We start from the raw sequence: 57,671 nt of genomic DNA, 5'->3' as shown, positions 1-57,671 counted from the left end.
CGCCACCCGATGACGACACTCGCGCACGGCACCGACACCCTGACCCGGGACGCCCTCGCCGTCCTCCAGCCCGGCTTCACCGGCACCACCGCCCCCGACTGGCTGCTGCGCCGGCTCGGCGAGGGCCTGGCCTCGGTGGCCCTGTTCGGCCGCAACATCGCCACCGCCGAGCAGGTGGCCGCCCTCACCGCCCAGGTCCGCGCCGAACGCGACGACGTACTGGTCGCGATCGACGAGGAGGGCGGCGACGTCACCCGCCTGGAGGTGCGCACCGGCTCGTCCTTCCCCGGCAACAACGCCCTCGGCGCGGTCGACGACACCGGGCTGACCCGGGCGGTCGCCGCCGAACTGGGCCGCCGGCTCGCGGCCTGCGGCGTCAACTTCGACTGGGCCCCCTCGGCCGACGTCAACGCCAACCCCGACAACCCGGTGATCGGCGTGCGCTCCTTCGGCGCCGACCCCGCGCTGGTCGCCCGGCACACCGCCGCCTACGTCACCGGCCTGCAGTCGGCGGGCGTGGCGGCCTGTACCAAGCACTTCCCCGGCCACGGCGACACCGCCGTCGACTCCCACCACGCGGTGCCGCGCATCGACGCCGACCTGTCCGTGCTCACCGAGCGCGACCTGGTCCCCTTCCGCGCCGCCATCGCCGCCGGCAGCCGCGCGGTGATGAGCGCGCACATCCTCGCCCCGGCCCTGGACCCGGACCTCCCCGGCACCCTCTCCCGGCGGATCCTGACCGACCTCCTGCGCGGCGAACTGGGCTACGACGGCCTGATCGTCACCGACGGCATGGAGATGCGGGCCATCGCCGGCACCTACGGCCTGGAACGCGGCTGCGTCCTCGCGATCGCCGCCGGCGCCGACGCGATCTGCGTGGGCGGCGGCCTCTCCGACGAGGAGACGGTACGGCGGCTGCGGGACGCCCTGGTCCGGGCCGTCCGCGCGGGCGAACTGCCCGAGGAGCGGCTCGCGGACGCGGCGGAGCGCGTGCGCGCCCTGGCCCGGTGGACGTCGGCCGCAGCCCTCGCCGACCCGGCGGCCGGCGCCGACGAGGAGGTCGGCCTGCGCGCGGCCCGCCGGGCCCTGCGGGTCACCGGCGCCGCACACTTCACCCCTCTCACCGAACCGCCCTTCGTCGCCTCGCTCGCCCCCGCCCCGAACATCGCGGTCGGCGACGAGACCCCCTGGGGCGTCGCCGCCGAACTGCTCCGGCTGCTTCCCGGCACCGCGACGGGCAGCTTCTCCGGCCCCGACGCCGGCGCCGAGGTACTGCGGGCGGCCGGCTCGCGCCGGGTCGTCGCCGTCGTCCGCGACGAGCACCGGCATTCCTGGATGGCGACCGCCCTGGACACCGTGCTGGCGGCCCGCCCCGACACGGTGGTGGTCGAGATGGGCGTGCCGGAGGCGGCCCCGCGCGGCGCGCTGCACCTGGCCACCCACGGCGCCGCCCGGGTCTGCGGCCGGGCGGCGGCGGAGGCCCTCACCGGCAGGTAGTCCCGCCGCACGCGGAAGGCGCCGGCCCCCTTCTTCCGGGGGCCGGCGCCTTCCGCGTGGACGTGTCCGGGTCAGATCCCCTGCCACTGGGGTTTGGCGGCGTAGGTGTGGCGGAAGTAGTCGGCGAGCTTCAGCTCGGACGCGGCGGCCTCGTCGACGACGACGGTGGCGTGCGGGTGGAGCTGGAGCGCCGAGGCGGGGCACACGGCCGCGACCGGCCCCTCCACCGTCGCCGCGACCGCCTCCGCCTTGCCCGCACCGGTGGCGAGCAGCACCAGGTGCCGGGCCTCCAGGATGGTGCCGATGCCCTGTGTGATCACGTGGTGCGGAACCTGCGCGATGTCACCGTCGAAGAAGCGCGCGTTGTCCACCCGGGTCTGTTCGGTCAGCGTCTTGATCCGGGTCCGGGAGGCCAGCGAGGAGCACGGCTCGTTGAACCCGATGTGCCCGTCGGTCCCGATCCCCAGCAACTGGAGGTCGACCCCGCCGGCCTCGGCCAGCGCCCGGTCGTACGCCTCGCAGGCCGCCTGCACGTCCGCGGCGGTGCCGTCCGGCCCGAGGAAGGCGTCGAGGCCGACCCCGAGCGGTTCCAGCACCTCGCGCCGGAGCACCGACCGGTACGACTCCGGGTGCTCGGCGGGGAGCCCCACGTACTCGTCGAGCTGGGCGATCCGCACCCGCGAGGTGTCCGCGGCGCCGGCTCGCACCCGTGCCGCCAGCGCCTCGTAGACGGGCAGCGGCGTCGAGCCGGTGGCCACCCCGAGCACGGCGTCGGGCTTACGGGCGAGCAGTTGCGCCATGGCCCCGGCGATCAGCTCGCCGCCCGCCCTGGCGTCCGCGACGATGACAACTTCCACGCTGGCCTGCCGTTCTGAAGAGGGACCGAGGAGGGGCCTGGGAGAGACCGAAGAGGAGCTATGTGGTTTAGACCAATCTAACAGAGCGGCACCGCGCCGGGCGGTGCCTCGCCCCGCGCCGGAGACACTCGCGGAAATTGCCGTGCCGCTCCGGCCCCGCGCGCGACCCGGCGGGGTTAGGCTGCTGCGGAGTGCTCGGACGTCCGAGTAGTCGGCGGAAAGTGACAAGGACAAACACGTTCCACCGCATGGACACCGATAGTGGTCTAGTCCACAATGGTCACTCAGCACCACGCGAGACACCACCGAGACACCACGGAAGCCGCCGCGGGGCCGTCGCCGAGCCGCCTCCCGCACGGTGGACGCCAGGTCTCCGCTCTCCCCGCACAGGAGGGCGGACCGAGGAACCGGAGCTCTCTGCCCTGACTGCCCCGGCTCCTCATCCTTCGGCCGACCGGGACCGCACACCCCGCGGCCGTTGTTGCTCCGGGCTGCGGTGCCGGGAGGGCTGAGGGTCCCTCTCAGGCGCCGCGGCCCGCGGGTGTTCCCGGGCCCCGGTGCGCGGCCGGAACATGGCTGATTCCGAACCCCCGCCGACCCGCCGGGTACGCTCCTCATGTGCCCTCCATGAACGAACTGGTACGCCAGCACACCGCCCTGGACGACTCCGACCTCGAGTGGCTCCACCTGCTGGTCTCGGAGTGGCAGCTCCTCTCGGACCTCTCCTTCGCCGACCTCGTCCTGTGGGTCCCCACCCGCGACGGCACCCGGTACGTCTCGGTCGCCCAGATGCGGCCCAACACCGGACCCACCTCCTACCAGGACGACATGGTCGGCCATCTCGTCCCGCGCGGCCGGCGGCCCATGCTGGACATCGCCCTGGACGAGGGCCGGATCGTGCGCGAGGGCGACCCGGAGTGGCGCGAGGAGGTCCCGGTCCGCGTCGAGTCGATCCCGGTACGGCGTCAGGGACGCGTACTCGGTGTGATCGCCCGCAACACCAACCTGCTGACCGTGCGCACCCCCAGCCGCCTGGAACTCACCTACCTGCAGAGCGCCTCGGACCTCGCCCAGATGATCGCGGCCGGCTCCTTCCCGTTCGAGAACCAGCAGGTCGACATGGACGCCTCGCCGCGCGTCGGCGACGGCCTGATCAGGGTCGACGTCGACGGCATCGTCCAGTACGCCTCCCCGAACGCCCTCTCCGCCTACCACCACATGGGCCTCGCCGCCGACCTGGTCGGCCAGCACCTGGGCCGGACCACCGCCGAACTCGCCCCGACCCGGGGGCCGGTGGACGAGGCGCTCGCCAAGGTGGCCAGCGGCTGGGCGCCGCGCGAGTTCGAGATCGAGGCCAACGACGGCGTGATCCAGTTCCGCGCCATCCCGCTCAAGCCCAAGGGCACCCGCGTCGGCGCCCTGGTCCTGCTCCGGGACGTCACGGAACTGCGCCGCCGCGAACGTGAGTTGATCACCAAGGACGCCACCATCCGGGAGATCCACCACCGGGTGAAGAACAACCTCCAGACGGTGGCCGCCCTGCTCCGCCTCCAGGCGCGGCGTATCGGCTCGGAACGCGGACGCGAGGCGCTGGAGGAGGCGGTGCGCCGGGTCGGCTCGATCGCCATCGTGCATGAGACGCTGTCTCAGAACCTGGACGAGCGGGTGGAGTTCGACGAGATCGCCGACCGGGTGCTGGCGATGGTCGCCGAGATCTCGCCGGGCAAGGTCACCGGCCGGCGCACCGGTCACTTCGGTGTCCTGGACGCCGAGGTCGCCACCCCCCTGTCGATGGTGCTGACCGAGGTGCTGCAGAACGCGCTGGAGCACGGTTTCCGGGAGGGCGACACCGGCGCGGTCGAGGTCTCTGCCGTCCGCGGCGGCACCTCGAAGGAGTCCCGTCTCCTGGTCACCGTCCAGGACGACGGCGTCGGCCTGCCCGAGGGCTTCGACCCGCACCGCTCCGGCAACCTGGGCCTGCAGATCGTGCGCACCCTGGTGGAGGGGGAGCTGAGCGGCAGCTTCGACATGGTCCCGGCGCCCGGCGGCGGCACCCGCGTGATCTTCGACATCCCGGTCGACTCACAGAAGTAGCGGCGGGCGCGGCGGCGGACGGGCGACGGGCGGACGGGCGACGGGCGCGGGCGCAGCAAAAAGCCCCGGATCGCCAGTGATCCGGGGCCAGTGCTCGCTGCTGCCCTTGCGGGTACCCCTGCTCCGAAGAACAGAGGACATCGGGGTACTGCGCGCTGCGGCTCGGGGGCGGGAGATGCGTACTCGCTGTACGCGCCGCCAAGCTCAGGCTGTCGTGGGGCGGGTGTGTCAGGCGGAAGCCTGACGGGCCCGGTTGCGGGCGGCGCGGCGCTTCATGGCGCGACGCTCGTCCTCGCTGAGACCACCCCAGACGCCGGAGTCCTGACCGGACTCGAGCGCCCACTGCAGACACTGCTCCATTACCGGGCAGCGACGGCAGACGGCCTTGGCTTCCTCGATCTGCAGCAGCGCAGGACCGGTGTTGCCGATGGGGAAGAAGAGCTCGGGGTCTTCCTCGCGGCAAACGGCGCGGTGACGCCAGTCCATGGCTGCTACCTCTCCTTGGTATTACATGCACGTTGCTTGTGAATGTGAACGCTTTCACGAATCCCTCAACAAGTGAAGGGCCGACTGCCAGGTTCCCTGGCGTGGTCCTGTGTGTTGAAGAGGGGTTCCGGTGATCTATTGAGGCCGGTGTTGCGGGCCGTCCCGATCGCCAGATAGAGACTCGCAAACCTCGGCGGCGGATACAACCCCTTCCGGAAAGTTTTTTTTGATTCTTCGGTGTCGACTAGGTCACAGCCGTACTTCCATGGGGTGGACCCTGGCCTAAACGTTCGAGTGAAAGGACTTTCGCCGCTTCTGCTCACACAATCACACGCAGTGCACGGCGTACGCCTGTGAACGTCACGCTGGTGCGCAGCCCCAGGTGGTCACCGTCCATCTGGAGGGGGAGCGGCACCTTCGAATGCAAGGTGAACTCCGTCATATCGTGCAGGGAGACGGCCTGCTTGCCCCGGGGGCCGCGGTCGGGGGACGAAGTGAGCAACTGGGTGCCATACCGGGCAACCGCCGCGGTGGACAGGCTGCGGAGACCGAAGATGTCGAGCGCGGTATCGAACGAGGCTTTAGGTGACGCGTAGATCGGGCGATTACCAAGAAAAGTCCACGGGCACGTGTTCGAGACTATGGAGAGGACCAGATCGGTCAGTGGTTCCTCACCCGGTTGTTCCAGGGTGATGATTCCGTTGCGCCGGTGCGGTTCTCCGAGCAACTGGCGTACGACCTGGCGGACATAGAGCGCGTGCGTGGACTTCCGGCCGCGTTCGCGGTGCTGTTCGACCCTGCCGACCACCCCGGCGTCGAAGCCGAGCCCGGCGTTGAAGGTGAACCAGCGGGCCGGCACCTCCGCGTCCGGTGAGTCCGGCGTGCCGGAGGCCAGCCCCAGCCCCACGGTCCGCTCGCTGCCCTCGCGCAGCGCGTCCAGCAGGGCGCCGGTGGCCTCCACCGCGTGGTTGGGCAGCCCCAGGGCGCGGGCGAAGACGTTGGTGGAACCGCCCGGGACGACCGCGAGCCGGGGCAGGTGGTCGGGGTCCGGGCCGGCGTGCAGCAGACCGTTGACCACCTCGTTGACCGTGCCGTCGCCGCCGAGGGCCACCACCAGCTCGATGTCGTCGCTCTGCGCGGCCTGCCGGCCCAGGTCGCGCGCGTGGCCGCGGTACTCGGTGGTGACCGCCTCCAGCTTCATCTCGCTGGCCAGCGCGTGGATCAGTACGTCGCGCGTGCGCGCGCTCGTGGTGGTTGCCGCCGGATTGACCACGAGAAGTGCACGCATGGTCTGCAGGGTACCTACTGGGCGGTACCGGGCCCAGGCCGAGAGGGGATTCGCCAGGCCGGGGACGGGGTGAGCCTCGACACGGGCGCCCTCGGGCGTGCGGGCTACCCTTCAGGGGTGAGCAGTGAGCCGAGCCCCAGCACCGATGCAGCCGACCCCGCCGACGCGGCGGGTCCCCGTCCCGTGCGGCTGACCGCCGCGGCGGCGCTCGCCGGGCTGGAGGGCCTCGCGCTCGTCGCCGGCGGGCTCTGGATGCTCGTGCGCGGACTGACCGGACACCCCGACGACCGGACCCAGGCCGTCACCGGAGGCGTCACCCTGATCGTCCTCGCCCTGCTGCCGCTGCTCGCCGCCCGCGGCCTGCTCGCCCGGCGAGGCTGGAGCCGGGGCCCCGCCGTGATCACGCAGATCATGGCGCTGCCGGTGGCCTACAACCTGCTCCAGGCCGACAGCGTGGCCATCCCGGCGGGGATCGTGCTCGCCGCCGCGGCCGTGGCCGCGCTCGTCCTGATCGTCAACCCCGAGACCACCCGGGCCCTCGGCATCCGGGGGCCCGGCGGCGCGCGGAAGTAGTCCGCCCCGGCGGCGCGCGGACGTAGCCCGCCGCGCGCCGGATCACTCCTCGACGAGCAGCTTCTCCCGGAGCTGGGCCAGGGTGCGGGCCAGCAGCCGCGAGACGTGCATCTGTGAGATGCCGACCTCCTGCGCGATCTGCGACTGGGTCATGTTGGCGAAGAAGCGCAGCAGCAGGATCCGCTTCTCCCGCGGCGGCAGGTCCTCCAGGAGCGGCTTGAGGGACTCGCGGTACTCGACGCCCTCCAGCGCCTCGTCCTCGGAACCGAGGGTGTCCGCGACCGCCGGGGACTCGTCGTCCGTGTCCGGGACGTCCAGGGAGAGCGTGGAGTACGCGTTGGCGGACTCCAGACCCTCCAGGACCTCCTCCTCCGAGATCGCCAGCTTCTCGGCCAGCTCGTGCACGGTGGGGGAGCGGCCGTGCAACTGGGAGAGCTCCGCCGTCGCCGTGGTCAGGGCCAGCCGCAGCTCCTGGAGCCGGCGCGGGACCCGCACCGCCCAGCCCTTGTCCCGGAAGTGCCGCTTGATCTCGCCGACGACCGTCGGGGTCGCGTAGGTGGAGAACTCCACGCCGCGCTCCGGATCGAAGCGGTCGACGGACTTGATCAGACCGATGGTGGCGACCTGCGTGAGGTCGTCCAGCGGTTCGCCGCGGTTGCGGAAGCGGCGCGCGAGGTGCTCGACGAGCGGCAGATGCATGCGGACCAGCCGGTTGCGCAGCTCCGCGTACTGCGCGCTCTCCTTCTCCAGTCCGCGCAGCTCGGCGAAGAGGGCGCGCGCCCCGCTCCGGTCGTGTGGGTCGTGCCGGCTTCCCGACGCGTTGCGCGCGCTCGGCGCGTCGTCCTCGGACTGTCGCTCGTGCTCGCTCATCGTCCCGCCCGTAGCCCTTTCCGGAGCCGTCGCCTCCGCTCGGCCGGGAGGGACCGGGACGTCCCCGCTCCGCCCGTCCGCGGGCGCGCTCCGCACCGCACCGCCCCGGCCCCCCTGATCGCCCCCCGGGGAGCCTGCCTCGGCGGCGTCCTCGGGATGCGGGCGGGCCTGATCGGGGATGCCGTCGATGCCGTCCGCCGTGCACCGGGCCACGTCCTGCGCACGTGTGGCCTCGGCCGGCGGCTCCCGTGTGCCGCGCTCTTCGTCCCGCACCGGCCCGTCCCCGCTCCTCACGCCGGCCCGGGTCCCGCGCCGCGCTGTTTGTAGAGGCTGATCGAAACGGTTCTGTCCTCGTCCACGGCGGAGGAGACCTTGCCCGCCAGAGCGGACAGGACGGTCCAGGCGAAGGTGTCCCGCGAAGGCGCGTGGCCGTCCGTGGTCGGCGCCGAGACGGTGACCTCCAGCGAATCGTCGACGAGGCGGAACACGCAACTGAGCACGGAGCCCGGCACGGCCTGCTGGAGCAGGATCGCGCAGGCCTCGTCCACGGCGATGCGCAGGTCCTCGATCTCGTCGAGGGTGAAGTCCAAACGGGCCGCGAGACCGGCGGTCGCCGTACGCAGCACCGACAGATAGGCCCCCGCGGCCGGCAGCCGGACTTCCACGAAGTCATGGGTCGCGGGCTCGCCTGCGATCTGGGACACCCTCACCTCCAAGGTGGTACAAGCGTTTCAGGGCCGAGGGTCACCCCTCGGGTAACGCGGTGGCGCGATACGTGGTTCAGCGGTGACGGTACCGCGCTCCGAAGTTTCCTGTCCCCGAGACCCCAACCCCTTGCTGTCACTCATAGTAAACACGCGGACACGCACAGTGGCTAGGGGTTCGGCGGATCCAAATCGGAAGAGCGCGCGCCGGGTTGACGTACCCAGGCGTCAGAGGGTCGAACCGTCCCGTGGCAGGCTCACACGAGTACGTGATCGACGAAGCACCAGCGCCAGTCCTCACCGGGTTCGAAGGTGCGCATCACCGGGTGGCCGGTCGCCTCGTGGTGGGCCGTGGCGTGTCTCCTCGGGGAGGAGTCGCAGCAGCCGACGTGACCGCAGGTGAGGCAGAGCCGCAACTGCACCGGGTCCGTCCCCTCGGCCAGGCACTCGGGGCAGGTCTCGCTCTGCGGCTGGGGGGCCGGGTGCGGCAGCGCGTCGAGATGCGTGCACTGTTTCATGATTGCCAGGTTACGACGGGTGCGCGGATCACCGCGCGCAGGACGAGGGTGGACAGGACCATGAACGTGATGCCGCTGCTGTTGCTGGTGGCGGGCAGTGCGGCGATCGCCGTGGCGGGTCGGCGCACTCCGGTGCCGGCGCCGCTGCTGCTGGTCGCCGCGGGACTGGCGGTCAGCTATGTCCCGGGCGTGCCCGACTACACCCTCGACCCGCACATCGTGCTGCCGCTGCTGCTGCCCCCGCTGCTCTACACCGCGGCCACCGACAGCTCCTACCTGGACCTGCGGGCGCAGATGCGGCCGGTGGCCCTGCTGTCCGTGGGTTACGTGCTCTTCGCGACCTTCGTCGTCGGCTGGGCCGCCTACCTGATCGTCCCGGGGCTGCCGCTGACCGCCGCCCTGGTGCTCGGCGCGGTGGTGGCGCCGCCGGACGCCGTGGCGGCCACGGCGGTCGCGCGCCGGGTGGGGCTGCCGTCCCGGATCACCACGATCCTCCAGGGCGAGTCCCTGGTGAACGACGCCACCGCGATCACCGCCTACAAGGTGGCGCTCGCCGCGGCGGTCGGCGAGGGCGCCACCTGGGCCGGCGGGATCGGCGAGTTCCTGCTCGCGGCCGTCGGCGGCGTCGGCGTCGGTCTGATCCTGATGGTCCCGCTGCACTGGCTGCGCACCCGCGTCCGGGAAGCGCTGCTGAAGAACACCCTCTCCCTGCTGATCCCGTTCGCCGCGTACGCGGTCGCCGAGCAGGTGCACGCCTCCGGGGTGCTCGCGGTCGTCGTCGTCGCCCTCTACCTCGGCCACCGCGCGTGGGAGGTCGACTTCGCCACCCGCCTCCAGGAGGACGCGGTGTGGAAGATGGTCGCCTTCGTCCTGGAGTCGGCCGTGTTCGCCCTGATCGGACTCCAGTTGCCGGTCGTCCTCAAGGGCCTGGGCGCGTACGAGGGCGCCGAGGCCGCCTGGTACGCGATCGCCGTCTTCCTGGTGGTGGCCGCGGCCCGGTTCGCCTGGGCGTACCCGGCGACCTTCCTGCCCCGGATCCTGTCGGCGCGCATCCGGGCCCGGGAGGAGAACCCGACCTGGAAGCAGCCGTTCGTCATCGGCTGGGCCGGGATGCGGGGCGTGGTCTCCCTGGCCATCGCCTTCTCGATCCCGCTCACCGTGCACGGCGGCGAGCCCTTTCCCGAACGCAACCTCATCCTCTTCCTCACCTTCACCACGGTCATCGGCACCCTGGTCGTCCAGGGCGTGACCCTGCCGCCGCTGATCCGCCTGCTGAAGTTCCCCGACCATGACGTCCGGGCCGAGACGCTGGCCGAGGCGAACGCCCAGGCCCAGGCGTCCCGGGGCGCCGAGCAGCGCCTGGACGAGTTGCTCGCCGACGAGCGCAACGCCCTGCCCGGACCGCTCGCCGAGCGCCTGCGCACGGTCCTGGAACGCCGCCGCAACGCCGTCTGGGAGCGGCTCGGCCAGGTCAACACCGTCACCGGCGAGAACGTCGACGACACCTACCGGCGGCTCTCCCGGGAGATGATCGGCGCGGAACGGGACGTCTTCGTCCGGCTGCGGAACGGCCGCTACATCGACGACGAGATGCTCCGCACCCTGCTGCGCCGACTGGACCTGGAGGAGGCGGCGGCCTACCGCGAGACGACCTGACGTCCCCGGCGGATCAGCCGCTCCCCTGGAACGGCGCGCCCGTGACGACCGCCGCGACCGTCGTCCCGCGCGCGAACGCGTCCTCACGCGTGAGGGCGAGCAGGGCGTACAGCGCCTTGGCGACGTAGAGGCGTTCCACGGGCAGCCCGTGGCGCTGTTCGAAGTCCGCGGCGAAGGTGTCCAGCTCCGCGGTCGTCCGGGCGTAGCCGCCGAAGTGGAAGCGGTCGTCCAGGGTCCAGGTGCCGCGGGGGCCGCCGAACGCCTCCTGCTGGAGCCGCCGTGTCTCGGCGCCGAGGAAGCCGCCCTTGAGCACGGGGACGCCGAGCCCCCGCTGTCCGGGGGAGAGCCCGGCGGCCAGCCCGGCGAGCGTGCCGCCGGTGCCGCACGCCACGGCGACCACGTCGGCCCGGCCCGCCAGCTCCGCGCCGAGCGCGCGGCAGCCGCGCACGGCCGCCGCGTTGCTGCCGCCCTCGGGCACGACGAACGCGTCCCGCGCGTGCGCCTGCCGCAGCACGGCCGCCAGGGTGTCCGGTTCGGTCTTGCGGCGGTACGTCGAACGGTCGACGAAGTGCAGCCGCATGCCGTCGGCCGCGCACCGGGCCAGCGACGCGTTGAGCGGCCGGCCGGCCAGTTCCTGGCCGCGCACCACGCCGACGGTGGCCAGCCCGAGCAGCCGGCCGGCGGCGGCCGTGGCGCGCAGGTGGTTGGAGTAGGCGCCGCCGAAGGTGAGGACCGTACGGCCGCCGGCCGCCGCCAGGTTGGGGGCGAGCTTGCGCCACTTGTTGCCGACCAGCGCGGGATGGACCAGGTCGTCCCGTTTCAGCAGCAGCCGCACTCCCCGCCGCTCGAACCGCTCGTCCCGGGCCTCGGTCAACGGCGAGGGCAACCGGGGCCGCAGGGCGGCGAGGGCAGGGGGTTCGGTGCTGGTCACGGAGCCATTGTCACTCCGCGCGTGCCGTGCGCGCCCGGGTCACTTCAGCCGGTCCCGGACGCGCTCGCGCATCGACGCCATCGTGAACCCGCGCGGGTCCACCTTCCCCGGCTGCCACTCCAGGTGCCCGATGACGGACCGCTCGTTCCAGCCGTGGTAGCGGCAGATCGCGGCGGCCGCCCGCTCGATCGCCTCCAACTGCGCGGCGGGCCAGGGGTCCTTCCCGTCGCCGAGGTTCTCGCACTCGAAGCCGTAGAAGCGGGCGTTGCCGTCCGTGTTCGCCTCGTTGTCGGGGGGCAGCGCCTTCTCCGCGATCACCGCGCGCAGCACCTCGTCGTCGCCGAGGCCCGCGTGGTTGGCCCGTCCGTGGCCGACGAGGTGGACTCTGCCGTCCTTGGTGATGACGCCGTGGCACAGCGGTCCCGGCAGGCTCTCGTACCCGTTGCGGCAGAGATCCACGGTGTGCGCGCTGCCCTCGGTGACCGTGTGGTGGATCATCACGCCGTGCACGGGCCCCCAGGCGCCCTTGTGGTTGCGGTTGTGCTCACGCCAGTCGCCGACCTCGACGACGGTGACTCCCTCCGCCTTCAACGCCTTCAGCAGACTGCTCGCGGACATCGGTGAGGCCATCACCGGCTCCTTCGTCCTCGTGCGATCGCCCGGCGCGACCGCCTCGTACCGGTGCTTGTACCTGGAAGGGGGGTTGTCTACTACTCGTTCGGCCCGTGTGCGAGTGGATCCGGACAATCTCGGCCACCCGCCCGGCCGGGCCCCGGACGGAAGGCCCAAGTCTGCCCCGATCTCCCGTGATCCATTCCCGCTCTTTCGTGTAATAGCACTGGCACGCTCGGTGAGGAAGGGTGGGCCGTGCACATCGATGCCGGACGCGAACGCGCCGGGCAGTACCGGGGAGGGCAATACCTTATGTCGGTAGGCGAAGAGGTCCGCAGCGAGCAGACCAAGCCGCAGCAGAGTCTCGGCACGGCGGCGGCGCGGAACCTGGCCACCACCACCAAGTCCGTGCCGCAGATGCAGGAGATCAGCTCGCGCTGGCTGCTGCGCACCCTGCCCTGGGTGGACATCCAGGGCGGTACGTACCGCGTGAACCGGCGCCTGACCTTCGCGGTCGGTGACGGCCGGGTGACCTTCGTGAAGACCGGCGACCGTGTCGAGGTCATCCCCGCGGAACTGGGCGAGCTGCCGGCCCTGCGCTCGTACGAGGACGAGGAGGGGCTCTCCGAACTGGCCCGGCGCTGCGAGCAGCGCGAGTTCGAACCCGGTGACGTCATCGCCTCGTTCGGCAGCCCGGCCGACCAGGTCTTCCTGCTGGCGCACGGCAAGGTCGAGAAGGTCGGCACCGGCCCCTACGGTGACGACGCGGTCCTCGGTGTCCTCGCCGACGGCGCCTACTTCGGCGACCAGGCACTGCTCGACGGCGACGCCATCTGGGAGTACACCGTCCGCGCGGTCACCGCGTGCACCATCCTGGCGCTGCCCCGCCAGGAGGTGGAGCAGGTCTCGGAGCGCAGCGAGTCCCTGCGCGAGCACATCCAGCGGCAGCGCTCCGTCCCGGAGCAGCGCACCAACAAGCACGGCGAGAAGGCGATCGACCTCGCCGCCGGCCACAGCGGCGAACCGGACATCCCGCACACCTTCGTCGACTACGACGCCCGCCCCCGCGAATACGAACTCAGCGTCGCCCAGACCGTGCTGCGCATCCACTCCCGCGTGGCCGACCTCTACAACCAGCCGATGAACCAGACCGAACAGCAGATCCGGCTGACGGTCGAGGCGCTGAAGGAGCGCCAGGAGCACGAACTGGTCAACAACCGCGAGTTCGGCCTGCTCCACAACTGCGAGTACGAGCAGCGCATCCAGCCGCACGAGGGCGTGCCCGGCCCGGACGACCTGGACGAACTGCTCAGCCGCCGGCGCGGCACCAAGCTGCTCCTCGCCCACCCGCGCGCGATCGCCGCCATCGGCCGCGAACTGAACAGGCGCGGCCTCGTCCCCGAGACGATCGACATCGCCGGGAACCGCATCCCCACCTGGCGGGGCGTGCCGATCTACCCGTGCAACAAGATCCCGGTGACCGAGGCCCGCACCACCTCGATCATCGCCATGCGTACCGGCGAGGCCGACCAAGGCGTCATCGGCCTGCGGGCCACCGGTATCCCGGACGAGATCGAGCCGGCCCTGTCGGTGCGCTTCATGGGCATCAACGAACAGGCGATCATCAAGTACCTGGTGACCGCCTACTACTCGGCGGCGGTGCTCGTCCCGGACGCGCTCGGCGTCCTGGAGAACGTCGAGATCGGCCGCTGGCAGTGACCTCCCGCTCCCGAGCGCGGTGCGCCCGCCCGCCGGGGCGCCCCGCGGGTGAGGTGAGCCCATGACGGAGGCCCGGGACCGCGCCGCCGAGGCATCGCGGCCCACCGGCACCCTGGAGCGGCACAGCCCCGTCGGGACGCAGCGGGACAGTGCGTCGCCCGACCCCGGGGAACGGGGGACGGGGGACTCCGACGGGCCGGAGGAGGCGGCGGCGCTGCTGCGGCGCGCCCGCGCGTCGGTCGACCCCGAGCTGCGCGCCGCGCTCGCCTCCCTCCCCGGCATGCTGGGCAGGGTCGCGCAGTACCACTTCGGCTGGCAGCACGCGGACGGGACACCGGCGACGGACAACGCGGGCAAGGCGATCCGGCCGGCGCTCGTCCTCGCCTCGGCCGGGGCACTCGGGGGTCCGGCGGCCCGGGCGGCGGCCGTGCGGGCGGCGGCCGCGGTCGAACTGGTCCACAACTTCACGCTGTTGCACGACGACGTGATGGACCGGGACACCACCCGCCGGCACCGGCCCACCGCGTGGACCGTGTTCGGTGTCGCCGACGCGATCCTCGTCGGTGACGCCGTCCAGGCACTGGCCCTGCGGCTGCTCGCCACGGACCCGCACCCGGCGGCCGCGGCGGCGGTCGCCCGGCTCGCCGACTGCGTGGTGGAGCTGTGCGCGGGACAGCAGGTGGACACGGCGATGGAGCGGCGCGATCCGCACGAGGTCACCCTTGAGGAGACGCTCGCCATGGCCGAGGCCAAGACCGGTGCGCTGCTCGGGTGTGCCGCCGCGCTGGGCGGGCTGTTCGCGGGCGCCGCCGACGAGGACGTGGAGGCGCTGGACGCGTTCGGCCGCGAGGCCGGGCTGGCGTTCCAGCTCATCGACGACGTCATCGGCATATGGGGCGACCCGCGCCGTACCGGCAAGCCGGCCGGCGCGGACCTGGCGGCCCGCAAGAAGTCCCTGCCCGTGGTCGCCGCGCTCACCTCGGGCACCCCGGCCGCCCGTGAGCTGGCGGAGCTGTACACGAGACCGTACGAGGAGGGCACCGAGGATCTGGAGCAGACCGCGCTGGCGGTGGAGCGGGCGGGCGGCCGGGACTGGGCGCAGGCCCAGGCGGCCGACCACATGGCCCGCGCGATGCAGCAACTGTCCCGGGCCGTGCCCAGCCCCGAGGCGGCCGGCGGCCTGCTCGCACTGGCCGAGTTCGTGACCCGGCGCAACACCTGACGCCCTCACCGGCACGGACCCGGAGCCCGCACCGGACCGTACGACTCCTGACACCGTACGGCCCCACCGCCGCGGCGCCCGCTGTGCCGGGGGCGGACCCCGCCCCGCGCCGCCCGCCCCCGGCACAGCGGGCGCCGCGGCCCGCGCCGCCCTAGGCTGGAGGTATGGACAGCGACAAGAACGTCTGTCCCGCCTGCGGACAGACAGTGGAGACGGTCGTCCGACGCCACAAGACGCTGGGCGCGTGGGTCCCCGTATGGGTGCCGGGTCCGTGCCACGACCCGACCTGCCCGGCCACGACGGAGACCAGCCTGGAGCCGCCCGGCCCGTCGGCCCGCCCGGCGAACGCCGGACCCGCCCGAACAGCACGGGAGAAGGTCACCGAGAAACCCTGAACTCACCCGGTATACCGAAGGGGCCCGGACGGGCCCTTTCGAGTAGCTGTGGGCCCGTGATGGTGAATCGATCGCGGGCCGGCGATCGAAGCGATTCGGTCGCCGGGTGGGCTCAGGTTGCCTACCACCTCATCGCGGTTCACTTTCGATACGCGACCGTAGCGTATCGAAAGTGGGAGATGGAGTGGCAAGCGCATCGAGTGACTCGCGGGCCGTGGGCGCGCAGGGGCCGTCGGTCGTGGGGCGGCCGCGTGACACCAGCCGTGGGCCGGCCATTCTTGAAGCGACGCTGTCGCTGCTCACTGAGGTGGGTTACGAGCATCTGTCCATGGAGGCGGTCGCCGGCCGTTCCGGGGCGGCGAAGACGACGATCTACCGCCGCTACCGCGACAAGGCGGCCCTGGTCGTCGCCGCCGTCGAGCACCGCACGCAGGGGGGCTGGAGCCGCTGCTCTCCACAAGCAACGGCCGCTGCGGCGGATGAAGGGACCACCGGCAGGTGATCAACGGAATCATCCACTGACCGGGCACCGGCTCCCAGTGGCCTCAGATGCCCGCCGGCTTCGGCCCGTGGCCAACCACCCGCAAGCGCCACCTGCTGTGGTCCGCCGACGACACCGGCGACGCGAGCCGCAACAGGGGGCACCCGCCGGCGAGCACGCACGAGCATGAGCTGCGCCTCAGACAGGTCATGGGCGGACCGCCGGCAGAAGGACGCCGTCGATGATGGAGATGAGGAAGTCGCGGTCGAACGGCTTGCGCTGGATGAGCGCGCGGTAGGCGGCTATGGACGGGATGATCTGCGAGAGGGTCTCGATGTCGGCGGAGGTGTCGATCTCGCCGCGGCTGATCGCCCGGCCGAGCAGTACGCGGTTCGCGGCGGCCCACGGCTCGACGATCGCGTCGTTCGCCGCTTCGGCGAGCCCGCGGTCCTGGCTGAGCATCGACGCCAGCCCGGCCATGATCGTGAGCTGGTACTCGCCTTCTTCGACGGACGCCGGCTTGAAGAGCGCGAGGATGTCGCCGCGCAGGGTGCCGGTGTCGGGCAGCCGGTTCAGGTCCGCCTGGCTGCGTTTCATGTGTGCGACGGCGTCGAGGACCAGTTCGGCCTTCGAGGGCCAGCGACGGTAGAAGGTGCCTTTGCCGGCCTTCGCCCGTGCCGCCACCGCGTTCATCGTCATACCCGCGTAGCCGACCTCCGCCAGAACCTGCAGCGCGGCGTCCAGGATCTCGGCGTCGCGTCCAGGGTCGGGCTTGCGGCCCGGGCGGCGGTGGACAGTTCGGCCACCGTCGCCGTCCGGGACGGCGTCACCCGCGGTGGGGGCGTCCTGCGTCATCACGGTGATCTCCTCGCTGCCGGAAGCATGTCCTGCTGTGTGCCGAGTCCATTGTCGTGCCGCCGAGGTTCGATGCCCGGTCAGACAACGGGTGCGGTGACCTCGCCGCGCCTGGCGGCCTGTGAGTGTTCGCGGCTGTCACGGGTGGAGATCAGCACGGCGGCGAGCACGACGCCGGCGAGGGCGAAGCAGGCGCCGACGAGGAACGCGTCCTGGAACCCGTCGGTGAGGGCGACCTTCGGGTCCCGTACACCGGAGGTGAGCGCGTCGGTGGTCGCCGAGTTGGCGATGGAGGCGAGGATCGCCAGGCCGAGTGCGCCACCGATCTGCTGGCTGGTGTTGATCATGCCGGAGGCGAGGCCGGCCTGCTCCGCGGTGGTACCGGTCACCGCGGCGATCGTCATGGGTACGAACGAGAGGCCGAGACCGATGCCGGCGAGCACCGAAGGGCCGAGCACGTCCACGGCGAACGAGCCGTCCGGGCGTACCTGGGAGAACCAGGCGAGTCCCAGGGCGACGAACGCCAGGCCCGCCATCAGCACCGGCTTGAACCCCAGCCGGGTGACCAGGGTCGAAGCGGCGGTCGCCGCGACGATGATGGACACCGACAGGGGCAGATAGGCGAAGCCCGCGGCCAGCGCGCTGAACCCGAGCACCTGCTGCAGGTACAGGGTGATCAGGAAGAACATCGAGACCAGGGCCATGCCGACCAGAAGACCCACGACGTTGGCACCGCGCAGCGTGCGCAGGGAGAACGTCGACAGCGGCAGCAGCGGCCCGCGCGAGCGCCACTCGATGACGACGAACGCGGCGAGCAGCACCAGCGCGGCCGGCCCGCGCAGCAGGGTGGCCGTGGAGGTCCATCCCGCCTTGTCCGCGTCCACGAGCGTGTAGACGAGCAGGGCCAGCCCGGCGGACACGGTGACCGCACCGGGCACGTCGAAGGCGCGCTCCCGCGTACCGCTGGTCGACTCGACGAGACGCTTCGGTGCCTGCCAGATGATGACCGCCCCGATCGGGACGTTGACGAACAGCACCCATTCCCAGCCGAGGTACTCGGTGAGAACGCCGCCGAGCAGCACACCGGCGGCGCCTCCGGCGCCGGCGACAGCACCCCAGATGGCCAGGGCCCGGTTGCGCTCACTGCCTTCCTGGAAGGTGGTCGTCACGATGGACAGGGCCGCGGGCGAGGCGATCGCCGCGCCCAGGCCCTGCAGCGCCCGCGCCGCGATCAGCCAGGTCTCGTTCTGGGCGAGACCGCCGAGCAGCGAGGCGATCGTGAACAGTGCGATACCGGCCACGAACATGCGCCGCCGGCCGAGGAAGTCGGCCAGGCGCCCGCCGAGCAGCAGGAACCCGCCGAAGGCCAGGACGTAGGCGTTGACCACCCAGGAAAGGTGGTCCTGGGAGATGCCGAGTGCGGTGCCGACCGAGGGCAGTGCCACGTTGACGATCGACGCGTCGATCACGACGACGAACTGGGTCAACGCCAGCAAGGCGAGCGCGAGGTTCCTCGCGCGTGGGGTGGTGAGATCTGCGGGCATGGGTGAACGACACTCCCAATGTCTGGCTGAGCGACGGGGAAAAGGTGATGCGCGGGTGTGGGCCTCGGACCGCGGGCACCGGTCGGGGGGCGACGCCCAAGTGGTTTCCGGGCGTCGCCCCCCGCGGTGGTCACTCCTCGTGGACGTTGATCAGCCAGGTCACCCCGAACCGGTCGGTGACGATGCCGAAGCCGGGCGACCAGTTCGACGAGGCGAGGTCTTCGACGACGGTCCCGGACGCGGTGAGGCGCTCGAAGAGCGTTGTCGCCTCTTCCAGGCTTCCGATGCGCAGGCTGACGAACATCGGCTGCTCGGTGAGGGTCGTGCCGTTCGCCCGACGGGTGGACCCCGGCTTCCCGAAGTCCGGCTCCTGGACGCCCGGGATGTCATAGCCCATCAGGACGAAGCCGTCAGCGGTGGTGACCTGGCCGAAGACGACCCGGTCGGCGTCCGGCGCATCGGCGGGCATGCCGAAGTCCTGGTAGGTGTGGAACAGCAGGTCGCCGTCGAAAACGCTCTTGTAGAACTCGAGCGCCGGGCGCGCCTGGCCGTTCGCGAAGTTGATGTGCGGGATGGCGGATATGGACATGGAGAGATTCCGTCCGTTCATGGCTCGGGGGTGGGGGTCGTCAGCGCCGGCGCTGACGTGAGTCGGTGAGCGCGGGCGGGAAGTAGCCGGCGTCCCCGGCGGTCATGTTGCGGCCCGGAGGCACGATCTGGTCGATGCGGTCGAGGACGTCCTGGTCGAGGACGAGGTCGGCGGCGCCGAGCTGGCTGTCGAGCTGTTCCACGTCCATCGGGCCGATGATCGGTGCGGTCACCGCGCGGTGGGAGAGCACGAAGCCGAGGGCGAGGTGGATCAGGGACAGACCGGACTCCTCGGCGAGCTGGGCGAGGGCCTCGACGGCGTCGAGCTTGCCGGCGTTGCGCGGGGCCTCGATGTCGAAGATGCCGGGCATGAGCTCGGTGCGGCTGCTCACCTGGCCGGTGGCACCTTTGCGGAACGTGCCGGAGAGCCAGCCGCCGCCGAGCGGGCTCCAGGTGAGCACGCCGATGCGGTGTGACTCGGCGGCGGGCAGGACGTCGGCCTCGATCCCGCGGGCGAGGATCGAGTACGGGGGCTGCTCGGTCACGAACCGGCTCAGTCCCCGGCGTTCGGCCGCCCACTGCGCCTCGACGAGCTGGTGGGCCGGGAACGTCGACGTGCCGAAGTACCGGATCTTCCCGGCCCGCTGCAGATCGGTCAGCGCCCCCAGCGTCTCCTCGATCCCGGTCGCCGGATCGGGGCGGTGCACCTGGTAGAGGTCGAGGTGGTCGGTGCCGAGCCGCTTCAGGCTGTCCTCCACCGCCCGCATGATCCACCGGCGCGAGTTGCCGCGGTCGTTGACGTCGTCGCTCATCGGGTTGTGGAACTTGCTCGCCAGGACCACCGAGTCGCGGCGTCCCCCGGCCAGCGCCTTGCCGACGATCTCCTCGGCCTCCCCGCGGGCATAGAGGTCGGCGGTGTCGACGAAGTTGATGCCGGCATCGAGCGCGTGGTGGATCGTACGGATCGAGTCGTCGTGGTCCTTGTTGCCCCAGGACCCGAACATCATCGTGCCCAGGCACAGCGAGCTGACGCTCAGGCCCGTGTCCCCGAGAGTGCGGTACTGCATGTGATCACCCGTTCTTCAGGACGGCTCCGCATCCCAGCGTCCGGCGGCAGAGGCCGCACCACCCGCTCAACGCTCCGAGCTTCGACGCGGCGGAACTCGCTCATAAAACGGTACTGACGGGTTCCGGTAACGTCAAGTACCGATACCGGACGGTATCGATCAGGCTCGTCTGAGAGCGGGGAAAGCGGAGGCTGGAGCGAGCTGCCTTTGGCCTCGGTGGCTCTCGCCGGCATGCCGGGCTGTTCGATGCGGTCGAGGAAGTCCAGCACTCGATCGGTGGCCTGAGCTGCGGGGTGTTCGGCGTGCGACGGCAGGCTGCTGTCGGTGAGCAGGTGCCTGTCGCCGGAGTGGAGGAACAGTTCGGCATCCGTCGCCGTCTCGACGAGCGCCCGGGCGTCGCCGAACTCCGCTACCGGGACACCTGCCTCCAGCGGTAGCGGGCCCGCCGACGGTCAGCCCTTGCCCGTGGTGGAACACCAGCCCCTCAGCCATGTCGCTCCCCTCGCGCTGGAGGTCGGAGCGGGCGGCCTTGAGGGCGCCCTCGGCGTTCAGCGGGCGTTCGCGCCAGGTCGCCTCGCGGTCGTTGTCCTGATCGGCGAGGATCTGGGTTCGCCGCTCACCGGCATCGGCCACCGCCGGAGCTTCTCGCGGCGGAACCGGGCGAGGACGTGGTGGACGTGTCCGACGGCGGCCTCGGCGGAAGAAAAAAAGACCGCACCCGGTCCGTCACCGACGCCGTGCTCGGCGGACTGTGGACCGGGTGCGGACCGGAAGACCTAGCGGCCAAGGGAAGCGCAGGTCAAACGGCATGATCGAAGATCAGGCCTTCTTGGTCTCCCAGAAGATCTTGTCGATCTGGGCGATGGAGTCCAGGGCCTTCTGGCCGGTGGCCGGGTCCGTGGACGCCTTGGCGGCCGAGAGGGCCTTCAGGGTGTCGTTGACGAGCTGGTGCAGCTCCGGGTACTTCTCGAAGTGCGGGGGCTTGAAGTAGTCGCTCCACAGGACCGACACGTGGTGCTTGGCCAGCTCCGCGCGCTGCTCCTTGATGACGGTGGCGCGGGCCTGGAAGTGCGGGTCGTCGTTGCCGGCCATCTTCTCCTGGACGGCCTTGACCGACTCCGCCTCGATACGGGCCTGGGCCGGGTCGTACACGCCGCAGGGCAGGTCGCAGTGGGCACTGACCTTGACCTTGGGGGCAAACAGGCGGGAAAGCATGGAGCATCCTTCCTCGTGATCGTCTTCTCACCGTGGACATTACTCCGTGGAGGACGTGATTTCGCGGGTGCCCCCGTGGGCTTAGGACAAAAGTCCGGGGTGAGACTGAGACTGGTGGAGGAATGACCGGGGAGGTGCCGGGAGATGCCGGAACTGTCGCAGGAGACCGAACGCGCGAGAGGGGCGCTGCCCTTCGGACCGGCCGAGGTGACCGGGCCGTCGATGGTGCCCACGCTGTACCACGGGGACCAGCTCCTGGTGCACTGGGGCGCCCGGATCAGGCCCGGTGACGTGGTCGTCCTGCGCCACCCGTTCCAGCAGGACCTGCTCGTGGTCAAGCGGGCCGTGGAGCGCCGCGAGGCCGGCTGGTGGGTGCTCGGGGACAACGCCTACGCCGGCGGCGACAGCACCGACTACGGGGCCGTGCCCGAGGAGTTCGTCCTCGGCCGGGTCCGCGCCCGCTACCGGCCGCGCAAGCCCGCTCAGCGCTCGCCGCTGGCGCTGGCCGGCTGGGCGCTGTCGGCGCTCCGGCCGGTGCTGACCGAACGGTCCGCCTCCAGACGTTTGCGGGCGCGGTAGGCCGCCACGTTGGCGCGGGTGGCGCAGCGGTCGGAGCAGTACCTGCGGGAACGGTTGGTGGAGGTGTCCAGGTAGGCGTTGCGGCAGGGGGCCGCCTCGCACAGGCCCAGGCGGTCCACGCCGTACTCGGTGAGGTGGAAGGCCAGACCCATCGCGGCGATGGCGGCGTAACCGGCGGTCGCGTTCGAGGGGTGGTGCGCCAGGTGCATGTGCCACAGGGGGCGGCCGTCGTCGTCGCGGACGTCGTGGCCGGAGATCTGCGGGCTCACCGGGAACTCCAGGAGCAGGGAGTTCAGCAGGTCCACGGCGAGCGTCTCGTCGCCCGCGTCGGCGGCCTCGAAGACCGACCGGAGCCGTGCCCGGACCGAGCGGAAGCGGGTCACGTCGGCCTCGGCGGCGCGCCGGGCGGCCGACTGATTGACCCCGAACAGCTCGCGGACCGCCTCGATCGAGGTCAGCGCGTCCTTGCCCCGGGCCGGCTCCTCGGTGTTGACGAGCCGTACGGCGTAATCCGAGTAATAGGCCAGTTCCACTTGTAGTCCTTACGACGGGGCTCTAGGGTCGTGCCTGTGATCAGGTAATGGCTGATCGTCGTTCCAGGGTATTACGTGTTGGCACCCGAGGAGGGGCTCTATGACGGACGCGGACACCACCACGGCCGGTACCGACTGGCATGCCTGGCAGGAGAGCTGGGACCGGCAGCAGGAGTGGTACATGCCGGACCGTGAGGACCGCTTCCGGATCATGCTCGACATGGTGGAGGCGCTGGCCGGACCGGCCCCGCGCGTGCTCGACCTGGCCTGCGGCACCGGCAGCATCACCGCCCGGCTGCTCGCCCGCCTCCCCGAGGCCACCAGCACCGGCGTCGACCTCGACCCCGCCCTCCTCGCCATCGCCGAGGGCACCTTCGCGGACGACGGCCGCGTCACCTTCGTCACCGCCGACCTCAAGGACCCCGACTGGCCGGCGAGGCTGCCGTACGACTCGTACGACGCGGTCCTGACCGCCACCGCCCTGCACTGGCTGCACGCCGAACCCCTCGCGGTCCTCTACGGCCGGCTCGCGGAGCTGGTCCGCGACGGCGGTGTCTTCCTGAACGCGGACCACATGATCGACGAGTCGACACCGCGGATCAACGCGGCCGAACGCGCGCAGCGCCACGCGCAGATGGAGCGGGCCAAGGCGCAAGGCGCTCTCGACTGGGCCGAGTGGTGGCAGCTCGCCGCCCAGGACCCGGTCCTCGCCGAGCCCACCGCACGGCGGTTCGAGATCTACGGCGAGCACGCGGAGGGCGACATGCCGTCCGCCGCCTGGCACGCGCGCGTGCTGCGCGAGCAGGGGTTCGGCGAGGCCCGGCCGGTGTGGTGCTCCCCGTCGGACACGCTGCTGCTCGCGGTGAAGTGACCGGAGGCCGGAGGCCGGGGACCGGGGGGCGGGGGGCGGGCTTGCGCCGGTGACCGGGGGCGCGGGTGACCGGGCGCGTGGGAAGGGGCGGTACGGGAATTCCGTACCGCCCCTTCACCGGTGGCTCCGGTCAGAGCACCTTGGACAGGAACGCCTTCGTCCGCTCGTGCTGCGGGTCGGTCAGGACCTCGCGCGGGTTGCCGGACTCGACCACCACGCCGCCGTCCATGAAGACCAGGCTGTCGCCGACCTCGCGGGCGAAACCCATCTCATGGGTGACGACGACCATGGTCATGCCGGACTCGGCGAGGTCGCGCATGACGTCCAGGACGTCGCCGACCAGCTCGGGGTCGAGTGCCGAGGTCGGCTCGTCGAACAGCATCAGCTTCGGGTCCATCGCCAGCGCGCGGGCGATCGCCACGCGCTGCTGCTGGCCGCCGGAGAGCTGCGAGGGGTAGCTGGCGGCCTTGTCGGCCAGGCCCACCCGGTCCAGGAGCTGCGCCGCACGCTCCCGGGCCTGGGGCCTGCTCACGCCCTTGACCTGGACCGGTGCCTCCATGACGTTCTCCACGGCGGTCAGGTGCGGGAACAGGTTGAAGCGCTGGAAGACCATGCCGATGTCCCGGCGCTTGAGGGCGACCTCGCTGTCCTTCAGCTCGTAGAGCTTGTCGCCCTTCTGCCGGTAACCGACCAGTTCGCCGTCGACGTAGAGACGTCCGGCGTTGACCTTCTCGAGGTGGTTGATACACCTCAGGAAGGTGGACTTGCCGGAGCCGGAGGGGCCGATGAGGCAGAAGACCTCGCCGGCGTCCACCTGGAGGTCGATGCCCTTGAGGACCTCGACGGCGCCGAAGGACTTGTGGACGCCCTCGGCCTTCACCATGGGGTGGGAGGCCGCGGGCGTGGCGGGCGGCGTCATGCCGTTGCTCCCTTCGGGCGGCGGGCGGGCAGCACGGCGGCCCGGAGACGTTGGAGCGGAGTCGGCGGCAGGGCACGGGTCGAGCCGCGGGCGTAGTACCGCTCGACGTAGTACTGGCCGACGCTCAGGATCGAGGTCATGATCAGGTACCAGGCGGCGGCGAGGAGGTACATCTCCACGGTGGAGCCCGCGTTCTGGCCGATGTCCTGAGCCTCCTTGAAGAGGTCGTAGTACTGCACCGCCGAGACGAGCGAGGTCGTCTTCAGCATGTTGATGACCTCGTTGCCGGTCGGCGGCACGATCACCCGCATCGCCTGCGGGATGACGATCCGCCGCAGCGTCTTGCTGTGGCTCATCCCCAGGGCGTGCGAGGCCTCGGTCTGTCCCTCGTCGACCGAGAGCAGGCCGGCGCGGCAGATCTCGGCCATGTAGGCGGCCTCGTTGAGGCCCAGGCCGAGCAGCGCCGTCAGCAGCGGCGTCATGAAGGACGACCAGTAGTCCTTGTAGATCGGCCCCAGGTTGATGTACTCGAACACCAGGCCGAGGTTGAACCAGACGAAGAGCTGGACCAGGACCGGCGTACCGCGGAAGAACCAGATGTAGAACCAGGCGATGGACGAGGTCACCGGGTTGGTGGAGAGCCGCATCACGGCGAGCAGGATGCCGCCGACGATGCCGATCAGCATCGACAGCACGGTGAGGAGGAGGGTGTTCCAGACACCGTCCAGAATGCGGTGGTCGAAGAAGTAGTCCGGGATCGCGCCCCAGTTGATCTTTCCCTGCGCGAAGGCGTAGACGACCGCCCCCAGCAGGGCGAGCGCGACGAGCGCGGAGAGGTACCGCCCCGGGTGCCGGACCGGGATGGCCTTGATGGCCTCGGGGCCGGCGGAGGGGGCCGGGGAGGGACCGTCCGCCTTGTTGACGTCAGCAGTCACGGGTGGAGCCTTTCGGAAGCCGGGTCGCACGGGGCCGGGTCAGGAGCCGCCGTTGATCTTGGCCTCGGTGACCGCGCCGTCCGCGACACCCCACTTGTCGATGATCTTCTTGTAGTCGCCGCTGTCGATGATCGCCTGGACGGCCGCCTGGAGCGCGTCGCGCAACTGGGTGTTGTCCTTGGCGACCGCGATCCCGTAGGGGCCGGCCTCGACCTGGTCGCCGACGATCTCGAAGTACTTGCCGGCGCCGGAGTTCCGCACCGAGTACGCGGCGATCGGGAAGTCGGCGGAGACGACGTCCGCGCCCTTGGAGCGCATCCGGGTCTCGGCCTCGGGGTTGGTCGAGAAGTCCTCGATCTTCAGCGTCTGCTCACCGGCCTCCGTACACTTCTTCGCCTGGTCCTTGGCGAGGTCGTGGGAGAAGGTGTTGCGCTGCACGGCCATGGTCTTGCCGCAGAGGTCGTCCCAGGTCTTGATCCCCTGGTCGTCGCCCTTGTTGGTGTACAGCGACACGCCGGCGGTGAAGTAGTCGACGAAGTCGACGCCCGAGCCGACCTTCTTCCCGGTGTCGGCGTCGACGCCCTCCTGCCGGTCCTTGGTGTCCGTCATGGCCGACATGGCGATGTCGTACCGCTTGGAGGCGAGGCCGCCGATGAGCGTGTCGAAGGTGGCGTTCTGGAACTCGAACTTCACGCCGAGCTGCTTGCCCATGGCGTCGGCGAGGTCGGGGTCGATTCCGGCCGTCTTGCCGGAGTCGTCCTTGAATTCGACCGGCGCGTAGGCGATGTCCGAACCGACCTTGATGACGCCCTTGTCGCGGATCGCCTGGGGCAGCTTGTCGGCGAGGGGAGCCGAGTTCGCGGACTGGCTCTCGCTGGACTCGTCGTCCTTGGTCTGGTCGCCGCATCCGGTGAGCAGCAGCGCGCCGGCGACCGCGATCGCACCGACCGCGGCAGTGCGGGAGTACGCGGCGGTCGTACGACGGGTGGAGCTTGCGGTCATGGTGGGTTCCTCCGGCGGATGGGTGGAGTAGCCGATGGTGCGGGCGCCTGTCGAGGGGTCCGGCAGGCGCTGGGGGTCGACGGGTGCGCGCGGCGGCTGTCGGCGGCGGCACACGGGTGTCGGCATGGCACGCATCTTCGGGTGTCGCTACCTCGTCTGATTACGGCATCTTGCCATTCGGACGACGCGGTTCAGGGGGACCGGCATGTCAAAATCGGATAACGGGTGAACCCCCTAACCCGACCAGGTCGGTACATCCCGACCGAACCTTTGCGGGAATCGATGCTTCCGGCCGGAAGATTTCCGGCGGACTCCGCCATGCGGACAGGGCGCGCCGCTGTGGCCCGCGGTGCGAAAGTGACGTTTCGCTGTTGTCAAGAGGCACGCGGGAGCTTGTCCGGAAGACGGACTATGAGTCATGTCACCGACATCTGGCAGGCGGCGTTCGTCCGGTGAAGCCGCGTCCTCCGGTATGTGAGCTTGCGCCTATGGGGCTCGTCGCGAAGGGCGTGCGTCCGGTAAGAAGGTTCTTTACACCCCTCATCCGGGGCTCAGGGTGCGTGTGCGGCGCACCCATCGCGCACAGGCCCGTACGCATCACCTCCCCTGGGCCTTGCGCGGTCCCGCCCACCCCTCACCAGGAGTGGACAAACCCTCAAACCGTGAATACTTAAGGGGTAAAACGAAGTGGCAGCGGAGATCGTCAATCCTCGCAGCGACAGCGACAGCGACAGTGGTTTCAGGGCGGAGCGGGAGGAGCCGGGGGCGGAGCCCCTCGACACCTTTGATCCCGCGTTCGCGTTGCACCGCGGCGGCAAGATGGCCGTGCGGGCCACCGTGCCGATCCGCGACAGGGACGACCTGTCCCTGGCGTACACGCCCGGCGTCGCGAAGGTGTGCAGCGCGATCGCCGAGCAACCGGAACTGGTCCACGACTACACCTGGAAGTCCTCGGTCGTGGCGGTCGTGACGGACGGCACGGCCGTGCTCGGGCTCGGTGACATCGGTCCAGAAGCCTCCCTTCCCGTGATGGAGGGGAAGGCGATCCTGTTCAAGCAGTTCGGCGGTGTGGACGCGGTTCCGATCGCGCTCGACTGCACGGACGCCGACGAGATCGTCGAAACGGTGGTGCGGCTCGCGCCTTCGTTCGGCGGCGTCAACCTGGAGGACATCTCGGCGCCGCGGTGCTTCGAGATCGAGCGCAAGCTCCAGGAGCGGCTGGACATCCCGATCTTCCACGACGACCAGCACGGCACGGCGGTCGTGACGCTGGCGGCGCTGCGCAACGCGGCGCGGCTGAGCGGGCGGGCGCTGGGCGAGCTGCGGGCGGTGATCTCGGGCGCGGGCGCGGCCGGGGTCGCCATCGCCAGGATGCTGGTCGAGGCCGGTATCGGGGACGTCGCGGTGGCCGACCGCAAGGGAGTCGTGTCGAAGGACCGGGACGACCTGACGCCGGTCAAGCGCGAACTGTCCGAGTTCACCAACAAGGCCGGGCTGGCCGGCTCGCTGGAGACGGCCCTGGCGGGCGCCGACGTCTTCATCGGCGTCTCCGGCGGTACGGTCCCGGAGGCCGCGGTCGCCTCGATGGCCGAGGGGGCGTTCGTCTTCGCGATGGCCAACCCGAACCCGGAGGTGCACCCGGAGGTCGCGCACAAGTACGCGGCGGTCGTCGCCACCGGGCGGTCCGACTTCCCGAACCAGATCAACAACGTGCTGGCGTTCCCCGGGATCTTCGCGGGCGCGCTCCAGGTGCGGGCGTCGCGGATCACCGAGGGCATGAAGCTCGCGGCGGCCGAGGCGCTGGCCGCCGTGGTCGGCGACGACCTCGCGGCCGACTACGTCATCCCGTCCCCGTTCGACGAGCGGGTCGCGCCGGCGGTCACGGCCGCGGTCGCGGCGGCCGCACGGGCGGAGGGCGTCGCGCGTCGGTGAGCGTCCCGGGTGCCGGGTGCCGGGTGCCGTGTGCCAGGTGCCCCGGGTGCCAGCCAGGTGCCGTGTGACGTGTGATGTGTGAGTTGTGTGGGGAACGGTCCCGTCCTTGGTGGCGGGGCCGTTCGCTGTGTGCGGGCTCTCCGGTGTGCGGCCCGGGTACGGGTGGACTTCGGTGGACTTCCGTGGGCTTTCTCGCCGCCGGCCGTGGTGGCAAGAGGGCATGTGTCACAGGGGCTTGTGGTTCCGGTCGGCGGGCGCGGAACCTATCGTCGGGGCCATGTTCGCTGTCTACGCCGCCCGAATCGACCGCGACCAGCCGCTCTCCGGCCTCGAACTGGGAGAGCGTCCGGCTCCCGAGGCCCGTCCCGGCTGGAGCGTCGTCGATGTCAGGGCCGCTTCCCTCAACCATCACGACCTGTGGTCCCTGCGCGGGGTCGGTCTGCCGGAGGACCGGCTGCCGATGATCCTGGGCTGTGACGCCGCCGGTGTCGACGAGGACGGCAACGAGGTCGTCCTGCACTCCGTCATCGGCCAGAGCGGGTATGGGGTCGGCCCGAAGGAGCCCCGGTCCATCCTCACCGAGCGCTACCAGGGGACGTTCGCCGAGCGGGTCGCCGTGCCGACCTGGAACATCCTGCCCAAGCCCGCGGAACTCTCCTTCGAGGAGGCCGCCTGTCTGCCGACCGCCTGGCTGACGGCCTACCGGATGCTGTTCACCAACGCCGGGGTCCGTCCCGGTGACTCGGTGCTGGTGCAGGGTGCCGGAGGCGGGGTCGCCACGGCCGCCATCGTGCTCGGCAAGGCGGCCGGGCTCCGCGTCTTCGCCACCAGCCGGGACGAGGCGAAGCGCAAGCGCGCGCGGGAGCTGGGGGCCGTGGAGGCCGTGGAGCCGGGGGCGCGGCTGCCGCAGCGGGTCGACGCGGTCATCGAGACGGTCGGCGCCGCCACCTGGTCGCACTCGGTGAAGTCGCTGCGGCCCGGCGGGACGCTGGTCATCTCCGGGGCCACCAGCGGTGACCGGCCCTCGCACGCCGAACTGACCCGGATCTTCTTCCTGGAGCTGAAGGTCGTGGGGTCCACGATGGGCACCAAGGACGAACTGGAGGACCTCCTCTCGTTCTGCGCGGCCACGGGGGTGCGTCCCGTCCTCGACGAGGTGCTGCCGCTGGACCGGGCGCGGGAGGGCTTCGCCCGGATGGAGTCCGGGGAGCAGTTCGGGAAGATCGTGCTGTGTGCCTCCTGAGTGCCTCCTGAGTGCCTCCTGAGGGGCGTGCGGTGGTGAGGTGAGCGGCGGCGGCGGGCCCGGGTGGCCCGCCGCTTCCTTCGGGGGGAGGGGCAGGGGCAGGGTCAGGGACGCGGGGCGCGCAGGAGTGCGCCGAGGTGTGCCGCCGCCGTGGACAGGTGGTGGCGGGCTTCGCGCAGTTGACCGGGGGTGACGCCGTGGTCCCGGGCCGCGTCGCGGACGTCGTCCCGGAAACGGTCCAGCAGGCGGTCCAGGTCGCGGGCCGGGTCGCCGGTGGAGTCCGCCGTCTCATGGGCCCAGGACGGTTCGTAGTCGGCGGGGAAGTCCTCGGGGGTGGCCGAGTACTCCGGGTGGGGCGCCGCGGGCCCGGGGCGGCCGAAGCCGAAGTCCTTGCCGAACTCGCCCATCTCCTTGGCCAGCTCCGACAGACCCTCACGCAGGCCCGTGGGCCAGTCGCCGCGGGTGAAGTGGTCCTGCACCTGCTCCTGTACCCGGCGGGCGATGCGCTGGACCTCCTCCTGCGCCTCCTTGGCCTGGTCTCTGGCCCGGTCCTGCATCTCCTGGGCCTGGGTGCGCGCCCGCTGAGCCTCCTCGCGGGCCCGGCGGCTCTCGTCCTTGGCCCGCCGCGCCTGCTCCTTCCACTCCTGCTTGACGCGGCGCATCTCCTCCTTGGCGGCACGCCAGGCGTCCTTGTCGCCCAGGTCACCGCCGCCGAAGAAGTCGCCGTACCCGGCGCGCTGCCCGCCCGGCTGTCCGGTACCGCCGCCTCGGCGGGCCTCGGAGGCAGCCGCCCGCATCTCCCGGCGCAGATCACCCGCCGCGCCCTGCACATCGGCGCGGATCTCCGCGGCCAGTTCGGCGACGGACTCACGGATCTCCAGCTCCAGGTCGGCCAGTTCCCCGCTGCGGTCGGCCAGTTCGGCGCGGCCGGCGTCGGTGATCGAGTAGACCTTGCGTCCGCCCTCGCTGGTGTGGGTGACCAGCCCTTCGGCCTCCAGCTTGGCCAGGCGCGGGTACACCGTGCCGGCCGAGGGCGCGTACAACCCCTGGAAACGCTCCTCCAGGAGGCGGATCACCTCGTAACCGTGGCGCGGGGCCTCGGCGAGCAGCTTCAGGAGGTAGAGGCGGAGGCGGCCATGGGCGAAGACGGGGGCCATGTCAGAGCACCTTCTTGTCGGTCGGGCCGTCGGTCGGGTCGTCCGTGGCGTCGTCGTCCCGGTCGGCGGTGGAATTGTCCCCCGAGATGTTCCGCGGGCCGCCGGCCGCGCTGGTGTCGGCCGTGCTGGTGTTGCGCGGGCCGCCGGCCGTGCTGGTGTCGGCCGTGCTGGTGTTCCGCGGGCCGCTGGGCGTGCTGGTGTTGCGCGGGCCGGTCGACGGGGCGGTGTCGCCGCGTTCGTCCTCCGCCGGCGGGCGGCGCAGCAGGGCGATCGAGCCGGAGACCGTCGTCGCCTTCAGGCGGCCGTTGCCCGCGCCCAGCCGCCCGGTGATCCGCTTGGCGCCCCACTGGCCGCCGACCTTGAGGTCCTCGAAGGCGTTGGAGACCGTGCCGCTCGCCGTGTTGGCCTCCACCTGGGCGTCGGCGGGGTGGGGCAGCCGGATGGCGATCTCGCCCGAGACGCTGTTCAGGCCGATGTCGGTGGAGCCGCCCGCCGGGTCGACATCGACGATCATCGAGCCGCTCACCGAGTCGGCCCGCACGGAGGAGCCCGCCGCGACGACCGTAAGGTCGCCGGAGACGGAGTGGAAGCGCAGGTCGCCGCTCACGTTCTGGGCTTCCACATTGCCGGTGACCGTGTCGGTGCGTGCCGGGCCGGTGAGGCCGACCAGGGTGGTGTCCCCGGAGACGCCCCTGACCTCCGTGCGGCCGTCGACGCCGGAGATCACGGCCGTGGCGCCGATCGTGCCCACCTCGACGCGCGTGCCTGCCGGAACGGTCAGGGAGACGACCGCGGCGCGGCGCCGGCTCTTGCCGTCCAGCCACTGGAGGAACCCCTTCCAGGGCAGATCCTCGTAGGCCACCGTGAGAGCGCCGCCCACCTGGCTCACGATCAGCGGCGGCCCCTCGATCGAGGAGATCTCCAGGCGGGCGGGACCCTCGTCGGTGCCGACGACGTTGACCGCGCCGTCGACGATGCGCACATGGAGCTCGCGCACGGGGTCGTCGAAGGTGAGTCGCCTCGGCTCCGTGACGGACCACTTGGTCATGGTGCAGACCTCCTACCGACGCGCCATATCGCGTCCTCGTGAATTCACGATATATCGTGGTCGGTCCGCTGGCAACACTCGGCCGCCGGACACTCGCGGTGTCCGGCGGCCGTGGGGAGGTACCTGTCCGAGGAACTGGAGGTGGGCGGGCGTTCTGCCCCTGCCTGCTCCGCTCCTCTCTTCGCTACTCCTCGTCGTCGTCGTCCTCGTCGTCCAGTCGCGCCAGCCAGGTGGCCAGTCGCTCCACCGGAACCTCGAAGTCCGGGTTCAGGTCGACGAAGGTCCGCAACTGCTCGGCGAGCCACTCGAAGGTGACCTCCTGCTCGCCGCGCCGCTTCTCCAGCTCCTCGATGCCGCGGTCGGTGAAGTACATGGATGGTGCTCCGTCGGTCGGTGCAGGGGTAGGGAGCCGCCTGTGCGGGAAGGACCCTGTTCCTGCGGGAAAAAGAGGTGTGGTCCGTCCGCCCGGTGCGCAACCGGGTGCGGAAGAGGCCACCGAAAAGGATAGGCGCAAGGGCCGGTGCGCCCGCGGGGCGCCGAGGCTCTCGCGCCGGCGGAACCCAGCCGTCTCGCCTCGGACGGGGTGAGCGGCATCAGGGGGACGCGGGGAACGGGGGACGTCCATGGAACACGAAGTGACGCGGGTGGCGCGTATCGCCTTACCGGACGGCACACCGGTGTGGGCCCGGATCTCGGGCGCGGCCGAGCTGCCCGGCGGGCCGGGGGAGCTGTCGTACAGCGACACCGGTTTCGCCGAGCGGGTCGAGGCGAGCGTGGAGAGCCTGCACACGCTGGTGACGGGCGTGGCGCGCTCGCTCGCGGAGCCGCTGCGCGCGGTGCGGCCCGACGAGGTGAGCGTCCAGTTCGGCATCGAGCTGACCGCCAAGGCGGGAAAGGTCGTCGGCCTGCTCGCCGACGGCGAGGCCAAGGCCGGCCTCACGGTCACCCTCACCTGGAACGGCGGGCCACCGGACCCGGGCGCGCCACGGAACCCGGACACCACCCGCGCCGCCCGGGCCCCGGCCCCCGGCGCCGCAAGCCACCCCGGTCCGGCCCCCGCCGCACCGCAGCACCTCGCGACGGGTGCCCACACCTCCCGACCGGGGCGTACGGATGCGTTCACCGGCGCTCCGGAGCACGGGGGCGCCCCGGACGCCGGCACCGGGGGCTGGGCATGACGGAGGGGTACGCCCCGGGCGCATCGAGCGCCTCGGATGCCGCCCGCCGTGCTCTTCGGGGACTCGTCATGGCGGCCACCGTGCGCATTCATCGGCCGGCGACCGGGTATGCCCTGGACGAACCCGGCACGTTCCTCGGGAGCGGCTTCTTCGTCGCCCCCAACTGGGTTCTGACCTGCGCGCACGTGGTGGGTGGCGGAGAGGGGGGAGAGGTCGCCGTGGTGTATGAACCCGCGCCGGGCCGGGGCATGTCCGCGGTGACCGGCACCGTGCGGGCGGCGCTGCCCGACGGCGCCGGCGCGACGGCGCCCGGCAACTGGCCGGCCCCCGACCTCGCGCTCGTGCAGCTCGACGAACCCGTCGACCACGAGTGCGGGTACGTCTCCGAGCGCCCCGCGGCCTACTTCGGCGAGGGCAAGGTCCTCTACGCGGGCTGGACCGTGGTGGACGGGCGACTCCGGTTCCTGGACGGCACCCTCACCGTGCAGGGCACCATCGGCGGCTGGTCCTCGGACGTCCAGATGCGCCTCGGCGAGAACGACCTGCCGTACGGCGTCTCGGGCGGACCCGTGATCGATCCGCTGCGCGGCGAGGTCATCGGCGTACTGAAGTCCCGTTCGGACCACACACGCGGCGGCACCTCCACCGGCCTGGAACAACTGCGCACGCTGCCGGTGCCCACCGAGGCCCTGACGGCCGAGCACGACGACCTCTACCACTCGGTCACCCAGGCCCACGACCGCTACCACCGTGACCGGCAGCGCCATCCGGAGGCGCGCCGCCACACCTGGGTCGACGTGCAGAGCCAGCTCGGCGCCCGCCCCGGCCGCACCCTCAGCCCGGACGAGCGCGTCCAGCTCCTCGGCCGGCTCGCCGACCTCCCGCCGCCGGCCAGCACCCACTCGCTGCTCGACATCCTCGACTCCCTCGCCGAGTTCCAGGCGCCGCTGCCGCAGGCCGCGCCGCGCGGCTGGCGCGACGGGCTCGGCGCCCTGTACGAGAGCGCGCGCGACGACGGGGCGCTCGACCTCGTCCTGAACTACGCGGTGCGCGTCCTGTGCGCCGAGCGTCCGTTCACCACCCCCGGCACCACGGCCGCCGAGCAGGCGCTGTGGGACTGGGTGTGGCAGGCCGCCCAGCGGCTCGGTTACCGCCGCCGCAGCGCCCTCGCCGGTCAGCGCGCGGACGGCCTGCGGCAGCGGCGGACCAGCGCGCCGACGGGCGCGCAAGCAGGCGCGCAAGCAGGCGCGGGCGCGGGCGCGCTACAGCCCTCACCCCAGTCCGCGCCCCAGTCCTCACCCCGGTCCGCGCCGCAGCCCTCCGTCCTGGTCGAACTGGTGCAGCGCGGCTGGGAGCGGGAGCGCTGCGACTGGTCGGTCTCCGTGCTGCCGCCCGGCGGTGAGGCGATCCGCCTGGAGGAGGGCGACCGGACCCCCGTGGCCGAACTGGCCACGCACCTCGCGGCCCCGCTCGCGGAGGCGTTCCGGCGCTGCGACGAACCGGGCCGGCCCGCCGTCCTCCAGGTGGCCCTGCCGCACCCGCTGCTCGAACTGGAGGCCGAGGACTGGCAACTGGGCCCGCGTGAGCAGCCGCTGGGTGTGGAGCGCCCGGTCGTACTGCGCTGCCTGGACCGCGACCAGATCCCGGAGGACGACGAGACGGAACTGTTCGACGCCGACCCCTTCGACCTGGAGGAGGAGCGCAGGGCCCGCTGGCGCTGGCTGCACGCTCACCGCGCCAAGGCCGAGGTCCTCGACTGCGACGAGGGCCTGCGCAAACCGGTGCCCTCCCTGGAGCAGTTGCGCGGCCTGTCGCACGGCGCCGTGCCCGTGCTGTGCCGCTTCGGCGAGCACCGCTACGAGAGCGACGCGGTGGCGCTCGCCCGGATAGTGCGCGGCGGCTTCGGCGTCGCGCTCTGGCGCCGCCGGGGCGGCGCGCCGGACGCGGTCTGCGGGGAGTTCCACCGCGGCACGCTCGACGAGATCGCCGATCCGCCGAGCGCGCACCGGCTGCCCGAAGCCGTGCACGCGCTGCGCGCCAACCTGCGCGCGGGACGACAGGAGGCGTTCTGGGCCGACGGCATCGCCCTGCTGTACGACGACCCGCACCAGCCCCTGCCCGGCTCGGGTGACCTGCTGGAGGCTCCGTGACCCCGCACGCCCCTGTGGACGACGGCCACTTACCAGGTCTGGCGAGGATCGATACGGTGAGGGACGTTCGGACGACCGCGCCTGGCAACCGGCACGCGCGCGTCCGTCCGCCCGCGCTCCGGGTGGACGGCGGGAGCGCGGCGGGACCCGGTGGACGAGTGACGACGAGGACCGGATCATGACCGAATCCAGTGAGTGGCTCATCTACCGGGGCGCCGGCGAACCGCACGACGGCATCGACCGGCTGCCCGCCCCGCCCCCGTGGCGGGACTTCTCCGGCCGGCCCGACCCGGCCGAGGGGAGCGACGGGTCCGAGGACCGCCGGCTGGGCGCCCACCGCCACCTGGCGGAGCTGCACCGGCCGGGCGCCGAGGAGCTGGAGATGATCAACGCGGCGCTGTACCTGCGCCGCCCGCTGCTCGTCACCGGTTCCCCCGGCGCGGGCAAGAGCACGCTCGCGCACTCACTGGCGTACGAACTCGGCCTGGGGACCGTGCTGCGCTGGTCCATCGTCAGCCGTTCCGCCCTCCAGGACGGGCTGTACCACTACGACGCCATCGCCCGTCTCCAGGACGTGCAGATCGCCGCGCAGGGCGGGTACGGCGCCGGGGCGGGGACGCCGGGCGCGGTCGAGGGCATCGGCAGCTACATCCGGCTCGGTCCGCTCGGCACCGCGCTGCTGCCGTCGGAGACCCCGCGCGTGCTGCTCATCGACGAGCTGGACAAGAGCGACATCGACCTGCCCAACGACCTGCTGAACGTCCTGGAGGAGGGCGAGTTCGCCATCCCGGAGCTGGAGCGCGTCGCCGACCGGCTCCCCGACGGCGAGGCCGAGGTGCTCACCGCGGACGGCGTCAAGGTGCGGGTGCGCGACGGCCGGGTGCGCTGCCGCGCCTTCCCCTTCGTGGTCCTCACCAGCAACGGCGAACGGGACTTCCCGCCGCCCCTGATGCGCCGCTGCATCCACCTGGAGCTGGGCCGCCCCGACCACAACCGGCTCGCCACCTTCGTACGGGCCCACCTGGGCGACGAGGCGGCACGCTCCGGCGACGACCTGATCACCCGGTTCCTGGAGCGGTCCCGCAGCGAACTGCTCGCCGCCGACCAGTTGCTGAACGCGATCTACCTCACCGACGCCGCGGCCCCGCCCAGCCGTGACCGGCTCGCCGACCTGCTCGTCCAACGGCTCGACCGCCCGAGGTGACGCGCTGATGCCCGACGCAGCGGCGCGCCACGGGCCCGGCACCCCGGACCCCGGCACCCCCGGGACCCCGGACCCCGGCGCCCCGGAGGTGACCACCGGCCCCGCAGGGACCACCAGACCGGCGGGACCCGACCCCCTGGCCGAACTCGTCCTGCGGCTGCGCCGGGGTGGCCTCGACCCGGACGCCGAGCAGCTCTGCGACGCCCTCTGGCTGGCCCGCTTCACCCCGCGGCCCGAGGACCCGCCGGCCGAGTCCGTGCCGGGCGCACGCGTGGTGCCGCCGGTGTCCCCGCCGCCCCTGCGGCCCCCCGGCCCGCCCGCGGACGGCACCCGCCCGCCCGCGCGCGAGGAACCGGCGCCCGGCGCGACGCCGGACCGGCGCGTGGCCCTGTACGCCGTGCCGCGCGGCGGGCAGCCGCGCCGGACGGGCGGCGTCCGCGCGCTGCCGGTCGGCGTCCCGGCCGCCGCCGCACTGCCCGCCCCGCTCGTCCTCCAGCGCGCGCTGCGCCCCTTACAGGGCTACCGCAGCCCGGCCCCGCCCCGGCGCACCGAACTGGACGAGGTGGCGACCGCCGAGGTCAGCGCCCGGGCGGGCGGGCTGATCCTGCCCGTCCACCGCCACATCACCCGGCGCGACGCCCGGCTCCACCTGGTGCTGGACGCCTCCTCCTCGATGCGCGTCTGGGACCGGCTCTTCCTCGAACTGGAACAGGTGTTCGGTCAGTTGGGGGCCTTCTCGGACATCGAGGTCAGCCATCTGCATCCCGGCCCCGACGGCGGCGCCGCCGTCAGCCGCTGTCCCGACCCGCAGGCCGCGCCGCTGCACTCCGCCGACCGGCTCAGCGATCCGACCGGCCGCCGGATCGTCCTCCTGGTCAGCGACTGCGCGGGCCCGCTCTGGCACTCCGGCCACGCCCACCGGCTGCTGCACCGCCTCGCCCGGCAGGGGCCGGTCGCCGTGCTCCAGCCGCTGCCGCAGCGTCTGTGGAACCGCACCCGGCTGCCCGTCACCTTCGGTGAGCTGTCGCGCGGCGACACTCTGGGCGCCGTCGCCCTGCGGGTGCGGCTGGCGGAGGGCAGGCCGGCCGGGTCCCGCCGGGGGGCGCTGCCCGTCCCCGTGCTGCCGCCCGACCCGGTGGCCCTCGGCTCCTGGGCGCGGCTGCTGTCCGGGGCCGGAGCCGGCCCGGTGCCGGGTGCCGTGGGCTGGGTGCGCGCCGACCAGCCGCCCGCCCCGGCGGCGCGCGCGGACCGGCGGCGCACCCCCAACGAGCGGGTCAGCCGCTTCAGTTCCGCCGTCTCCCCGGCCGCCGGACGCCTCGCCGTGTACCTCGCGGCGGCTCCGCTCTGCCTGCCGGTGATGCAGCTCGTGCAGCGGACCATGCTCCCCGGCTCCGGCCCGTCCGACCTCGCCGAGGTCCTGGTCGGCGGCCTGGTCACCAGGGCCGGCGCTGACCCCGGCCTGGACGGCACCCAGTGGTACGAGATGGAACCGGAGGTGCGCGACGCCCTGCTGGCCCAGCTCGGCCGCGACGAGGCGGTACTGGTGCTCAAGCACTGCTCGGAGTACATCGAGCAGCGCTTCGGCAAGGGCGGCCCCAACTTCCCGGCCCTCGCCCTGGCACAGCTCGGCGACGGCGGCGGCGGCGGGGGCAGTAGTGGCAGTGGCGGCAGTGGCGGCAGTGGTGGCAGTGGTGGGGGTGCCGGCGGGATCGGTGACGGGGGCGGCCAGGGCCGTCCCTTCGCGGCCGGCCCCGACGGCTCCGGGGAGAACGGCGGCGGTGAGGCCGCCCCCGTACCGCAGCCCTTCGCGGAGATCGCCGCGCGGGTACTGGAGCGGTTCATGCCGATGCCGGGGCAGTTCGCCACGTACGGCATCGCGGCCGCCGCTCGGCGGCCCGACGCGGACCGGCCGCCGCACCGGGCGGTCACCCGGGCCCGCGGCCTGCTCGCCCGCTTCGACGACGAGGGCATGGTGCAGGACCTCATCGACGCGGTGCAGTTGCTGCGCGGCGCCACCGAGCACGAGCGGCCGTCCGGCGGCGACCCCGAGCTGTGGGCGGAGTACGCCCGTTGCACGCTGCGGCTGTGGGAGGTGCAGGGCGGCCCGGCGCTGCTGGACGAGGCCGGGCAGGCCGCCGAACGGGCCGCCGCCCACCCGCACGCGGTGCGCGAGCGCGCCGTCCTCGCGCACGTGCTGCACGCCGCCGCCACCGACCGCAGGAGGCGCGGCGACCGGTCCGGCGCACTGGAGCTGCTGCGCCGCGCGGACCGCGAGTACGCGGTGGCCGGCGCCGCCCCCGGGCTGGACGAGGAGGAGGCGCTGCGGCTCACCCTGGAGCGCGTCGGCGCCCTGCAGACCCAGTGGCGCCTCGGCGGCGACAGCGCCCTGCTGCAGGCCGCCGTCGGCATGCTGGAGGCGTTCGCCGACGCCTGGCCCGACCGGGAGAGCCGGCCCGCCGGACTTCCGCTCGCCCACGGCCGGGTCCTGCTACGGCTCTCCGAGGTCACCGCCGACCCGCAGCAGAGCCGCCTCTACGCGGAGCAGGCGGCGCACTCCCTGGCCCAAGCGCTGCCCGGCACACCGGCGGAGACCGCCGAGTCCGTCCGGGCCCGGGTCCGGGTGCTGACCGACCTCGTGGACGCGCTGCTGCGCGCGGGCGGCCGGCTCGACGTGGCGCAGGCCCGTACCGACGAGGCGCTCGGCGTCGTCCGCGAGCAGGGGCAGCGCGCGGCGCTGCTGGTGCGTTCCGGACGGATCGCGGTGGCCCGCTGGACCGAGTCGGGCGAGCCGGCCGAACTGCTCCGGGCCGCCGACCGCTTCGACCGGGCCGCGCAGCGCATGCCCCGGGACGCGCCCGCGCACGCCGACGTCCTCGCGGAGTGGGGCGAGGTACTGCTGCTCCAGGCCGGTCTGGAGACCGGTGAGCGCTCGCAGCGGCGGCTCTCCCGGGCGATCCGGGTACTGCGCGACTGCCGGATGGAGACCGCGGCGGGCAGCCGGCACCTGGCCCGCCGGCTGCTCCTCCTCGGGCGCGCGCTGATGCACCGCTACCAGCTCCGCGGCGACCGGGTGGACCTGCGGGAGGCCGAGCACCTGCTGGGGCTCGCCGCGGCGGAGGCGGGCGATCCGCTGCTGGCGGCGCGCTGCAAGCTGGAACTGGGGCAGGCGCAGTTCGAGGCGTACCAGAACCTGGGCCGGGCCACGCGGCTGGACGTCGCGGTCGACGCCTTCCGGGCCGCCGCGGCCTCGGCCGGGCGGGCGGAGGAGAAGGCCGAAACGGAACGCCGCCGGCACGAGGCGGTGGAGCTGGCCGCGCAGGCGCACCACTGGCGGGGTATGTCCTATGAGGCGGCGGCCCGCCCCCGGGCTGCCCGGGAGGCGTACCGGGCCGCCCGCGAGCAGTGGGTACGGCTGCCGGAGGACCGCCTGAGCACCGGCGAGCCGACCGCCGCGCAGACGGCCCAACGGCTGTCCGAACTGGACTGAGACGCCGAGGGAGCCGACGGAGCCGAAAGCGTCGAAGGAGCCGAGGGAGAGGTACGGGGTCATGGACACACCGAACGAGCCGGGGACGCGGCCGGGGCTTTCCGCCGCGGGGGAGCCCCCGGCGGATCCGAGTCCGGGCCTGGGTCTGGATCTCGATCTGGCGAATCCATCGAGTCTGCCGGCTCTGCTGTCGATGGATCTGGAGGAGCTGGGGACCATCGAGCATCCGGTGCTGCGGGAGGTGGTCCAGGAGTTGCGGGCACGGGCCGCGGAGCCGAGCGACATGCTCTGGGGGTTCGACAACTCCTTCTGAACGGTCCGGTGACTTGAGGGCCTGAGGGCCTGAGGGCTTCGGGGGCTTCGGGGCTTCGGCGCTTGGGGGTTTGGGGACTTGGAGCTGTCAAATTCGCCCATTCGACGCCCATTTGCCGACATCCGAGATCGCGCAGGTGCGTGAATAGGACAACTTCAATCGGCCCGGGTTTCGGCCGTCCGGCGCACCGGGAATGCGGCTCACTGCGGCGAGGGCTCGCCGGAGCACGGGGGGCGTAGGCCAGGGGGTACCGCAGTGTCCGCAGAGGCCGTCACGGGTCCGGCACCCGCCGGGTTCCCCGCCCCGGACCGGCGGGCCGGGAAAGGCGTCCGGCGGGCCGGCCCCGGCATCCGGTTCCCCTTCCGCCAGTTCATCGTCAAGGCGCACGGCCGCTGCAACCTCGCCTGTACTTACTGCTACCTGTACGAGGGCCCCGACAGCGGCTGGCGCTCCCGTCCCGCCGCGGCGTCCGCCGAGGTCCTCGGCCGTACCGCCGCCCGTATCGCCGAACACGCCCGCGCGCACGCCCTGGAACGTCTCTCCCTGGTCCTGCACGGCGGCGAACCCCTCCTCGCGGGCGCCGCCACGCTGGCCCGCTTCACCACCGAGGTGCGCGAGCGCGTCCCCTCCGGATGCGCCGTGCACGCCGTCGTGCAGACCAACGGCACCCTGCTCACCGAGGACCGCCTCACCGTGCTGGCCGACGCCGGTGTCCGGGTCGGTATCAGCCTGGACGGGGGTACGGCCGCGCACAACCGGCGCCGCGTCGACCACGCCGGACGCCCCTCCTGGCCCGCCGCCGCACGCGGGGCCCGACTGGTCGCCGCGCGCTTCCCGGCGTCGTACGCGGGCCTCCTGACCGTCGTCGACCCGGCGCTGGACCCGGTGCAGACGTACGAGTCGCTCCTCGCGCTGCGCCCGCCCGCGCTGCACCTGCTGCTGCCGCACGGGAACTGGACCACGCCGCCACCGGGCCGGACCGGGACCCGCTACGGCGACTGGCTGTGCGCCGCCTTCGACCGCTGGTGGGCGGCGGGCCGGCGGGAGACGCGGGTACGGCTCTTCGAGGAGTGCGTGGCCCTGCTGCTGGGGCTGCCGGCGGCGACCGAGGCGCTGGGACTCGCGCCCTTCGACGCGGTCGTCGTGGAGACCGACGGGTCGATCGAGCAGGTCGACTCGCTCAAGTCGGCCTACCCGGGCGCCGCCTCGACCGGCCTCGACGTGTTCCGCCACACCTTCGACGAAGCACTCGGTCACCCCGGTGTGGCCGCCCGGCAGGAGGGCGCGGCCGCCCTCGCCGGGCAGTGCCGGGCCTGCCCGCTGCTGCGGGTCTGCGGCGGCGGACACTACGCGCATCGCTACCGCGCGGGCCACGGCTTCCGCAACCCGTCCGTGTACTGCGCCGACCTGCAGCGCTTCATCCGGCACGTCGCCGACCGGCTCGCCGGCGCCGCGGCGCCCGACCCGTCCCCGCGCGAAGGAGGCGCTCCGTGATGTTTCCGGCGGTCGACGACCGGATCCTCCTCGAACTCGCCCGCACCGAGGGCGGCCCCGACGCGCTGGCCCTGCTCGCGCGCGACCAGGACACCCGGCGGCTCCTCGTCCTGCGCGCCGTGCTCGACGCGGCCGAGGCGGCGGACCCGAGGGTGTGCGACACCGGGCGCAAGGCGCGGCTGCGGGAGGACTGGGCCCTGCTGACCCAGGCGGACCGGGCGGCGCCGACGCCCACGACCCCCGCGAGGCGCTCGGACCCCCCATACCCCCCATACCCCTCATACCCCCCACACCCTCGACACTCCCCGCACCCCCCAACGCCGACAACCCCCCGCACCCCCGCCCGAGCCCTCCTCCTCCACCCCTTCACCGGCCCCTGGGCCCGTTCCTGCCTGCACGGCCTCGACGGAGGCCCCGCACCTGCCACCGACGACCCACCCGTCGCCCCCGCACTGTCCGCCACCCACGCCCCACTCGCCACGTACGCCCCACCCGCCACGCACGCCCCACCCGCCACCACCGGCGAACGGGCGCGGCGGCTGCGCCGGGACCTCGCCCACTTCAGCGCCCTCGCCGCCGTCGCCGCGGCCGGGGCCGGTCTCGCCTTCTCCACCCGGCTCACCGCCCGCGCCGGAGTCCTCACCCTGCCCTCCCTCGGCTCCCTGCACACGGCGGCCTCCGGAGACGTGACCGTCGACGTCGCGCACCGGGACGGAGTCCTGACCCTGCGCCGTCCGGACGCCCCCGACGTGCGCGTCCACCTGGAGAACGGCCCCGGCGCCTGGTCCGGCGCACCCGCCTGGACCCCGGCGTACGCGCTGCCCGGTCTGCTGCCCTCGGCGCCGCCCCTGCCGCTGGACGACCTCGACCCGTACCGCGAACCGCCCTACGAGACCCACCGCGGCAGCCTGAGCGGTGCGGCCACCCTCGACGACGCGGAGCGCAAGCGGTGGCTCCAGACCTGGTCCGGCACGGCCGTCGCGCTGCGTTCGGGCGGAGCGCACCGGCTCGGCGAGGCGGCGGCACTGCTGCGCTGCCTGGTCCCGCTGCACATGCCGCCCGAGATCGGCACCGGCCGGGGCAGTTGCAGCGCCACCCGGCGCGAGGCGTTCGGCGCCCTGCTCAGCAGCACCCCGCCCGACCCCGTCACCTTCGCCGCGACCCTCGTCCACGAACTGCAGCACGCCAAACTCGCCGCCCTGTCCGACCTGCTGACCCTGCACCGGGCCGGACCCGAGGCCCGCTACTTCGCCCCCTGGCGGGCGGACCCCAGGCCGTACGACGGACTGCTCCAGGGCACCTACTCCCACCTCGCGATGGCCGACTTCCACCAGCGCCGTGCCCTGGTCACCGGGTCCGGCGAACGCCAGTGGGCGTGGTCCCAGCACGCGCGCTACCGCGCCCAGGTCGGCGCCGCCCTGCCCGCCCTCCTCGGCTCGCCCGACCTCACCGCACGAGGCCGCCGCTTCGTCGACGAGATGGCCGCCACCTATGAACGCATGGCCGACCACCCGGCACCCCGGGACCACACGGCCCGCGCCCGGGCGTACGTCACCTCGGCCCGCACACTGTGGACGCGACGGCACGCCCCCGCCCTCCCTCGGCCGAATGAGTGAGGATGCCTGCGCGCCGGGCCCCGGTGCGGAAAGATCGTCGGGCCGAGGTGTGTCCCTGTGGGTCGGCGGACTTACGTGTGACGCGCCGAGGTCCTAGGATTTTGTGGTACTACGCGCTGGAGGCCACCGCATGTCTGGAGCTCGCACACCGGTCGGGCCGACCGGGCCGACCGAGAGGGGGGCCACGCGGCAGACCGTCACGATCCACTTCGCGGGCTTCAACCGGGCCTGGGCGGCCTGGATCGGGGACCGGCTGGAGCGGCGCGGGCAGCGGGTCGTGTACCTGCGGTTCGAGTCACCGGTCGACGTCCCGCTGGCCGATCTGCTGCAAGACCTCAAACTGGCCGAGGGCCGCATCCTCATCGTGGTCAGCGAGTGGTACTTCCAGCTCGGCCCGCGCACCCACGAGGAGTGGAACGAGGCGCTGCGCGAAGTCGTCGGCCCCGACCCGTCCCGCTTCGCCGCCGTCTCGGTCACCACCGCCACCGTCCCGTCGGCCGCCGCGGTGCTGGGCCCGGTCTCCCTGACCAACATGGGCGCGGAAGAGGCCGAACGACGGCTCCTGGACCGCCTGGACCTGCCGTCCGAGCCGCTGCGCGAGACCGTGGCCGCCGCCCGCCGCGGCCCGCGCTTCCCGGCCTCGATGCCCGACGTGTGGGGCGCCGTCCCGCGCCGCAACACCCGCTTCACCGGGCGCGAGGACCTCTTCAACGACGCGTACCACCTCCTGTCCAACGCCGAGTCCGGGGCCGGCGTGGTGACGTTCCACGGCATGTCCGGAGTCGGCAAGACCCAACTGGCGGCGGAGTACGCGCACCGGTTCGGCTCCGAGTACGACGTGGTGTGGTGGGTGAACGCCGAGAAACGGGTCACCTACCGCCGCCAGCTCGCCGAACTCGCCCCCAAACTCGGCCTCAAGACCGGCCAGGAGTACGGCGAACGGCTCCGCACGGTCCGCGACTCGCTGCGCCGCGGCGAACCGTACTCGCGCTGGCTGCTCATCCTCGACGGCGCGGACGAGCCGGACCAGATCTGGGACCTGGTGCCCACCGGCCCCGGCCACGTGATCATCACCTCCCGCAACCCGGAGTGGAACGAGCACAACAGCCGGCTCCTGGAGGTCAAGGTCTACTCCCGGGACGAGTCGGTGGCCTTCATCCGCCGCCGCGCGCCCCGGCTGACCGAGGCGGAGGCGGACCGGCTGGCGCACGCGCTGGAGGACCTGCCCCTGCTGCTGGACCAGACGGCCGGCTGGCTGAACGACTCCGCCATGTCGGTGGAGGAGTACATCGGCCTGCTGGACAGCGGGGTCGACAGCGATGTGGTGAAGGTGTCGGCCGACTTCCCGATGGCCTTCCAGACCGCCTGGTCGATACTGCTGAACAAACTCCGCGAGACCGTCCCGGAATCCGTCGACCTGCTGCGGCTGTGCACCTTCTTCGCCCCCGGCTTCATCCCGGTACGGCTGCTGCGGGAGATGCCGGGCGACGAACTGCCCGAACAGCTCGCCCGCCTCCTCAACGACCCGCTGCTGTGGAACAAGGCGATCAACCAGCTCCGTACGTACTCCGTGGTGCGCCTGGAGTCCCACGAGGTCTCCGAGGAGTCCGTCACCTCGGGCGAGTCGCTCTACCTGCACCGCATGGTCCACCAGATCGTCCGCAAGGACATGCCGGAGCGCGACCGGCGCGAGTTCATGGACGTCGTACGGGCAGCCCTCGCGGCGGCGGACCCGCGCCGGGCCACCGACCCCGACCTCTGGCCCGGCTACGCCGAGCTCACCCCGCACCTGAAGCACGCGGACGTCCTGCAGAGCAAGGACCCGCAGGTCCAGCGCCTGGTCTTCAACTGCCTGCGGTACATGTACTTCTCCGGGGAGTACCGGGCCGGGATCAAACTCGGCGAACGCGCCCTGGCCGCCTGGTGCACCCTGCTGGGCGAGTCCCACGCGCGGATCTGGGAACTGACCTACCACTACACCAACCTGCTGCGGGCCGACGGCGACTACGTCCGCAGCGAGGCACTCGGCCGCTCCGCCGTCGACCGGCTGCGCGAGGAACGCGGTCCGCAGGACCTGGAGCACCTGCGCGCCGCCGCCGGCCTCGCCGCCGACCTGCGCGGCCTGGCCCGGTACGACGAGGCACTGGAAATGTCCCAGTGGGTACTGGCCGCCTACCGCGAGCTGCTCGGCGATCAGGACTCTCGGACGCTGAACGCGCAGAACAACCTGGCGGTGTCGCTGCGGTTGCTCGGCTGGTACAAGGAGGCGCTCGACGTCGACAAGGAGACCATGGAGGCGCGCCGCCAACTGCTGCGCGCCCGCCATCCGTGGACGCTCAGTTCCGAGCACTCCTACGCCACCGACCTGCGGATGCTGGGTCACTACGCCGAGGCCGAGTCGATCCAGCGGAAGAACGTCCACGAGGTGGTCCGGGCCATGGGCCCCGACAACCCCTCCACCCTGCGGGCCGAGTACAACCTCGCCATGTGCCGGTACCGCATGGGTGACCGGGACCGCAGCAGGGACCGCGGCGACGGCCTGCAGGAGCCCGGCTCGCTGCTCGCGAGCGTCCTGGAACGCGGCGAGCGGGTGCTGGGGGAGACCCACCCCTGGACGCTGATGTTCGCGACGGCCCAGAGCTGCTACGCCCGCGAACACGGTGACATCGACCAGGCCCGGCAACTGAGCGAAGCCGTGGTGGCCCGCTATGAGGTGATGCTCGCCGAAGGGCACCCCTTCATCGCGGGGGCCCGTGCCAACCAGGCGCTCATCCTGCGCAACGTCGGCGAGCGGGAGTACAGCCACGTCCTCACGGAGCAGGCGCTGGCGGAGATGGCCCGGGCGGTGGGCGAGACCCACCCCTGGACCCTCGGCTGCGCACTGAACACCTCCGCGCTGCGCAATCTGGTCGGCGACGTCGAGGGCGCGGCGCAACTCAGCGGGGACACGGTGACCCGGGCGGGCGAGTGGCTCGGACGCACCCATCCGCTCACCCTGTCGGCGCGGGTGGCGCACGCGGCCGACCTGCGAGGGCTACGGGACCGGCTGCAGGCGGAGAAAGTGGAACAGGAAGCCCTGTCCGACCTCGACGCGACGCTGGGCAGCACCCACACGCACACCGTGTCGGCGCGTTCCCGCAACCGCCCGTACTGGGATTTCGAACCCCAGACGATCTGACACCACCGGCCGTCACCGAGCCGGAACGGCGCCGCCCCCCGGTGCGCATAACCCCCAGTGCGCCGGGGAAAGAACCGTTTTACTCAACACGCTTGCCGCACAAGCGAGTTGGGCCAAGGGGGAACGTGTGGTGATCTTAGTGGGGCCGGTGTCGCGGGGCGCGGACGGGCCCGTCCCGGTCGAGGTGGACGCGGAGTCCGTCCCGTCCGCCGCCGACGGGCTCGACCTCGTCTACGGCGACGAGGGGACCCGGGACGGCGCGGGACCGCGCGTCGTCCGGGTCGCCCGCGACGTCTACGCCGACGGGCTGGACCTGGCCCGCCGGTGCGCCGCCCAGGCGGTACGGCACTTCGACGAACTGCAGGAAGGACTGCGCCCGGACGAGATCGAACTGCAGCTCGCCATCAAGGTCGACGCCGGGGTCGCGGCCCTGGTCAAGAGCGGGGCGGAGGCCCAGCTCCAGATCACGCTGCGCTGGCGGACCGGTTCCGGGGGCACGGACGGGGCCGCCTCGTGAGCCACACCCCGCCGGGCGTGCGCATCCTGCCGTACTCCCGTGTCGTGGCCCAGGACGAACTGAAGCTGGCGCTGGAGCTGAACCACGTCATGCCGGGTGTCGGCGGTGTCCTGATGGCCGGGCCGCGCGGCACCGCCAAGTCCACCCTGGTACGGGCCTTCGCGCTGATGGCCCACGGCGAGCTGCCGGTCACCCTGCCCATCAACGCGACCGACGACCGGGTCATCGGCGGCTGGGACCTCGACGCGCTGATCCGGGGCGAGGCCCGCCCGCAGCCCGGCCTCCTGGAGGACGCGGCGGTCCGGGGCCTGCTCTACATCGACGAGGTCAACCTGCTGGACGACCACCTCGTCGACATCATCCTGGACGTCGTCTCCACGGGCCTGCTGTCGGTGCAGCGCGAGGGACTCGGCACCGCCAAGCACCTCTCCTTCGGACTGGTCGGCACCATGAACTCCGAAGAGGGCGGACTGCGCCCGCAGTTGCTGGACCGCTTCGGACTGATGGTCACCGCCGAGCAACTGGACGCCGACGCCCGGCACCGGCTGATCCGCACGGTGCTGGACTTCGAGGCGGAGACGGGACGGGCTGACTCGGAGTGGCTGGTCGCGGCGGAACGGGACGACGCCGCCCTTCGCGAACGGCTGCGGGCGGCCCGCGAACGGGTCGCACACGTCGTCGTGCCCGACGACATCGTGGCGCTGTGTGCCCGGGCGGCGGACCGTACGGAGGCCGTGGGGCAGCGCGGGGAGATCGCCGCCACTCAGGCGGCACGCGCGTGCGCCGCGCTGGAGGGCGCCGACCGGGTGGAGGCCGGCCATGTGCGGCGCGTGCTGCCCATGGCGCTGCGGCACCGCCGCCCGGAGACCGCGCACGGCGGCACCTTCGACTGGGGGCCCGAGGACCGGGACCGCGTCGAGGACCTCTTCGAAGGCTGAGCGAGCATGGTCATCCGGCCGCCGAGCCGCACCGACGCCCCCGTGGACGATCCACGGGCGGCCGATCTGATGCGGCGGCTCACTCACGCCCTGGTCTGCGCCGCGGCCGATCCCGCCCTGTCCGGCGTACTGCTGCTCGACCTGGAACCCCGGCTCGTCGCCCCGGTCGCCCGCCTCTTCACCCACCTCCTCGCCGGCTCGGCCGAAGCAGCCCGGCCACCGGTCGTGCTGGGCGCCGCCGACCGCGACGAGGACCTGTGGACCCGCACCCGGTTGCGCCAGGACACTCACGGCATCACCTTCAGCACCGAACCCGGCCCGCTCGTCGACACCGACACCGACACCGGCACCGGCACCGGTGGCGGGCCGGCGCCGCTGGTCGTGGTGCCCGACCTGGCCCGGCTGAGCGTCACCGGGATGCGTGCGGCCGTTCAACTCCTCGGCGCTGACGTGGCCGTGGTGGAACGCACCGGACTGCGCCGCACGCTCCGGCCCCGGGCACGCTGGCTGGCCGCCTGCCGGTCCGCCGACGCGGGACGGCTCAGCCGCCACCTGCTGGACCGGTTCGCCGTACGGCTGTCGGCGGCGGAACTGCGCCTCCCCCCGCCCGACGAACTGTTCGACGCCCTGCCGGCCGCGTGGCGGGCCGCCGGCCGCGGCGTCGCACCCGTGCCGGTCACCGACGAGGCGCTCACCCGAGTGCGGGAACTGCTGGGCCCGAACGCCGGCGTCCGCCGGGAGCTGGCGCTCGGACGGCTCGCCCGTACGGTCGCGGCCCTCGACGGGGCGCCGGCCGCCTCGGACGGGCACGGCGAGACGGCGGCCCGGCTCATCGGCCTGACCGTGTCAGAACCGCCGCGCGGGCCCCAGGACGGCCCCGCCCCGCCCGACGACGGCGAACCACCGCCGGGCGGGGCGCCCCGCACGGTCTCCGCACGGCACCGGGGTGAGCGCGACGACCGGCACCGCGCACGCAGGCCCGGGACGCTGCTGGAGTCCGGGCCCGCCGAAGGCGTGGGGAGCGCCCCCGGGCCCGTACCCGCCGGGCCCGGCGGTCCCTTCCCCGAGGACGAGGCGGCCGGACCGCGCGACTTCGTACCGCTGCGCGCCCCCGGACGGCGCACTTCCGGGCCCGCCGCCGCGCGGGGCACCGTGATCGGCACCCGGCGCGCAACGGACCTGCGTGACCTCGCCTGGGTGCGGACCGTGCGGGAGGCCGCCGTCCACCAACGCCTGCGGCGCACCGACCGATTCACCGTCTCACCGGTCGACCTGCACGGCAATGTCCGCGCCGGGGCCCCCGAACGCGTCCTGGTGATACTCCTCGACCACACCTGCCGGGGTGACGACTGGGACTGGCAGGACGCCTTGACACCCTTCCTGCAGTGGGCGTACACCAGCCGGGCCACCGTCCAGGTGATCGAGGTCGGCGCGGCCGACGCGGCGGATGAACTGCGCGCCGGGTCCTTCGCGGCCCGTAGCGTCCTGGACCCCCGGGTGCTCGCCGCGCTGTACCGCCCGGCGGGCCGGGCCACCCCGCTCGCCCACGGCGTCGAACTGGCCGCGCAGGCACTGCGCCGCACCTTCCGCCAGCACGGCACCGGTCCCGCCGAGGCCTGGCTGGTCGTCGTGACCGACGGACGCGGGAACGTCCCCCTGCGGGCCAGCCACTCCGGCCGGCTGACCGGCGAGGTGGCCGCCGCAGGGGTCGAGGACACCGTCGAGGCCGCGGCCCGCATCGGTGCCATGGACCGTACCCGGCTGCACGTGGCCGTCGTCGACGCGGCCCGGGAGCCGTACGGCGACCTGCCGTTCGTCCTCGCCGACAGCCTGGGCGCGACGGTGGCCGAGGGGCGGGCCGGAGGCACCGGTGAGCGGTGAGCCGCAGCGCGGGCCGCGCTGGCTGACCGGAGCCGGCACCGCCGTACGCCGTACGGGACTGCCGGGGCTGAGGGCCGCCGCGCGCCGGCCGGTGCTCGCCGTGCCCGCTCTGCGCCGCGCTCAGGAGCCGCCCTCCGGCCTCGGCGGCACCGAGGCCCACCCTGATGCGCACCTCGACGACGGCCTGGCCGTGCTCCGCGTGCTGCGCAGCGAGAGCGCCGACGGACGGCAGGGCTACCGGCTGCACGGCTGGTGCGGCGAGCTGTCCGTGACCTGCGCGTCCGGACCGACCCGCCTCACCGCCCCCGCCGTCCGCCTCGCCGCCCTCCGGCAGGAGGAGGGCGAGTACCCCTCCGAGGTGCTGCGCGGCATTCGCCTGTGGTCGGACAACCAGCGCGAACTCGCCCACTGGCTGCAGCGGATCCGCGCCCGGCACGGCGAGGACCTGCGTCTCGTCGTCTGGGACGACACCGGGTTCGACCTGCCCTGGGAGCTGTTCTGGTTGCCCGAGGACACCGCGCTGAAGACGCCGGGCGGTCCGCTGGGCGCGCTGACCGTGCTGGCCCGCTGGACCACCGTCCGCGACCTCGGCCCCGGCCTGCCGCCCGACACCGGTGACTGCCGCGGCAGGGTTCTCGGCTACCTTCACCAGGACATGGCCGAGGACAGCGACGTCTTCGCCCCCTACACGCACCGGCTGCACCGGCGCATGACGCCCTTCCTGCGCGAACTGGAGGCCACGGCCGACCCCACCGGCCTGGTGTATCTCGGCTGCCACGGCACCTACGGCGACACCGTGCCCCACCTCACCCTGGGTGACCGCACCTGGGCCGAACTGAACGGTGAGGCGATGACCGTCCTGCGCCGGGACCGCTCACTGGTCTGCCTCAACGCCTGCGACTCCGGCAGGTTCGTCGACAACCGTGCCCAGGGCGAGGAGGCGCTGCGTGGCTTCGCCGAACTGTTCCTGCGCAAAGGGGCGGGCGGCTGCATCGTCACGTCCGGGAAGGTCGGCGACGGGGAGGCCCGGGAAATGGTCCGGCGCCTGATGGGGGAGGTCGCCGACCATCCGCGGCGGCCGGTGCCGCAGACGCTCCGGGCCTTCCGCGGGCGGGCGCTGGCCGAGTTCGGTCCCCTGACGGGGGTCCCGCGCGTCCGCGACGACGACGGACGGGTCGACAGCGCGGGCCAGAAACGGGTCCTGCGACTGCTGTACGCCTTCATGTTCCACTACTACGGCCACCCGCGGACCACGCTGCGGCTCACCAGGGCGGACGGACGCGACGCCCGAGGCGGTGAGGGGTGGTGAGCGGCGACGAGCGGCCACTGCTGATCGAGCCCGTCGTGGCCTGGCCCCGGCAGGCCGACGCGGGCGGTGACTACCTCGTCACCGTCGACCTGCGCGGACCCCTCCCGGCCTCCGACGGCACCCCGGCCGACTGGCCCTATCCGGAGGAGGAGTTCGCCTTCACCCTCTCCCTGGACGGCTCCCCGCACTTCGCCTGCGCGGCACTCGGCGAACCGAGCGTCGTCCTGCACCGCTTCGGCGGCACGTACGGGCCGGCCCGGTTCCGGGTGTCCGCGGGCACCGGCACCGGACCGGCCTCGCTGTGGCTGACGGTCAGCAACCGCTGGGGTGTGCCGGTCCGCAAGGCCGAACTGCGGGCGGAGATCCGCGACGCGGCGGATTCCGGGGGAGGCCGGCCGGCCGACCTGCCCTTCGCCGCGCACCCGGCTCGGCAGGAGCCGGTGGCACGGGAGGGATCCGAGGTGCGGGCGGAGCGCCCCGCCGCACCTGCCGACCGGCGGACCGTGACGCTCAGCTTCGCCGGCTTCGACCGGGCGTGGGCCGCCTGGATCGGGGATCTGCTGGAGCGGCGCGGACAGCGGGTGGCGTACCTGCGGTGGGAACCGTCGGCCGACACCCCGCTGTCCGCCCTCCTCCAGGACCTGGGGCCCGGCCCCGTCCTGCTCGTCCTGAGCGGGCGCTACTTCGACCAGGGAGCCCACACCTCGCAGGAGTGGGCCCAGGCGTTGCGCGGGCTCGCCGCCGTCGAACGTTCCCGCTTCACCGCCGTGTCCGTCACCGCGTCCGCCTTCCCGTCGGCGGCCCGGGCGCTGACGCCGATCGAACTGGCCGGTCTGAGCGCACCGGAGGCGGAGCGGCGGCTGCTGGACCGACTGGACCTGCCGCCCGATCCGGTCGGCCAGAACCCGGCCGGGGCGGAACACCGCCCGCGCTACCCGGCGACCGCGCCGGAGGTGTGGGGGGCCGTGCCGCGCCGGAACACCCGTTTCACGGGCCGGGAGGAGAAGCTCGCGGAGGTGCACCAAGTACTGCAGACCGCGGGCACGGTGACGCTGTACGGCATGTCCGGAATGGGCAAGACACAGCTCGCGACGGAGTACGCCCACCGGTTCGGCCCGGAGTACGACGTGGTGTGGTGGGTGAACGCGGACAACCGGGTCACCTGCCGACGGCAGCTCGCCGAACTGGCACCGCGACTCGGCCTGCTCACCGGGCAGGAGTACGGCGAGCGGCTGCGGGCGGTACGCGACTCGCTGCGGCGCGGTGAGCCGTACCCGCGCTGGCTGCTCGTCCTGGACGGCGCGGACGACCCGGACCAGGTCGGGGACCTGGTGCCCACCGGGCCCGGACATGTGCTCATCACCTCCCGCAATCCCGAGTGGAGCGAGCACGGCAGCGGGCTGCTGGAGGTCGGTGTCTACTCCCGAGCCGAGTCGGTCGCCTTCGTCCGCCGCCGCGCGCCGCGGCTGACCGGGGCGGAGGCGGACCGGCTGGCCCAGGCGCTGGACGACCTCCCGCTGCTGCTGGACCAGACGGCGGGCTGGCTGACGGACTCGGACCTCTCGGTCGAGGAATACATCGGCCTGCTGGGCAGCGGGATCGACAGCGCCGTCGTGAGGGTGTCGGCGGACTTCCCGCTGGCTTTCGAGACGGCCTGGTCGATGCTCCTGCACAAGCTCCGGGAGACCGTCCCGGAATCGATCGACCTGCTGCGGCTGTGCACCTTCTTCGCCCCCGGCCTCATCCCCGTGGACCTGCTCCAGGACATGCCGCGCGAGGGCCTGCCTCCCTCGGTCGCGAACCTGCTGACCGACCCGGCGCTGTGGAGCCGGGCGGTCGGCCAGCTCCGCCGGTTCTCCGTCGTCCGGGTCGAGCGCTACGAGGCGGCCCCCGAGCGGGAGTTCCTCTACCTGCACCGTCTCGTCCACCAGTTCGTGCACAAGGACATGCCGGACGACGACCGGCACGAGTTCGTCGACGTCGTACGGCGGGCTCTCGCGGCAGCCGACCCGGGGCGCCCCTCGACCCCCGCCGACTGGCCCGTGTACGCCGAGATCGTGCCCCACCTGACGTACGCGCGCGGCCTCGACAGCACCGACGCGAAAGTGCAGGGGCTGGTCCTGAACTGCCTTCGCTACCTGTACCTCTCCGGGGAGTACGGAGCAGGGGTGGAACTCGGCGAGCGGGCCGCCACGGCCTGGCGCGGGCTGCTCGGCGAGAGCCACCCCCTGATCTGGGAGCTGATCTACCACTACGCCAACCTGCTGCGCGCCTCCGGTGACTACCACCGCACGATGCAGATCGAGCGAGCGGCCGTACGGCGGCTGCAGCGGGAGCGCGGGGAACGGGACCCCGACCTGCTGCGCACCCTCGGTGGGCTCGCCGCGGACCTGCGGGGCCTCGGGCAGTATGAGGAGGCGCTGGAACTGTCGGAGCGGGTCCTGGCCAACTCGCGCGCGGTGTTCGGCGAGGAGGACACCCGCTCCCTCAACGCCCTGAACAACGTGGCCGTCTCCCTGCGGCTGCTCGGACGGTACCGAGAGGCCCTGGACCTCGACCGGAAGACGATGGAGGCGCGTCGGCGGCTGCTGCGCGCCCACCACCCGTGGACGCTCAACTCGGAACTCGCCTACGCCGTCGACCTGCGGCTGCTGGGCCGGTACTCCGAGGCGGAGGCGATCCAGGAACGGAATCTGTGGGCGGGCCACGAGGCGCTGGGCGCCGACAGCCCCCAGAGCCTGCGGGCCGGGCACGGCCTGGCGATGTGCCGCTACCTCGCGGGGGACCTGGAGGGCGCCGCCCGGCACTTCTCCCGCGCGCTGGAGCGCGGGGAACGGGTGCTGGGCGAGGAGGACCCGCTGACACTGATCTTCGCCGTCGGACAGAGCTGCTTCGTCCGGGAGCACGGTGACGCCGAGCTCGCCGGGGAACTCGGCGAGGCGGTCATCGCCCGCTACGAGGCGACCCTGACCGCCGGACACCCCTACACCGTGGGGGCCCGCGCCAACCACGCGCTGGTGCTGCGGCGGGCCGGTGAGCGGGACGCAGCCCTGGCCCTGGCCGAGGCGACCCTCTCGGACATGACGACGGCCCTGGGACCCGCGCATCCCTGGACCCTGGGCTGCGCGCTCAACGCGTCGGCCGCCCGCGCGGACGCCGGTGACGCCGAGCGCGCTCTCGTGCTGAGCGGGGACACGGTCACCGGGGCCGCCCTCGCCCTGGGCCCCGGCCATCCGTTCTCCGTGGCCGCCCAGGTGGCGCTGGCGGCCGATCTGCGCGCGCTCGGGCGGCAAACGGAGGCCGACGACGTCGAGCGACGGGCGCTGGCCGTCCTCATGGCCGACTTCGGCGGTCACCATCCGCTCACCGTCTCCGCCCGGGCGCGCGCCCGGCCGTACTGGGACTTCGAACCCCAGATCACCTGACCCCGCCACTCGCCCCCACGCCGAAGGGCCCGCCCCCGGAGAAGTTCCGGTGGCGGGCCCTCGGGCGTCGGGTGGGCCGACGTCAGTCGGTCACGCGTCGAACACCTCGTGGACGAGCTGCTCCTGCTCGGCCTGGTGCCGCTTCGCGGAACCGACCGCCGGGGAGGAGCTGCGCGGGCGTGAGATGCGCCGCAGCCGCTCGCCGTGCGGGACGTCCGCGCCGACCGCCAGGTCCAGGTGGTCGATCAGGTTGAGGGCGATGAAGGGCCACGCGCCCTGGTTCGCCGGCTCCTCCTGCGCCCACAGGTACTTCTCGGCGTTCGGGTACTTGGCGATCTCCGCCTGGAGCTCGGTGCCCGCCAGCGGGTACAGCCGCTCGATGCGGACGATCGCCGTGTCCGTCACGCCGCGCTTCTTCCGCTCGGCGTCCAGGTCGTAGTAGACCTTGCCGGTCGTGAAGACGACCTTCTTGACCGCGGCCGCCTCGACCGAGTCGTCGCCGATGACCGGGCGGAACTGGCCGGTGGTGAACTCCTCCGCCTTCGAGGCCGCCGCCTTCAGGCGCAGCATCGACTTCGGGGTGAAGATGACCAGCGGCTTGTGGTGCGGGTTGTGCACCTGCCACCGCAGGAGGTGGAAGTAGTTCGACGGCGAGGTCGGCATCGCGACCGTCATGTTGTTCTGCGCGCAGAGCTGGAGGAAGCGCTCGACCCGGGCCGAGGAGTGGTCCGGGCCCTGGCCCTCGTAGCCGTGCGGCAGCAGCAGGACCACACCGGAGGTCTGGTTCCACTTCTGCTCGGCCGCCGAGATGTACTCGTCCACGATCGTCTGGGCGCCGTTGACGAAGTCGCCGAACTGCGCCTCCCAGAGCACCAGCGCGTCGGGGCGGGCCAGCGAGTAGCCGTACTCGAAGCCCATCGCGGCGTACTCGGAGAGCAGCGAGTTGTACACGTTGTACCGCGACTGCTCCTCGGCGAGGTACTGCAGCGGCGTGTACTCCTCGCCCGTGTTGCGGTCGATGATCACCGCGTGCCGCTGGCCGAAGGTGCCGCGCTGCGAGTCCTGGCCGGCCAGGCGGACGGGCACGCCCTCCAGGAGGAGGGAGCCGACCGCGAGGGTCTCGCCCATGCCCCAGTCGATCGTGCCGTCCTCGACCATCGACGCCCGGCGCTGCAACTGCGGCAGCAGCCGCGGGTGCACGGTGACGTGGTCGGGGATGTTGACCTGGGACTCGGCGATCCGCTTGACGACCTCGGGGGTGACCGCGGTGTTCACGGCGACCGGGAACTCGGCCTGCGGCTCGGCCGGCTGCACCGAGCCGGGCTGCGAGGTGGCCTCGCGGACCTCGGTGAAGACCTTTTCGAGCTGCCCCTGGTAGTCCTGCAGGGCCTGCTCGGCCTCTTCCAGGGTGATGTCGCCGCGACCGATGAGGGACTCGGTGTAGAGCTTGCGCACCGAGCGCTTCTTGTCGATCAGGTCGTACATCAGCGGCTGGGTGAAGGCCGGGTTGTCCGACTCGTTGTGCCCGCGGCGGCGGTAGCAGATGAGGTCGATGACCACGTCCTTGTTGAACGCCTGGCGGAACTCGAAGGCCAGCCGGGCCACGCGGACCACGGCCTCCGGGTCGTCGCCGTTGACGTGGAAGATCGGGGCCTCGATCATCCGCGCCACGTCGGTGGCGTACATCGACGAGCGCGAGGACTCGGGCGCCGCCGTGAAGCCGACCTGGTTGTTGATGACGATGTGGATCGTGCCGCCGGTGCGGTAGCCCCGGAGCTGCGACATGTTCAGGGTCTCGGCCACCACGCCCTGGCCCGCGAAGGCCGCGTCGCCGTGGATCGCCACCGGCAGGACGGTAAAGTCCGTGCCGCCCTTGTTGATGATGTCCTGCTTGGCGCGGGCGACGCCCTCCAGGACCGGGTCGACCGTCTCCAGGTGCGAGGGGTTCGCGCAGAGGTTGACCTTGATCTGCTCGCCGTCGAGACCGGTGAAGGTGCCCTCGGCGCCCAGGTGGTACTTCACGTCGCCGGAGCCGTGCATCGACTTCGGGTCGAGGTTGCCCTCGAACTCGCGGAAGATCTGCGCGTACGACTTGCCGACGATGTTGGCGAGGACGTTGAGGCGGCCGCGGTGGGCCATGCCGACGACGACCTCGTCAAGGCGGGACTCGGCGGCCGAGTCCAGGACCGCGTCGAGCAGCGGGATGACGGACTCGCCGCCCTCCAGCGAGAAGCGCTTCTGGCCGACGTACTTCGTCTGCAGGAAGGTCTCGAACGCCTCCGCCGCGTTCAGGCGCCGCAGGATGCGGAGCTGTTCCTCGCGCTCCGGCTTGGAGTGGCCGCGCTCCACCCGGTCCTGGATCCACTTGCGCTGCTTGGGGTCCTGGATGTGCATGAACTCGATGCCGGTGGTGCGGCAGTACGAGTCGCGCAGCACGCCGAGGATGTCGCGCAGCTTCATCATCGCCTTGCCGGCGAAACCGCCGACGGCGAACTCGCGCTCCAGGTCCCACAGCGTGAGCCCGTGCTCGGTGATGTCCAGGTCGGGGTGCTTGCGCTGCTGGTACTCCAGCGGGTCGGTGTCGGCCATGACGTGGCCGCGGACCCGGTAGGAGTGGATCAGCTCGAAGACCCGGGCGGCCTTGGTGACGTCGTCGTCGTGGCTGGCGTCGATGTCCTTGAGCCAGCGGACCGGCTCGTAGGGGATGCGCAGCGCCTCGAAGATCTCGTCGTAGAAGCCGTTCTCCCCGAGGAGGAGGTTGGCGACCTGGCGCAGGAACTCGCCCGAGGCGGCGCCCTGGATCACCCGGTGGTCGTAGGTCGACGTGAGCGTCATGACCTTCGAGACACCGAGCTTGTTGAGGGTGTCCTGGCTGGTGCCCTGGAACTCGGCCGGGTAGTCCATGGCGCCGACGCCCATGATGACCGACTGTCCGGGCATCAGCCGCGGCACCGAGTGGACGGTGCCGAGGCCGCCGGGGTTGGTCAGGGAGACCGTGACGCCGGTGAAGTCGGCCATCGTCAGCTTGTTGTCGCGGGCGCGACGGACGATGTCCTCGTAGGCCTGCCAGAACTCGAAGAAGTTCAGCGTCTCGGCCTTCTTGATCGCCGCGACGACGAGCTGGCGGTCGCCGTTGGGCTTGACCAGGTCGATGGCGAGACCGAGGTTGACGTGTTCCGGCTTGACCAGGGTCGGCTTGCCGTCCTTGGTCTGGAACGAGTTGTTCATCGCCGGCATGGCCTTGACGGCCTGCACCATCGCGTACCCGATGAGGTGCGTGAAGGAGATCTTCCCGCCGCGGGCGCGCTTGAGGTGGTTGTTGATGACGATGCGGTTGTCGAAGAGCAGCTTCACCGGGACGGCGCGCACGGACGTGGCCGTGGGCATCTCCAGCGAGGCGTCCATGTTCTTCGCGACCGCCGCGGCCGGACCGCGCAGGGTGACCAGCTCGGGTCCGCCGGCGGCCTCCTTCGCGGGCTCGGCCTTGGCCGGCGCCTTGGCGGCGGGCTTCGCCGCGGGGGCGGCCTGAGCGGCCGGGGCGGCGGCCTTGGCCGGGGCCGGCTGGGCGGCGGCGGGCGCGGGCGCCGCGG

The 57,671-nt window shown here is 72.5% G+C and carries 46 protein-coding genes; 25 read left to right on the top strand and 21 right to left on the bottom strand.

Translation table 11 applies throughout. The features are described 5' to 3' along the window. Window positions 1-9 precede the first annotated feature (9 nt). Complete coding sequence (locus ABEB00_RS29115) at window positions 10-1,497, top strand: glycoside hydrolase family 3 protein (protein ID WP_345623460.1); 1,488 nt, start codon at window positions 10-12, stop codon at window positions 1,495-1,497. A 71-nt stretch (window positions 1,498-1,568) separates the two neighbouring features. Here ABEB00_RS29115 and nagB read toward each other — a convergent pair whose 3' ends face one another. Further along, complete coding sequence (gene nagB, locus ABEB00_RS29110) at window positions 1,569-2,354, bottom strand: glucosamine-6-phosphate deaminase (protein ID WP_345623459.1); 786 nt, start codon at window positions 2,352-2,354, stop codon at window positions 1,569-1,571. Between the two features lie 627 nt (window positions 2,355-2,981). On the opposite strand from nagB, the gene ABEB00_RS29105 reads away from it, so the two are divergent. Further along, on the top strand, window positions 2,982-4,448 hold the full coding sequence (locus tag ABEB00_RS29105; RefSeq protein ID WP_345623564.1) for a sensor histidine kinase: 1,467 nt from the start codon (window positions 2,982-2,984) through the stop codon (window positions 4,446-4,448). Window positions 4,449-4,676: 228 nt separating this feature from the next. Here ABEB00_RS29105 and ABEB00_RS29100 read toward each other — a convergent pair whose 3' ends face one another. Together ABEB00_RS29100 and ABEB00_RS29095 are read right to left on the bottom strand one after the other, a co-directional pair. Next, window positions 4,677-4,934 (bottom strand): WhiB family transcriptional regulator, encoded by a 258-nt coding sequence (locus ABEB00_RS29100; RefSeq protein WP_003973730.1) that lies wholly within the window; start codon window positions 4,932-4,934, stop codon window positions 4,677-4,679. A 319-nt stretch (window positions 4,935-5,253) separates the two neighbouring features. Beyond that, the gene (locus tag ABEB00_RS29095) at window positions 5,254-6,222 is read right to left on the bottom strand and encodes a diacylglycerol/lipid kinase family protein (RefSeq protein ID WP_345623458.1); all 969 of its coding nucleotides are present in this window, start codon (window positions 6,220-6,222) and stop codon (window positions 5,254-5,256) included. A gap of 117 nt (window positions 6,223-6,339) precedes the next feature. Between ABEB00_RS29095 and ABEB00_RS29090 the strand changes: the two genes are divergently transcribed. Next, window positions 6,340-6,795, top strand: a complete 456-nt coding sequence (locus ABEB00_RS29090; protein WP_345623457.1) for a hypothetical protein — start codon at window positions 6,340-6,342, stop codon at window positions 6,793-6,795. Window positions 6,796-6,837: 42 nt separating this feature from the next. On the opposite strand, the gene ABEB00_RS29085 is transcribed toward ABEB00_RS29090, so the two are convergent. The 3 genes from ABEB00_RS29085 to ABEB00_RS29075 all read right to left on the bottom strand — a co-directional run bounded on the left by ABEB00_RS29085 (window position 6,838) and on the right by ABEB00_RS29075 (window position 8,887). Further along, window positions 6,838-7,938, bottom strand: coding sequence for an RNA polymerase sigma factor SigF (locus tag ABEB00_RS29085; protein ID WP_425586587.1), 1,101 nt, complete (start codon window positions 7,936-7,938; stop codon window positions 6,838-6,840). Between the two features lie 17 nt (window positions 7,939-7,955). Next, window positions 7,956-8,369 carry an ATP-binding protein gene (locus ABEB00_RS29080; RefSeq protein ID WP_345623455.1) on the bottom strand — a complete coding sequence of 138 codons (414 nt, stop codon included), beginning with the start codon at window positions 8,367-8,369 and terminating at the stop codon, window positions 7,956-7,958. A 257-nt stretch (window positions 8,370-8,626) separates the two neighbouring features. Further along, entirely contained in the window at window positions 8,627-8,887 is a 261-nt protein-coding gene (locus tag ABEB00_RS29075; protein WP_345623454.1) for a UBP-type zinc finger domain-containing protein, read from the bottom strand. Window positions 8,888-8,947: 60 nt separating this feature from the next. On the opposite strand from ABEB00_RS29075, the gene ABEB00_RS29070 reads away from it, so the two are divergent. Then, window positions 8,948-10,543, top strand: coding sequence for a Na+/H+ antiporter (locus tag ABEB00_RS29070; RefSeq protein WP_345623453.1), 1,596 nt, complete (start codon window positions 8,948-8,950; stop codon window positions 10,541-10,543). Window positions 10,544-10,556: 13 nt separating this feature from the next. Here ABEB00_RS29070 and ABEB00_RS29065 read toward each other — a convergent pair whose 3' ends face one another. Further along, a complete protein-coding gene (locus tag ABEB00_RS29065; protein WP_345623452.1) occupies window positions 10,557-11,474 on the bottom strand; it encodes a 1-aminocyclopropane-1-carboxylate deaminase/D-cysteine desulfhydrase in 918 nt (305 codons plus the stop codon). 39 nt (window positions 11,475-11,513) lie between these two features. Beyond that, window positions 11,514-12,092, bottom strand: a complete 579-nt coding sequence (locus ABEB00_RS29060) for an N-acetylmuramoyl-L-alanine amidase (protein ID WP_345623562.1) — start codon at window positions 12,090-12,092, stop codon at window positions 11,514-11,516. Between the two features lie 306 nt (window positions 12,093-12,398). Between ABEB00_RS29060 and ABEB00_RS29055 the strand changes: the two genes are divergently transcribed. The 4 genes from ABEB00_RS29055 to ABEB00_RS29040 all read left to right on the top strand — a co-directional run bounded on the left by ABEB00_RS29055 (window position 12,399) and on the right by ABEB00_RS29040 (window position 15,924). After that, window positions 12,399-13,805 carry a family 2B encapsulin nanocompartment shell protein gene (locus ABEB00_RS29055; RefSeq protein ID WP_345623451.1) on the top strand — a complete coding sequence of 469 codons (1,407 nt, stop codon included), beginning with the start codon at window positions 12,399-12,401 and terminating at the stop codon, window positions 13,803-13,805. 61 nt (window positions 13,806-13,866) lie between these two features. Next, entirely contained in the window at window positions 13,867-15,027 is a 1,161-nt protein-coding gene (locus tag ABEB00_RS29050; protein WP_345623450.1) for a family 2 encapsulin nanocompartment cargo protein polyprenyl transferase, read from the top strand. 164 nt (window positions 15,028-15,191) lie between these two features. Continuing rightward, a complete protein-coding gene (locus ABEB00_RS29045; protein ID WP_345623449.1) occupies window positions 15,192-15,422 on the top strand; it encodes a hypothetical protein in 231 nt (76 codons plus the stop codon). A 184-nt stretch (window positions 15,423-15,606) separates the two neighbouring features. Beyond that, window positions 15,607-15,924, top strand: a complete 318-nt coding sequence (locus tag ABEB00_RS29040) for a TetR/AcrR family transcriptional regulator (RefSeq protein WP_345623448.1) — start codon at window positions 15,607-15,609, stop codon at window positions 15,922-15,924. Window positions 15,925-16,110: 186 nt separating this feature from the next. On the opposite strand, the gene ABEB00_RS29035 is transcribed toward ABEB00_RS29040, so the two are convergent. From ABEB00_RS29035 to sodN, 5 genes are all read right to left on the bottom strand, one after another. Continuing rightward, window positions 16,111-16,758 carry a TetR/AcrR family transcriptional regulator gene (locus ABEB00_RS29035; protein WP_345623446.1) on the bottom strand — a complete coding sequence of 216 codons (648 nt, stop codon included), beginning with the start codon at window positions 16,756-16,758 and terminating at the stop codon, window positions 16,111-16,113. 80 nt (window positions 16,759-16,838) lie between these two features. Beyond that, a complete protein-coding gene (locus tag ABEB00_RS29030) occupies window positions 16,839-18,302 on the bottom strand; it encodes an MFS transporter (RefSeq protein WP_345623444.1) in 1,464 nt (487 codons plus the stop codon). Between the two features lie 130 nt (window positions 18,303-18,432). Next, entirely contained in the window at window positions 18,433-18,891 is a 459-nt protein-coding gene (locus tag ABEB00_RS29025; protein WP_345623443.1) for a VOC family protein, read from the bottom strand. 40 nt (window positions 18,892-18,931) lie between these two features. Beyond that, a complete protein-coding gene (locus ABEB00_RS29020) occupies window positions 18,932-19,957 on the bottom strand; it encodes an aldo/keto reductase (RefSeq protein ID WP_345623441.1) in 1,026 nt (341 codons plus the stop codon). A gap of 819 nt (window positions 19,958-20,776) precedes the next feature. Beyond that, on the bottom strand, window positions 20,777-21,172 hold the full coding sequence (gene sodN, locus ABEB00_RS29015) for a superoxide dismutase, Ni (RefSeq protein ID WP_345623440.1): 396 nt from the start codon (window positions 21,170-21,172) through the stop codon (window positions 20,777-20,779). Between the two features lie 144 nt (window positions 21,173-21,316). On the opposite strand from sodN, the gene sodX reads away from it, so the two are divergent. Further along, window positions 21,317-21,751 (top strand): nickel-type superoxide dismutase maturation protease, encoded by a 435-nt coding sequence (sodX, locus tag ABEB00_RS29010; RefSeq protein ID WP_345623439.1) that lies wholly within the window; start codon window positions 21,317-21,319, stop codon window positions 21,749-21,751. Here sodX and ABEB00_RS29005 read toward each other — a convergent pair. Next, entirely contained in the window at window positions 21,655-22,284 is a 630-nt protein-coding gene (locus ABEB00_RS29005) for a CGNR zinc finger domain-containing protein (RefSeq protein WP_345623438.1), read from the bottom strand. The genes sodX and ABEB00_RS29005 overlap by 97 nt on opposite strands. A 100-nt stretch (window positions 22,285-22,384) precedes the next feature. Between ABEB00_RS29005 and ABEB00_RS29000 the strand changes: the two genes are divergently transcribed. Next, window positions 22,385-23,155, top strand: a complete 771-nt coding sequence (locus tag ABEB00_RS29000; RefSeq protein ID WP_345623436.1) for a class I SAM-dependent methyltransferase — start codon at window positions 22,385-22,387, stop codon at window positions 23,153-23,155. A gap of 130 nt (window positions 23,156-23,285) precedes the next feature. Here the strand turns inward: ABEB00_RS29000 and ABEB00_RS28995 are convergent, their stop codons facing one another. From ABEB00_RS28995 to ABEB00_RS28985, 3 genes are read right to left on the bottom strand one after another with little or no spacing between them, the layout of a single operon-like run. Further along, the gene (locus tag ABEB00_RS28995) at window positions 23,286-24,074 is read right to left on the bottom strand and encodes an amino acid ABC transporter ATP-binding protein (RefSeq protein WP_345623434.1); all 789 of its coding nucleotides are present in this window, start codon (window positions 24,072-24,074) and stop codon (window positions 23,286-23,288) included. Then, entirely contained in the window at window positions 24,071-25,009 is a 939-nt protein-coding gene (locus ABEB00_RS28990) for an amino acid ABC transporter permease (protein WP_345623432.1), read from the bottom strand. The genes ABEB00_RS28995 and ABEB00_RS28990 overlap by 4 nt, the downstream gene beginning before the upstream one ends. 39 nt (window positions 25,010-25,048) lie before the next feature. Then, window positions 25,049-26,011, bottom strand: coding sequence for an ABC transporter substrate-binding protein (locus ABEB00_RS28985; RefSeq protein ID WP_345623560.1), 963 nt, complete (start codon window positions 26,009-26,011; stop codon window positions 25,049-25,051). Window positions 26,012-26,698: 687 nt separating this feature from the next. On the opposite strand from ABEB00_RS28985, the gene ABEB00_RS28980 reads away from it, so the two are divergent. Both ABEB00_RS28980 and ABEB00_RS28975 read left to right on the top strand, forming a co-directional pair. After that, a complete protein-coding gene (locus ABEB00_RS28980) occupies window positions 26,699-27,943 on the top strand; it encodes an NAD(P)-dependent malic enzyme (protein WP_345623430.1) in 1,245 nt (414 codons plus the stop codon). A 277-nt stretch (window positions 27,944-28,220) separates the two neighbouring features. Further along, window positions 28,221-29,186 (top strand): zinc-binding dehydrogenase, encoded by a 966-nt coding sequence (locus ABEB00_RS28975; RefSeq protein WP_345623429.1) that lies wholly within the window; start codon window positions 28,221-28,223, stop codon window positions 29,184-29,186. 104 nt (window positions 29,187-29,290) lie between these two features. Here ABEB00_RS28975 and ABEB00_RS28970 read toward each other — a convergent pair whose 3' ends face one another. The 3 genes from ABEB00_RS28970 to ABEB00_RS28960 all read right to left on the bottom strand — a co-directional run bounded on the left by ABEB00_RS28970 (window position 29,291) and on the right by ABEB00_RS28960 (window position 31,764). Continuing rightward, a complete protein-coding gene (locus ABEB00_RS28970) occupies window positions 29,291-30,343 on the bottom strand; it encodes a PadR family transcriptional regulator (RefSeq protein WP_345623427.1) in 1,053 nt (350 codons plus the stop codon). 1 nt (window position 30,344) lies between these two features. After that, window positions 30,345-31,391, bottom strand: a complete 1,047-nt coding sequence (locus tag ABEB00_RS28965; RefSeq protein WP_345623425.1) for a DUF4097 family beta strand repeat-containing protein — start codon at window positions 31,389-31,391, stop codon at window positions 30,345-30,347. Window positions 31,392-31,575: 184 nt separating this feature from the next. Next, a complete protein-coding gene (locus tag ABEB00_RS28960; RefSeq protein ID WP_345623423.1) occupies window positions 31,576-31,764 on the bottom strand; it encodes a DUF6104 family protein in 189 nt (62 codons plus the stop codon). A 250-nt stretch (window positions 31,765-32,014) separates the two neighbouring features. Here ABEB00_RS28960 and ABEB00_RS28955 point away from each other — a divergent pair, with 250 nt between their 5' ends. From ABEB00_RS28955 to fxsT (ABEB00_RS28895), 13 genes are all read left to right on the top strand, one after another. Further along, window positions 32,015-32,569 carry a CU044_2847 family protein gene (locus ABEB00_RS28955; RefSeq protein WP_345623421.1) on the top strand — a complete coding sequence of 185 codons (555 nt, stop codon included), beginning with the start codon at window positions 32,015-32,017 and terminating at the stop codon, window positions 32,567-32,569. Window positions 32,570-32,637: 68 nt separating this feature from the next. Beyond that, the gene (locus tag ABEB00_RS28950) at window positions 32,638-34,719 is read left to right on the top strand and encodes a VMAP-C domain-containing protein (protein ID WP_345623419.1); all 2,082 of its coding nucleotides are present in this window, start codon (window positions 32,638-32,640) and stop codon (window positions 34,717-34,719) included. Window positions 34,720-34,897: 178 nt separating this feature from the next. After that, a complete protein-coding gene (locus ABEB00_RS28945; protein WP_345623418.1) occupies window positions 34,898-35,923 on the top strand; it encodes an AAA family ATPase in 1,026 nt (341 codons plus the stop codon). Between the two features lie 7 nt (window positions 35,924-35,930). Further along, window positions 35,931-39,410 carry an SAV_2336 N-terminal domain-related protein gene (locus ABEB00_RS28940; RefSeq protein WP_345623416.1) on the top strand — a complete coding sequence of 1,160 codons (3,480 nt, stop codon included), beginning with the start codon at window positions 35,931-35,933 and terminating at the stop codon, window positions 39,408-39,410. Between the two features lie 193 nt (window positions 39,411-39,603). Then, window positions 39,604-39,723 (top strand): FxSxx-COOH cyclophane-containing RiPP peptide, encoded by a 120-nt coding sequence (fxsA, locus tag ABEB00_RS28935; protein WP_345623415.1) that lies wholly within the window; start codon window positions 39,604-39,606, stop codon window positions 39,721-39,723. Between the two features lie 348 nt (window positions 39,724-40,071). Continuing rightward, window positions 40,072-41,217 (top strand): FxsB family cyclophane-forming radical SAM/SPASM peptide maturase, encoded by a 1,146-nt coding sequence (locus tag ABEB00_RS28930; protein ID WP_345623558.1) that lies wholly within the window; start codon window positions 40,072-40,074, stop codon window positions 41,215-41,217. Then, window positions 41,217-42,833 carry an aKG-HExxH-type peptide beta-hydroxylase gene (locus ABEB00_RS28925; RefSeq protein WP_345623557.1) on the top strand — a complete coding sequence of 539 codons (1,617 nt, stop codon included), beginning with the start codon at window positions 41,217-41,219 and terminating at the stop codon, window positions 42,831-42,833. Before ABEB00_RS28930 ends, ABEB00_RS28925 begins: the two co-directional genes overlap by 1 nt. 130 nt (window positions 42,834-42,963) lie before the next feature. Further along, window positions 42,964-46,011, top strand: coding sequence for an FxSxx-COOH system tetratricopeptide repeat protein (fxsT, locus tag ABEB00_RS28920; protein WP_345623414.1), 3,048 nt, complete (start codon window positions 42,964-42,966; stop codon window positions 46,009-46,011). Between the two features lie 127 nt (window positions 46,012-46,138). Then, on the top strand, window positions 46,139-46,528 hold the full coding sequence (locus ABEB00_RS28915) for a CU044_2847 family protein (RefSeq protein WP_345623412.1): 390 nt from the start codon (window positions 46,139-46,141) through the stop codon (window positions 46,526-46,528). Beyond that, complete coding sequence (locus ABEB00_RS28910; RefSeq protein ID WP_345623411.1) at window positions 46,525-47,466, top strand: AAA family ATPase; 942 nt, start codon at window positions 46,525-46,527, stop codon at window positions 47,464-47,466. The genes ABEB00_RS28915 and ABEB00_RS28910 overlap by 4 nt, the downstream gene beginning before the upstream one ends. Window positions 47,467-47,472: 6 nt before the next feature. Next, window positions 47,473-49,347, top strand: coding sequence for a magnesium chelatase (locus tag ABEB00_RS28905; protein WP_345623410.1), 1,875 nt, complete (start codon window positions 47,473-47,475; stop codon window positions 49,345-49,347). Continuing rightward, on the top strand, window positions 49,337-50,656 hold the full coding sequence (locus ABEB00_RS28900) for a CHAT domain-containing protein (protein WP_345623409.1): 1,320 nt from the start codon (window positions 49,337-49,339) through the stop codon (window positions 50,654-50,656). Before ABEB00_RS28905 ends, ABEB00_RS28900 begins: the two co-directional genes overlap by 11 nt. A gap of 461 nt (window positions 50,657-51,117) precedes the next feature. Continuing rightward, on the top strand, window positions 51,118-54,081 hold the full coding sequence (gene fxsT, locus ABEB00_RS28895) for an FxSxx-COOH system tetratricopeptide repeat protein (protein WP_345623556.1): 2,964 nt from the start codon (window positions 51,118-51,120) through the stop codon (window positions 54,079-54,081). 90 nt (window positions 54,082-54,171) lie between these two features. On the opposite strand, the gene ABEB00_RS28890 is transcribed toward fxsT (ABEB00_RS28895), so the two are convergent. Then, on the bottom strand, window positions 54,172-57,671 hold a 3,500-nt coding region (locus ABEB00_RS28890), incomplete at its 5' end, for a multifunctional oxoglutarate decarboxylase/oxoglutarate dehydrogenase thiamine pyrophosphate-binding subunit/dihydrolipoyllysine-residue succinyltransferase subunit (protein ID WP_345623407.1).

The organism is Streptomyces ziwulingensis (assembly GCF_039542605.1).
GTDB lineage: Bacteria > Actinomycetota > Actinomycetes > Streptomycetales > Streptomycetaceae > Streptomyces > Streptomyces ziwulingensis.
Note: the sequence above shows the minus strand (reverse complement) of the source record. Positions and strands in the feature narration are given on the sequence as shown.

What these genes read in the sequence shown, in the direction of transcription:
- ABEB00_RS29000 (WP_345623436.1), top strand. Translation starts at nt 22,385, where the DNA reads ATGACGGACGCGGACACCACCACGGCCGGTACCGACTGGCATGCCTGG.
- ABEB00_RS29100 (WP_003973730.1), bottom strand. Translation starts at nt 4,934, where the DNA reads ATGGACTGGCGTCACCGCGCCGTTTGCCGCGAGGAAGACCCCGAGCTC.
- ABEB00_RS29045 (WP_345623449.1), top strand. Translation starts at nt 15,192, where the DNA reads ATGGACAGCGACAAGAACGTCTGTCCCGCCTGCGGACAGACAGTGGAG.
- ABEB00_RS29020 (WP_345623441.1), bottom strand. Translation starts at nt 19,957, where the DNA reads ATGCAGTACCGCACTCTCGGGGACACGGGCCTGAGCGTCAGCTCGCTG.
- ABEB00_RS29115 (WP_345623460.1), top strand. Translation starts at nt 10, where the DNA reads ATGACGACACTCGCGCACGGCACCGACACCCTGACCCGGGACGCCCTC.
- ABEB00_RS29060 (WP_345623562.1), bottom strand. Translation starts at nt 12,092, where the DNA reads ATGTCCGCGAGCAGTCTGCTGAAGGCGTTGAAGGCGGAGGGAGTCACC.
- ABEB00_RS28905 (WP_345623410.1), top strand. Translation starts at nt 47,473, where the DNA reads ATGGTCATCCGGCCGCCGAGCCGCACCGACGCCCCCGTGGACGATCCA.
- fxsA (WP_345623415.1), top strand. Translation starts at nt 39,604, where the DNA reads ATGGATCTGGAGGAGCTGGGGACCATCGAGCATCCGGTGCTGCGGGAG.
- ABEB00_RS28975 (WP_345623429.1), top strand. Translation starts at nt 28,221, where the DNA reads ATGTTCGCTGTCTACGCCGCCCGAATCGACCGCGACCAGCCGCTCTCC.
- ABEB00_RS29025 (WP_345623443.1), bottom strand. Translation starts at nt 18,891, where the DNA reads ATGTCCATATCCGCCATCCCGCACATCAACTTCGCGAACGGCCAGGCG.
- ABEB00_RS29035 (WP_345623446.1), bottom strand. Translation starts at nt 16,758, where the DNA reads ATGACGCAGGACGCCCCCACCGCGGGTGACGCCGTCCCGGACGGCGAC.
- ABEB00_RS28940 (WP_345623416.1), top strand. Translation starts at nt 35,931, where the DNA reads ATGCCCGACGCAGCGGCGCGCCACGGGCCCGGCACCCCGGACCCCGGC.
- ABEB00_RS29075 (WP_345623454.1), bottom strand. Translation starts at nt 8,887, where the DNA reads ATGAAACAGTGCACGCATCTCGACGCGCTGCCGCACCCGGCCCCCCAG.
- fxsT (WP_345623414.1), top strand. Translation starts at nt 42,964, where the DNA reads ATGTCTGGAGCTCGCACACCGGTCGGGCCGACCGGGCCGACCGAGAGG.
- ABEB00_RS28950 (WP_345623419.1), top strand. Translation starts at nt 32,638, where the DNA reads ATGGCGGCCACCGTGCGCATTCATCGGCCGGCGACCGGGTATGCCCTG.
- ABEB00_RS28925 (WP_345623557.1), top strand. Translation starts at nt 41,217, where the DNA reads ATGTTTCCGGCGGTCGACGACCGGATCCTCCTCGAACTCGCCCGCACC.
- ABEB00_RS29095 (WP_345623458.1), bottom strand. Translation starts at nt 6,222, where the DNA reads ATGCGTGCACTTCTCGTGGTCAATCCGGCGGCAACCACCACGAGCGCG.
- ABEB00_RS29070 (WP_345623453.1), top strand. Translation starts at nt 8,948, where the DNA reads ATGAACGTGATGCCGCTGCTGTTGCTGGTGGCGGGCAGTGCGGCGATC.
- ABEB00_RS29050 (WP_345623450.1), top strand. Translation starts at nt 13,867, where the DNA reads ATGACGGAGGCCCGGGACCGCGCCGCCGAGGCATCGCGGCCCACCGGC.
- ABEB00_RS28995 (WP_345623434.1), bottom strand. Translation starts at nt 24,074, where the DNA reads ATGACGCCGCCCGCCACGCCCGCGGCCTCCCACCCCATGGTGAAGGCC.
- sodN (WP_345623440.1), bottom strand. Translation starts at nt 21,172, where the DNA reads ATGCTTTCCCGCCTGTTTGCCCCCAAGGTCAAGGTCAGTGCCCACTGC.
- ABEB00_RS28965 (WP_345623425.1), bottom strand. Translation starts at nt 31,391, where the DNA reads ATGACCAAGTGGTCCGTCACGGAGCCGAGGCGACTCACCTTCGACGAC.
- ABEB00_RS28985 (WP_345623560.1), bottom strand. Translation starts at nt 26,011, where the DNA reads ATGACCGCAAGCTCCACCCGTCGTACGACCGCCGCGTACTCCCGCACT.
- ABEB00_RS29030 (WP_345623444.1), bottom strand. Translation starts at nt 18,302, where the DNA reads ATGCCCGCAGATCTCACCACCCCACGCGCGAGGAACCTCGCGCTCGCC.
- sodX (WP_345623439.1), top strand. Translation starts at nt 21,317, where the DNA reads ATGCCGGAACTGTCGCAGGAGACCGAACGCGCGAGAGGGGCGCTGCCC.
- ABEB00_RS28945 (WP_345623418.1), top strand. Translation starts at nt 34,898, where the DNA reads ATGACCGAATCCAGTGAGTGGCTCATCTACCGGGGCGCCGGCGAACCG.
- ABEB00_RS28960 (WP_345623423.1), bottom strand. Translation starts at nt 31,764, where the DNA reads ATGTACTTCACCGACCGCGGCATCGAGGAGCTGGAGAAGCGGCGCGGC.
- ABEB00_RS28955 (WP_345623421.1), top strand. Translation starts at nt 32,015, where the DNA reads ATGGAACACGAAGTGACGCGGGTGGCGCGTATCGCCTTACCGGACGGC.
- ABEB00_RS29055 (WP_345623451.1), top strand. Translation starts at nt 12,399, where the DNA reads ATGTCGGTAGGCGAAGAGGTCCGCAGCGAGCAGACCAAGCCGCAGCAG.
- ABEB00_RS28970 (WP_345623427.1), bottom strand. Translation starts at nt 30,343, where the DNA reads ATGGCCCCCGTCTTCGCCCATGGCCGCCTCCGCCTCTACCTCCTGAAG.
- ABEB00_RS29105 (WP_345623564.1), top strand. Translation starts at nt 2,982, where the DNA reads ATGAACGAACTGGTACGCCAGCACACCGCCCTGGACGACTCCGACCTC.